Origin of the sequence: Azospirillum sp. 11R-A (genome assembly GCF_049472615.1) — a bacterium.
Classification (GTDB): Bacteria; Pseudomonadota; Alphaproteobacteria; order Azospirillales; family Azospirillaceae; genus Azospirillum; species Azospirillum palustre.
On sequence record NZ_JBCEBL010000004.1, the window covers coordinates 57,736 to 114,488 of the forward strand.

General features: G+C 67.1%; 50 protein-coding genes (2 of these 50 only partly in view). 27 read left to right on the forward strand and 23 right to left on the reverse strand.

The window, feature by feature from the left end:
* Positions 1-804: the 5' portion of an MFS transporter gene (locus VH569_RS07870; protein WP_423314837.1), read on the reverse strand. The gene continues 435 nt to the left of window position 1, outside the view; only the first 804 of its 1,239 coding nucleotides appear in the window; it begins with the start codon at positions 802-804; its stop codon lies beyond the left edge, outside the window.
* Positions 805-1,076: 272 nt separating this feature from the next.
* On the opposite strand from VH569_RS07870, the gene VH569_RS07875 reads away from it, so the two are divergent.
* The 4 genes from VH569_RS07875 to VH569_RS07890 all read left to right on the forward strand — a co-directional run bounded on the left by VH569_RS07875 (position 1,077) and on the right by VH569_RS07890 (position 5,452).
* Entirely contained in the window at positions 1,077-1,892 is an 816-nt protein-coding gene (locus VH569_RS07875) for an enoyl-CoA hydratase/isomerase family protein (protein WP_423314838.1), read from the forward strand.
* Positions 1,893-1,924: 32 nt separating this feature from the next.
* Positions 1,925-3,106, forward strand: coding sequence for an acetyl-CoA C-acyltransferase family protein (locus tag VH569_RS07880; RefSeq protein ID WP_423314839.1), 1,182 nt, complete (start codon positions 1,925-1,927; stop codon positions 3,104-3,106).
* A 245-nt stretch (positions 3,107-3,351) separates the two neighbouring features.
* On the forward strand, positions 3,352-4,533 hold the full coding sequence (locus tag VH569_RS07885) for a quaternary amine ABC transporter ATP-binding protein (RefSeq protein ID WP_423314840.1): 1,182 nt from the start codon (positions 3,352-3,354) through the stop codon (positions 4,531-4,533).
* Positions 4,526-5,452, forward strand: coding sequence for an ABC transporter permease (locus VH569_RS07890; RefSeq protein WP_423314841.1), 927 nt, complete (start codon positions 4,526-4,528; stop codon positions 5,450-5,452). The genes VH569_RS07885 and VH569_RS07890 overlap by 8 nt, the downstream gene beginning before the upstream one ends.
* Positions 5,453-5,454: 2 nt before the next feature.
* Here the strand turns inward: VH569_RS07890 and betI are convergent, their stop codons facing one another.
* Positions 5,455-6,030: a transcriptional regulator BetI gene (gene betI / locus VH569_RS07895; protein WP_098736529.1), complete on the reverse strand. Its 576-nt coding sequence runs from the start codon at positions 6,028-6,030 to the stop codon at positions 5,455-5,457.
* 190 nt (positions 6,031-6,220) lie between these two features.
* On the opposite strand from betI, the gene VH569_RS07900 reads away from it, so the two are divergent.
* The 6 genes from VH569_RS07900 to VH569_RS07925 all read left to right on the forward strand — a co-directional run bounded on the left by VH569_RS07900 (position 6,221) and on the right by VH569_RS07925 (position 15,507).
* Positions 6,221-7,195 (forward strand): choline ABC transporter substrate-binding protein, encoded by a 975-nt coding sequence (locus VH569_RS07900; RefSeq protein ID WP_423314842.1) that lies wholly within the window; start codon positions 6,221-6,223, stop codon positions 7,193-7,195.
* A 258-nt stretch (positions 7,196-7,453) separates the two neighbouring features.
* A complete protein-coding gene (locus tag VH569_RS07905) occupies positions 7,454-10,141 on the forward strand; it encodes an ATP-binding protein (RefSeq protein WP_423314843.1) in 2,688 nt (895 codons plus the stop codon).
* Between the two features lie 72 nt (positions 10,142-10,213).
* Complete coding sequence (locus VH569_RS07910) at positions 10,214-11,764, forward strand: ABC transporter substrate-binding protein (protein ID WP_423314844.1); 1,551 nt, start codon at positions 10,214-10,216, stop codon at positions 11,762-11,764.
* A 46-nt stretch (positions 11,765-11,810) separates the two neighbouring features.
* Positions 11,811-13,265 carry a diguanylate cyclase gene (locus VH569_RS07915; protein ID WP_423314845.1) on the forward strand — a complete coding sequence of 485 codons (1,455 nt, stop codon included), beginning with the start codon at positions 11,811-11,813 and terminating at the stop codon, positions 13,263-13,265.
* A 380-nt stretch (positions 13,266-13,645) separates the two neighbouring features.
* Entirely contained in the window at positions 13,646-14,620 is a 975-nt protein-coding gene (locus VH569_RS07920) for a pyridoxal-phosphate dependent enzyme (protein ID WP_423314846.1), read from the forward strand.
* A gap of 230 nt (positions 14,621-14,850) precedes the next feature.
* Positions 14,851-15,507, forward strand: coding sequence for a YitT family protein (locus VH569_RS07925; protein WP_423314848.1), 657 nt, complete (start codon positions 14,851-14,853; stop codon positions 15,505-15,507).
* A 33-nt stretch (positions 15,508-15,540) separates the two neighbouring features.
* Here VH569_RS07925 and VH569_RS07930 read toward each other — a convergent pair whose 3' ends face one another.
* The 4 genes from VH569_RS07930 to VH569_RS07945 form a co-directional block, all read right to left on the reverse strand.
* Positions 15,541-16,263: a fused DSP-PTPase phosphatase/NAD kinase-like protein gene (locus tag VH569_RS07930; RefSeq protein WP_423314849.1), complete on the reverse strand. Its 723-nt coding sequence runs from the start codon at positions 16,261-16,263 to the stop codon at positions 15,541-15,543.
* 79 nt (positions 16,264-16,342) lie between these two features.
* Complete coding sequence (locus tag VH569_RS07935; protein WP_423314850.1) at positions 16,343-17,341, reverse strand: hypothetical protein; 999 nt, start codon at positions 17,339-17,341, stop codon at positions 16,343-16,345.
* Positions 17,342-17,346: 5 nt separating this feature from the next.
* A complete protein-coding gene (locus tag VH569_RS07940; RefSeq protein WP_423314851.1) occupies positions 17,347-18,390 on the reverse strand; it encodes a hypothetical protein in 1,044 nt (347 codons plus the stop codon).
* Between the two features lie 121 nt (positions 18,391-18,511).
* Positions 18,512-20,026, reverse strand: coding sequence for a bifunctional metallophosphatase/5'-nucleotidase (locus VH569_RS07945; RefSeq protein WP_423314852.1), 1,515 nt, complete (start codon positions 20,024-20,026; stop codon positions 18,512-18,514).
* A gap of 175 nt (positions 20,027-20,201) precedes the next feature.
* Here VH569_RS07945 and VH569_RS07950 point away from each other — a divergent pair, with 175 nt between their 5' ends.
* The gene (locus tag VH569_RS07950; protein WP_423314853.1) at positions 20,202-20,900 is read left to right on the forward strand and encodes a type 1 glutamine amidotransferase; all 699 of its coding nucleotides are present in this window, start codon (positions 20,202-20,204) and stop codon (positions 20,898-20,900) included.
* Here the strand turns inward: VH569_RS07950 and VH569_RS07955 are convergent.
* The 8 genes from VH569_RS07955 to VH569_RS07990 all read right to left on the reverse strand — a co-directional run bounded on the left by VH569_RS07955 (position 20,866) and on the right by VH569_RS07990 (position 29,699).
* The gene (locus tag VH569_RS07955; RefSeq protein ID WP_423314854.1) at positions 20,866-22,524 is read right to left on the reverse strand and encodes an NTP transferase domain-containing protein; all 1,659 of its coding nucleotides are present in this window, start codon (positions 22,522-22,524) and stop codon (positions 20,866-20,868) included. The two genes, VH569_RS07950 and VH569_RS07955, sit on opposite strands and share 35 nt — an antisense overlap.
* A 126-nt stretch (positions 22,525-22,650) precedes the next feature.
* On the reverse strand, positions 22,651-23,367 hold the full coding sequence (locus VH569_RS07960; protein ID WP_109047834.1) for an XdhC family protein: 717 nt from the start codon (positions 23,365-23,367) through the stop codon (positions 22,651-22,653).
* A complete protein-coding gene (locus VH569_RS07965) occupies positions 23,364-23,693 on the reverse strand; it encodes an XdhC family protein (RefSeq protein WP_174469352.1) in 330 nt (109 codons plus the stop codon). The genes VH569_RS07960 and VH569_RS07965 overlap by 4 nt, the downstream gene beginning before the upstream one ends.
* Positions 23,690-24,907, reverse strand: coding sequence for a vWA domain-containing protein (locus VH569_RS07970; protein WP_423314856.1), 1,218 nt, complete (start codon positions 24,905-24,907; stop codon positions 23,690-23,692). The genes VH569_RS07965 and VH569_RS07970 overlap by 4 nt, the downstream gene beginning before the upstream one ends.
* Positions 24,908-24,914: 7 nt before the next feature.
* Positions 24,915-25,838: an AAA family ATPase gene (locus VH569_RS07975; protein WP_423314857.1), complete on the reverse strand. Its 924-nt coding sequence runs from the start codon at positions 25,836-25,838 to the stop codon at positions 24,915-24,917.
* A 70-nt stretch (positions 25,839-25,908) separates the two neighbouring features.
* On the reverse strand, positions 25,909-26,700 hold the full coding sequence (locus tag VH569_RS07980) for an FAD binding domain-containing protein (protein ID WP_423314858.1): 792 nt from the start codon (positions 26,698-26,700) through the stop codon (positions 25,909-25,911).
* Between the two features lie 28 nt (positions 26,701-26,728).
* Entirely contained in the window at positions 26,729-29,119 is a 2,391-nt protein-coding gene (locus tag VH569_RS07985) for a xanthine dehydrogenase family protein molybdopterin-binding subunit (protein WP_423314859.1), read from the reverse strand.
* A gap of 79 nt (positions 29,120-29,198) precedes the next feature.
* Positions 29,199-29,699 carry a (2Fe-2S)-binding protein gene (locus tag VH569_RS07990; RefSeq protein ID WP_423314860.1) on the reverse strand — a complete coding sequence of 167 codons (501 nt, stop codon included), beginning with the start codon at positions 29,697-29,699 and terminating at the stop codon, positions 29,199-29,201.
* Between the two features lie 346 nt (positions 29,700-30,045).
* Between VH569_RS07990 and VH569_RS07995 the strand changes: the two genes are divergently transcribed.
* The 5 genes from VH569_RS07995 (at position 30,046) to VH569_RS08015 (ending at position 36,552) form a co-directional block, all read left to right on the forward strand.
* On the forward strand, positions 30,046-31,020 hold the full coding sequence (locus VH569_RS07995; RefSeq protein WP_423314861.1) for a TAXI family TRAP transporter solute-binding subunit: 975 nt from the start codon (positions 30,046-30,048) through the stop codon (positions 31,018-31,020).
* A gap of 25 nt (positions 31,021-31,045) precedes the next feature.
* A complete protein-coding gene (locus VH569_RS08000) occupies positions 31,046-33,136 on the forward strand; it encodes a TRAP transporter permease (RefSeq protein WP_423314862.1) in 2,091 nt (696 codons plus the stop codon).
* A gap of 1 nt (position 33,137) precedes the next feature.
* Positions 33,138-33,515 carry a DUF1850 domain-containing protein gene (locus VH569_RS08005; RefSeq protein ID WP_423314863.1) on the forward strand — a complete coding sequence of 126 codons (378 nt, stop codon included), beginning with the start codon at positions 33,138-33,140 and terminating at the stop codon, positions 33,513-33,515.
* 114 nt (positions 33,516-33,629) lie between these two features.
* Positions 33,630-35,132 carry a sodium:proton antiporter gene (locus VH569_RS08010; protein WP_423314864.1) on the forward strand — a complete coding sequence of 501 codons (1,503 nt, stop codon included), beginning with the start codon at positions 33,630-33,632 and terminating at the stop codon, positions 35,130-35,132.
* A gap of 265 nt (positions 35,133-35,397) precedes the next feature.
* A complete protein-coding gene (locus tag VH569_RS08015; protein ID WP_423314866.1) occupies positions 35,398-36,552 on the forward strand; it encodes an acyltransferase family protein in 1,155 nt (384 codons plus the stop codon).
* 170 nt (positions 36,553-36,722) lie between these two features.
* Here VH569_RS08015 and VH569_RS08020 read toward each other — a convergent pair whose 3' ends face one another.
* Both VH569_RS08020 and VH569_RS08025 read right to left on the reverse strand, forming a co-directional pair.
* Positions 36,723-39,845, reverse strand: coding sequence for an efflux RND transporter permease subunit (locus tag VH569_RS08020; RefSeq protein ID WP_423314867.1), 3,123 nt, complete (start codon positions 39,843-39,845; stop codon positions 36,723-36,725).
* Positions 39,842-40,960, reverse strand: a complete 1,119-nt coding sequence (locus VH569_RS08025) for an efflux RND transporter periplasmic adaptor subunit (protein ID WP_423314868.1) — start codon at positions 40,958-40,960, stop codon at positions 39,842-39,844. Before VH569_RS08025 ends, VH569_RS08020 begins: the two co-directional genes overlap by 4 nt.
* Before the next feature lie 90 nt (positions 40,961-41,050).
* Here VH569_RS08025 and VH569_RS08030 point away from each other — a divergent pair, with 90 nt between their 5' ends.
* On the forward strand, positions 41,051-41,683 hold the full coding sequence (locus VH569_RS08030; protein ID WP_423314869.1) for a TetR/AcrR family transcriptional regulator: 633 nt from the start codon (positions 41,051-41,053) through the stop codon (positions 41,681-41,683).
* 6 nt (positions 41,684-41,689) lie between these two features.
* On the opposite strand, the gene VH569_RS08035 is transcribed toward VH569_RS08030, so the two are convergent.
* Positions 41,690-43,063, reverse strand: a complete 1,374-nt coding sequence (locus VH569_RS08035) for an HD-GYP domain-containing protein (RefSeq protein ID WP_423314870.1) — start codon at positions 43,061-43,063, stop codon at positions 41,690-41,692.
* Between the two features lie 281 nt (positions 43,064-43,344).
* On the opposite strand from VH569_RS08035, the gene VH569_RS08040 reads away from it, so the two are divergent.
* Positions 43,345-43,818 (forward strand): YchJ family protein, encoded by a 474-nt coding sequence (locus tag VH569_RS08040; RefSeq protein WP_423314871.1) that lies wholly within the window; start codon positions 43,345-43,347, stop codon positions 43,816-43,818.
* Positions 43,819-43,841: 23 nt separating this feature from the next.
* On the opposite strand, the gene VH569_RS08045 is transcribed toward VH569_RS08040, so the two are convergent.
* Both VH569_RS08045 and VH569_RS08050 read right to left on the reverse strand, forming a co-directional pair.
* Entirely contained in the window at positions 43,842-44,471 is a 630-nt protein-coding gene (locus VH569_RS08045; protein WP_109049024.1) for a YitT family protein, read from the reverse strand.
* A gap of 31 nt (positions 44,472-44,502) precedes the next feature.
* Positions 44,503-45,675 (reverse strand): amino acid aminotransferase, encoded by a 1,173-nt coding sequence (locus tag VH569_RS08050; protein ID WP_423314872.1) that lies wholly within the window; start codon positions 45,673-45,675, stop codon positions 44,503-44,505.
* Between the two features lie 193 nt (positions 45,676-45,868).
* Between VH569_RS08050 and kynU the strand changes: the two genes are divergently transcribed.
* The 3 genes from kynU to VH569_RS08065 are packed head-to-tail and all read left to right on the forward strand — an operon-like array spanning position 45,869 to position 48,740.
* Positions 45,869-47,062 (forward strand): kynureninase, encoded by a 1,194-nt coding sequence (gene kynU / locus VH569_RS08055; protein WP_423314873.1) that lies wholly within the window; start codon positions 45,869-45,871, stop codon positions 47,060-47,062.
* Positions 47,059-47,910, forward strand: a complete 852-nt coding sequence (gene kynA, locus VH569_RS08060; protein ID WP_423314874.1) for a tryptophan 2,3-dioxygenase — start codon at positions 47,059-47,061, stop codon at positions 47,908-47,910. The genes kynU and kynA overlap by 4 nt, the downstream gene beginning before the upstream one ends.
* Entirely contained in the window at positions 47,907-48,740 is an 834-nt protein-coding gene (locus tag VH569_RS08065; RefSeq protein WP_423314875.1) for an alpha/beta hydrolase, read from the forward strand. Before kynA ends, VH569_RS08065 begins: the two co-directional genes overlap by 4 nt.
* A 30-nt stretch (positions 48,741-48,770) precedes the next feature.
* On the opposite strand, the gene VH569_RS08070 is transcribed toward VH569_RS08065, so the two are convergent.
* The 4 genes from VH569_RS08070 to VH569_RS08085 are packed head-to-tail and all read right to left on the reverse strand — an operon-like array spanning position 48,771 to position 50,498.
* A complete protein-coding gene (locus tag VH569_RS08070; RefSeq protein WP_423314876.1) occupies positions 48,771-49,349 on the reverse strand; it encodes an AAA family ATPase in 579 nt (192 codons plus the stop codon).
* A 44-nt stretch (positions 49,350-49,393) separates the two neighbouring features.
* Positions 49,394-49,549 (reverse strand): hypothetical protein, encoded by a 156-nt coding sequence (locus tag VH569_RS08075; RefSeq protein ID WP_199235282.1) that lies wholly within the window; start codon positions 49,547-49,549, stop codon positions 49,394-49,396.
* A 20-nt stretch (positions 49,550-49,569) separates the two neighbouring features.
* Entirely contained in the window at positions 49,570-49,872 is a 303-nt protein-coding gene (locus VH569_RS08080) for a cytochrome C oxidase subunit IV family protein (RefSeq protein ID WP_244592693.1), read from the reverse strand.
* A gap of 11 nt (positions 49,873-49,883) precedes the next feature.
* Positions 49,884-50,498: a cytochrome c oxidase subunit 3 gene (locus VH569_RS08085; RefSeq protein ID WP_423314877.1), complete on the reverse strand. Its 615-nt coding sequence runs from the start codon at positions 50,496-50,498 to the stop codon at positions 49,884-49,886.
* Between the two features lie 229 nt (positions 50,499-50,727).
* Here VH569_RS08085 and VH569_RS08090 point away from each other — a divergent pair, with 229 nt between their 5' ends.
* From VH569_RS08090 to nirK, 6 genes are all read left to right on the forward strand, one after another.
* Positions 50,728-51,180 (forward strand): c-type cytochrome, encoded by a 453-nt coding sequence (locus tag VH569_RS08090; protein ID WP_377807298.1) that lies wholly within the window; start codon positions 50,728-50,730, stop codon positions 51,178-51,180.
* Between the two features lie 13 nt (positions 51,181-51,193).
* Positions 51,194-52,543: a cbb3-type cytochrome c oxidase subunit I gene (locus VH569_RS08095; RefSeq protein WP_423314878.1), complete on the forward strand. Its 1,350-nt coding sequence runs from the start codon at positions 51,194-51,196 to the stop codon at positions 52,541-52,543.
* A gap of 76 nt (positions 52,544-52,619) precedes the next feature.
* Positions 52,620-53,423, forward strand: coding sequence for an AAA family ATPase (locus tag VH569_RS08100; protein ID WP_423314879.1), 804 nt, complete (start codon positions 52,620-52,622; stop codon positions 53,421-53,423).
* 25 nt (positions 53,424-53,448) lie between these two features.
* The gene (locus VH569_RS08105) at positions 53,449-55,365 is read left to right on the forward strand and encodes a nitric oxide reductase activation protein NorD (protein ID WP_423314880.1); all 1,917 of its coding nucleotides are present in this window, start codon (positions 53,449-53,451) and stop codon (positions 55,363-55,365) included.
* A 19-nt stretch (positions 55,366-55,384) separates the two neighbouring features.
* Positions 55,385-55,933, forward strand: coding sequence for a molybdopterin adenylyltransferase (mog, locus tag VH569_RS08110; RefSeq protein ID WP_423314881.1), 549 nt, complete (start codon positions 55,385-55,387; stop codon positions 55,931-55,933).
* Positions 55,934-56,080: 147 nt separating this feature from the next.
* Positions 56,081-56,753, forward strand: the 5' portion of a protein-coding gene (nirK, locus tag VH569_RS08115; RefSeq protein WP_423314882.1) for a copper-containing nitrite reductase. The gene runs 395 nt beyond the window's last position; only the first 673 of its 1,068 coding nucleotides appear in the window; the start codon lies at positions 56,081-56,083; its stop codon lies off the right edge, out of view.

Here is a 56,753-nt window from a genome sequence, read left to right on the forward strand (position 1 = left end):
GCCGATGATGACGCTGCGCCGGTCAAAACGGTCCGACAGCCGGCCGAGCGGCCATTGCAGCGCCATGCCGCCGAGGATCAGCGCCGACATGAACAGCGCCGTGCCCGACACGCCGAAGCTGGAGGAGGCGCCGAACACCGGGGCCAGCCCATAGATCGACCCGGTGATCGCCCCGCTGATGAACACCCCGGCCACCCCCAGCGGCGAGCTTCGGTAAAGCCGCTTGATGCCGAAGGAGGAGACGTTCGGCAATTGCGGCGGCGTGGTTCGCGTCAGGGCCACCGGCACCAGCGCCAGCGTCAGCAGGATCGACACGATCATGAACAGCCGCACGCCGGTCTCGTCGTCCAGGCGCAGCAACTGCTGCCCGACGCCGGAGGCGCCATAGAGCGTCACCATGTAGGCCGACAGCAGCTGCCCGCGGCTTTCGTTGGTGGCGGTGCCGTTGAGCCAGCTTTCGATGCACATGTAGAGACCGGCCATGCAGAATCCCTGCGTCAGGCGCAGCAGGGCCCAGAGCGGCGCATCGACGAACAGCGCGTGCGACAGTGCTGCGACCGACACGACGGAGGCGAAGGCGGAGAAGGCCCGGATATGGCCGACGCGGGTGATGATCCGATGCGCATAGAGCGATCCCAGCGTCAGCCCGCCATAATAGGCCGCGGTGATCATCCCGACCGCCGTCGCACCGGACGCCGTCGCCGACAGCCTCAGCCCGATCAGGGTCGACATGGCTCCGTTCGCCAGCATCAGAAAAGCGACCCCCAGCAGAAGCGAGGCGACCGAACGCACAACCGGTGGCATGCCTTGAATCCTCCGCCGCCGTCAGTGCGTCAGGGCCGGAAAGCCGGTCGGGGGCCAATGATGCATGGCGATGCTCCGAATCTCTGTTTGCGTGCGGTGCTGCGACCTGTCGCAAGGTCCAACAGCCAAGCCATGGATTCGGTCCGTCGCCGGGGCGGGGAGCAGGGATGCGGCTCAGGGATATGAGTGACCGTTGGGTCAACCGGACCGTTGACAGGGCATACCGATCGGTAACATACCTTCCGTCAGGTAGAGATTCGGGAGACGCCAGGATGTCCGACACCGCGCCCGCCACCCCATCGCCGGTCCAGCTCGTCCGCGAGGGGGCGGTGTCCTGGATCCGGTTGAACCGTCCCGGCGTGCTGAACGCGCTGGACGAGCCGACCGCCGCCGCCTTCCTCGACGCCTGCCGCAGCGTGGCGGAGGAGGGCGGGACGGGGCCAACGCGGGTGCTGGTGATCGCCGGCAACGGCCGCGGCTTCATGGCCGGCGGCGATGTCGGCCGCTTTGCCGACGATCCCGCCACCGCCCCGGCGGTGGCCGGCGCCATCATTGCCCATCTGCACGAGGCGCTGCGCGTACTCGACCGGCTGGACGTGCCGGTCCTGGCCTCCGTCCATGGGCCGGTGGCCGGGGCGGGGATGAGCCTCGCCAGCGCCGCCGACCTCTGCATCGCCGCCGACGATGCCAAATTCACCATGGCCTATGCCCGCATCGGCGCCACCCCCGACGGGTCGGGCAGCTTTCATCTGCCGCGCCTCGTCGGTCTGCGCCACGCCATGGAGCTGGCGATGCTGTCGGAGGTGATCGACGCGGCGGAGGCATTGCGGATCGGGCTGGTCAACCGGGTGGTGCCGGCGGCATCCCTGGTGGAAGAGACGGCGAAGCTGGCCGAACGGCTCGCCGCCGGGCCGACCGTCGCCTATGCCGGCGTCCGCCATCTGATGCGCCAGTCCTTCGACCGGACGCTGGACCGGCAGTTGGATGCCGAGCGCGACCGCTTCCTCGCCACCGCCGCCACCAGCGACTTCATCGAAGGCGTCAACGCCTTCATCGCCAAGCGCAGGCCGGACTTCACCGGCCGCTGACCGTCTTTATTGTCCGAGAAGTGGACCGAACCATGCAGAACGACATCGTCATCGTCGGCGCCGCCCGCACCGCCATCGGCGGCTTCGGCGGCAGCCTCAAGGATGTGCCGCTGACCCGGCTCGCCACCGTTGCGGTCAAGGCGGCGCTGGAGCGGTCCGGCGCCGCGCCCGACGCCGTCGGCCATCTGGTGATGGGCAACGTCATCCCGACCGAGACCAACGATGCCTATCTCAGCCGCGTCGCCGCCATCGATGCCGGCATCCCCATCGGTACGCCCGCCTTCAACGTAAACCGTCTCTGCGGCTCCGGCCTTCAGGCCATCGTCTCGGCGGCGCAATCCATCGCGCTCGGCGACTGCGACGTCGCCATCGGCGCCGGTGCGGAATCGATGAGCCGCGGCCCCTATTTCGTGCCGAGCGCCCGCTGGGGCACCCGCCTGGGCGATGGGGCGCTGGTCGATTACATGAACGGCATCCTGCACGACCCCTGGCAGAAGATTCACATGGGGGTGACGGCGGAGAATGTCGCCGCCCGCTACGGCATCGACCGCGAGGCGCAGGACGCCCTGGCGCTGGAAAGCCAGCGCCGCGCCACCCATGCCATCGCCGAAGGCCGTTTCAAGGACCAGATCGTCCCGGTGGAGATCGCTTCGCGCAAGGGCACCATCGTCTTCGACACCGACGAGCATGTCCGCGGCGACGTCACCCCCGAAGGGCTGGCGAAGATGAAGCCGGTCTTCAAAAAGGACGGATCGGTCACCGCCGGCAACGCCTCCGGCCTGAATGACGGCGCCGCCGCGGTGGTGCTGGCCGATGCCCGCCGCGCCGAGGCGCTGGGGCTGAAGCCGCTGGCCCGTCTCGTCGGCTATGCCCATGCCGGCGTCGAGCCCGATTACATGGGCATCGGCCCGATCCCGGCGACCCGCAAGGTGCTGGAGCGGACCGGCCTGTCGGTCGGCGACCTCGACGTCATCGAATCCAACGAGGCTTTCGCGGCCCAGGCCTGCGCGGTGATCCGCGAGCTGGATTTCGACCCGGCCAAGGTGAACCCCAACGGCTCCGGCATCTCGCTCGGCCATCCGGTGGGGGCGACCGGCGCCATCATCACGGTGAAGGCGATCCATGAATTGCACCGCACCGGCGGCCGGTATGCCCTGGTGACCATGTGCATCGGCGGCGGCCAGGGCATCGCCGCCATCTTCGAGCGCGTCTGAGGCTCTAGGCCAGAGGATCCTGGCAGGTACGGGTGGGACCGCCCGCCCGTACTCAAAACTCGCAACCGGTTTTTCATTGAACGATCAATCAAAATAAAATCGACCTCCGCCTGCGGCCAATTGCGCAACGGCGCCATCAAAATGCAGATTTCGTGAACGCAGCTATCGACCGCGCCCCTCGTCTCGGGGCAATCTACGGCCCGATTGCTTTAACCCTGGTCTGTTGCGTTCCGGAAGCCTTGCCCATGACGACGATTCTGCCCACGCCCACCGGTTCGTCTTCGGCGACGATTGGACAGGTGCGTCTGGCGGTGCGCGGCCTGCGCAAGGTCTTTGCCGACGATCCCCGCCCGGCGCTGGAGATGCTGCGCCGCGGGGCGACCAAGGCGGAAGTCCTGCATCGGCTGAACGTCAATGTCGGCGTCGCCGAGGCCAGCTTCGACATCCGGGCGGGCGAGATCTTCGTCATCATGGGCCTATCGGGGTCGGGCAAATCGACCATCGTCCGGCTGCTGAACCGCCTGATCGAACCGTCGGAGGGGGAAATCCGGCTGGATGGCCGCGACCTGACCGCGTTGCCGTACGCCGACCTCGTCGAGGTGCTGCGGCGGGACATGAGCATGGTTTTCCAGTCCTTCGCCTTGCTGCCCAACCGCACCGCGCTGGAGAATGCCGCCTTCGGGCTGGAGGTGGCCGGAGTGAAGCGGGCCGAGCGGCGCAAGGCGGCACTGGCCGCCCTGGAACGGGTCGGTCTGGCGGACTATGCCGACCGCTATCCGGACGAGCTGTCCGGCGGCATGCAGCAGCGGGTGGGGTTGGCCCGCGCTCTGGCCAAGAACCCGACGATCATGCTGATGGACGAGGCCTTCTCGGCGCTCGACCCGCTGATCCGCACCGACATGCAGGACGAGCTTCTGCGGCTTCAGCGCGAGGATGCCCGCACCATCGTCTTCATTTCCCACGATGCCGAGGAGGCGATGCGGATCGCCGACCGCATCGCGGTGATGGAGGAGGGCCGGATCGCCCAGATCGGCACCCCGGCGGACATCCTGCGCGCGCCGGCCGACGAGTATGTCCGCGCCTTCTTCCGCGGCGTCGATGCCTCGCGCGTGTTGCGTGCCCGCGACCTCGCCCGGCCGCCCGACGATGGGACCGCGGGCGAGCCCGGACGGTTCCGTTACCGCACCGATGCGGCCGGCTGTTTCCGCGGCGTGCTGGCCGGCGATGGCACATCGGCCCTGTTCGGGCTGGAGCCGGTGGCGGCCGACACGCCGATCCATGCCCTGCTCGGCCGGGTCGCCGCAGCCCCCTGTCCGCTGCCGGTCGTGGAGCCGGACGGCCGGCTCATCGGCGTGATTTCCCGTGCGGCGCTGCTGGCGGCGCTCGATCGTGGCGAGACCGCCGGGCGCGAGGTGCGGCATGGCTGACATCGCCCTGCTGGACATCGAGTGGCTGAACGAGACCATCGGCGGCGGCATCGCCCGCGGCGCCGAATGGCTGGTGACGACGATCCTCGACCATGGTCAGCCGGTGCTGACGGTCATCGCCGCGACGGTGGACGGGTTGGGCGAGGCGTTGGACGGACTGTTGCTCGGGGTGCCGCCCTGGTGGCTGGCGCTGGTGCTGTCGGCGGTGGCGCTCTGGCGGGTCGGACGCGCCTTCGCGCTGTTCACCCTGCTGTCGCTGGGCGGGATCTTCGTGATGGGACTGTGGGAGCCGACGGTTTCCACCCTCGGGCTGGTTCTCGCCTCCACCGTGCTCAGCCTGATCGGCGGGGTGCCGCTCGGCATCTGGATGGCGCGCAGCAAGATCGCCGACGGGGTGGGCAAGACCCTGCTGGATCTGATGCAGACGATGCCGGCCTTCGTTTATCTGATCCCGGCGGTGCTGTTCTTCGGCCTGGGCCGGGTGCCCGGCATCATCGCCACCGTGGTCTTCGCCATGCCGCCGGCGGTGCGGCTGACGGCGCTCGGCATCCGGCAGGTGCCGGTGGAACTGGTCGAGGCCGGGCGCGCCTTCGGCTGCCGCGACCATCAGCTCCTGTTCAAGATTCAGCTGCCGAACGCCCTGCCGTCGATCATGGCTGGGGTGAACCAGACCATGATGATGGCGCTGTCGATGATCGTCGTCGCCTCGATGATCGGCGCCGGCGGGCTGGGCAACGTGGTGCTCCAGGGCATCCAGCGCCTGGACATTGGCCTCGGCGTGCAGAGCGGTCTGGCCGTCGTTCTATTGGCCGTCGTGCTCGACCGCATCACGCAGAGCTTTGGCCGGGTGGGCGGTCGCGGTGCCGGCCGCCGCCGGGCCGCCGCCGGGACTGCCGGACGGCGCTGGTGGCGGCGGTGAGGTCAGGCGTTCAGTTCGGAATCGAGGTAGCCCAGAGCCACCGCCCGGGCGGCGCTGCCGTCCATGGCGCCGGTCAGGGCGAAGCGCAGCCACAGCCCGTCGATCATCGCCGCCAGCCCGACGGCCACCCGCTCCGCCCGGTCCGGCGGCAGCAGAGGGCGAAGGGCATGCAGCAGGTTGGAATGCAGCCGGCGGGCATTGATCCGTTGCAGCCGGGCCAGCGCCGGGTTGTGCGGCGCCTGCGCCCAGAAGCCGAGCCACGCCGCGACCACCCGCGGCTCGAACTGGCCGGGGGCGAAGTTGCAGTCGACGATCGCCTCCAGCCGGGCGCGCGGCGAATCGGCGGTCGCCAGCCGCTGCGTCGCGTCGTCGCGCAGCTGTTGCAGCATGCTGCGCATGGTCGCGGACAGCAGCTCGTCCTTGCCGCCGAAATAATGGTGGATGATGCCCGGCGAAACGCCGGCCCCCCGGCTGATCGTCTGGACCGTGGTGTCGGCCAGACCATGCTCGCCCATCGAGGTGATGGTGGCGTCGATCAACTGGCGGCGGCGGATCGGTTCCATTCCGACTTTGGGCATGGGGCTGGCGGTCTCCTGTCCTGTTCCGCCAAGGCGGTTCCACCGCCACCTTGGCCTGTACCGCAACAAATGCGCCATTTTCGCCGGTCCGTCGATGGCGAAATCGGCAGACCCGGTAACGCAGACCGGATGGACCGGACGACAAAGCCCAGACAACAAGCCCGAACGACAAGAAAGAGGAGTTGAGGATATGAACGGATGGAACGCTCTGGCCAAGGGGATCGCGGGTGCCGGCATCGCCGCGGTCGTGACGCTGGGCGCCGGCGGGGCGCTGGCCGCCGAACCGGCCTCCTGCAAGGCGGTGCGCTTCGGCGACGTCGGCTGGACCGACATTGCGGCGACGACGGCGCTCGCCTCCGTCACGCTTGACGCGCTGGGCTACAAGCCGACCACCACCATGTCGTCGGTGCCGCTGGTCTATACGGGCATGAAGACCAAGTCGCTGGACGTCTTTCTCGGCAACTGGATGCCGACGATGGAGCCCTTCGTGAAGCCGGTTCTGGAAGACGGCTCGGTCGAGGTGACGCGCGTCAATCTGGAAGGCGCCAAATACACGCTGGCCGTGCCGAAATACGCCGCCGAGGCCGGGCTGAAGACCTTCGCCGACATCGCGAAGTTCAAGGACAAGCTGAGCGGCAAGATCTATGGCATCGAGGCCGGTAACGACGGCAACCTGATCATCGACAAGATGCTGAAGGCCGACGCCTTCGGCCTGAAGGACTTCAAGCTGGTGGAATCCAGCGAGGCCGGCATGCTGGCCGAGGTGAAGCGCGCGACGCGCAACAAGGGCTGGGTGGTCTTCCTGGGCTGGGAACCGCACCCGATGAACAAGAGCTTCGAGCTGACCTATCTGGAGGGCGGCGACGACTGGTTCGGCCCCAACCTGGGCGGCGCCACCGTCAGCACCAACGTCCGCAAGGGCTATGGCGCTGAATGCCCGAATGTCGGCAAGCTGCTGTCCAACCTGTCCTTCACGCTGGCGATGGAAAACGCCGTGATGGACGACATCATGAACGGCAACAAGAAGCCGGACGCCGCCGCCAAGGCCTGGCTGAAGAAGAACCCCGACGTTTTGAAGAGCTGGCTGTCGGGGGTCACCACCATTGATGGCAAGGACGGTCTGGCCGCGGTGCAGGCCAAGCTCGGCGTCGCAACCAAGTCGTAACGGGCCAAGTCCTAACCGGCCAAGTCGTAAACGGCATCAGATGGGGCGGGATGGAGCGGCGTTTCGCCCCATCCCGCCTATCGCTTTCTTTCCGGTGGCTTTATCCCTTTGCCACGGTCCATTGCTCTGCTAAGGCCCATTAGGTCCTGAGTGCGGAGCGTTCGTGGCGGGTCGCCATTCACCCTTTTCCGGGAGCCTGCCCCTCTCCCGGCACTCTTACCGGGCAGCCGGCGCGCGTGATTGCGCGGCGGGACGCGCATGAGGATTCGCTCGCGCATCGCGGTCGTCGGGGGCGTGCCGGTCATGGTCGCGGCGGTCATCGCGGTGGCCGGCGGGCTGCTGCTGGCCCGCAGCGAGCGGGTTTACGAATCGGCGGTGCTCGCGGGTTCGGTCTATCGCGACGTGCTGGCGGCGACCGCAGCCCGCATCGACTATCTTCAGGTTGCTCCCGCCGACCGTGCCAGCCGCGCCGACCGTTTCGAGAGCATGTCGGACTCGGCGGCGGCCGAATTGCGCCAGCTGGACAAGGCCGGATCGGCCAACACCCACCGGGCGGAGGTGGAGCGTGCGACCGCCGTGCTGGCGCGCTATGTCGACCAGATGCGCAGTTTCATCCAGGTGACCGCCGCGAACGACTCTGCGGTGGCCGACATGGGGCTTCACGCCTCCACCCTGATGGCCCTGACCGACCGCGCCCGCGAACGCCAGCATGCCGCCAACGTCGATTCCCTCGGATCCCTGACGGAGGCCGACCAGCGCCTGCGGGACAGCCGCGACGTGGTCGACAGCGCCCACGAACTGCGCGAGGCGATGCTGGATTTGCAGCGGGCGGAGGCCCAGCATGTCGCCGCCCTCGGGTTCGGGGTCGGGCTGTTCGGCAGCGGCCGTCCCTTGACCCTGGCCGATTTCCACATCGCCATCGACAGGCTGATCGGGACCGCCGACCGGTTGCAGTCGGCCTTGGATCGGACCGACCCGCTGGTCGATCGCTATCCGGCGAAGCAGTCTGCCGCCCGCTATGCCGCCACGGTGGACGGATTGCAGGCCGCCGTCACCGAACTGCGTTCGGCCCAGGCCGAACGTGACGCCGCATTGAGCCGCTTCGAAGCGGCTGTGCAGGTGGCAGCGGGGCTGGGGGGCGACGATGCCGAACGGCCGGCCATCAGCAGTCCCCTGGGCGAGCGGATGCTGGCCGAGCAGGTCATCCGCACGCTGCCGGTGGTGCGGGCGCTGGTGCTGACCGGAACGCTGAACCGCCAGCCCGACGTGACCTTCCTGTCCTCCATGCTGCCGTCCTTGCGTGCGCCGCTGGACGGGCTTTACCGGGTCCAGGCCCGTGCCGCCGCGGCCCAGCAGGCGCTCGAAGCCGCACAGCGCGCCGGGGCGGAAGCGGCATCCGCCATCGAGGCGCTGACCGCCCGCATCCTGATGGTCAAGGCCACCGGTTACACCGCGATCCAGGACGAGGTGGTGCAGCTGATCGCCTACGCCATCCAGGCCAACGACACCGAGCAGGAGACGCAGAACGTCGCCGTCGTCGCCCTGCGTCTCGGCCGGCGGGCCGCCGACGCGGTGGCGGTGCGCGATGCGGAGGAGGCCGACCGCATCGTCGCCGATGCCGGCGCCCTGCTGGAAACGGTGCGCGGCCTTCCCATGTCGCCGCTGTTGCAGGACGAGGTGCTGTCGGCCATCCGCAACTGGCGGGACAGCCTGCGCCGCACCGCCGAGGGGCTGCGCCGCCTCAACCAGCTGCTGATCACCATGGACCGCGATGCCGGCGCGCTCGTGGAAACCGCAAGGCAGCTGGACGAGACCTTCCGGGACGAAGCCGCGCGCATCGGCGAGCTGCTGACCCGTATCCTGGTGATCGGGGCGACCATCGGCCTGCTGCTGGGCGGCGGTGCGGCGGCGGTGGTGGCCCGGTCGATCAGCCGGCCGGTGCTGCGCCTGCAAAAGCAGATGACCCGGCTGGCCGAGGACCCGCTGGCCGGCCCGATCGACGGCACGCGTCGCCAGGATGAATTCGGTGCGATGGCGCGTGCCGCCGCCTTCTTCATCCGCGAGATCGGTCTGCGCGAACAGGCGGCCCGGCAGGCGAAGGACCGCGCCGACCGCGCCCTGGAAGACCTGCGCCGCACCCAGGCCGATTTGATCCAGGCGGAAAAGATGGCGTCGCTGGGTGGCCTGGTTGCCGGCGTGGCGCACGAGATCAACACGCCGCTGGGCAATGCCCTGATGGGAGCCACCCATCTGGAGGACCGGCTGGCGATCCTGGCGCGGCAGGCGAGCGGGGGCAATCTGCGCCGCAGCGACTTCGCCGAGTTCCAGGAGACGGCGGACGAGATCGCCCGGCTGCTGGTGCTGAATCTCCAGCAGGCCTGCGAGCTGGTGCAGAGCTTCAAGCAGGTTGCCGCCGACCAGACCAGCGGCGAGGAACGGCTTTTCCTGCTGAAGCCTTATCTGGAGGATCTGGCGACCAGCCTCAGCCCGTCCTGGCGGCGGGCGGGCCACAGCCTGCGGGTGGACTGTCCTGAAACCATCGAGATCGACGGTTTCCCTGGCGTTCTGGCACAGATCCTGACCAATCTCGTGATGAACTCAATCACTCACGCCTACCGCGAAGGGCAGCGGGGGCAACTGCTGATTACCGCCGCGGCGCAGGGCGCCGACATGGTGACGCTGGTCTACTCCGACGACGGCCGCGGGATTGCACCCGCCGATCTGGGGCGGGTGTTCGATCCGTTCTTCACCACCCGGCGCGGTGCGGGCAGCACCGGTCTCGGCCTGCACATTGTCTATAATCTCGTGGTCAATCGGCTGGGTGGAAAGATCGCGGTGGACAGCCTTCCCGATAGAGGCGTGCGGTTCACCATTCGCTTTCCACGACGATTTGCCACTGATAACATGACGTTGGTCGCCGCAGTGCCATCCCCGCAGGAGCAGTGAATGCCTTTGCCGCCGAAGACGTTGACGCGGACTCTTGCAAAGGGGGGGGCTGTTCTTTTCGGGCTTGCGACCATGCCCGGTGCGGCGCTGGCGGAGAAGTCTCTCGTCTACTGCACCGAAGGAAATCCGCAGAGCTTCAATGCGCAGTTCTCGACCTCCGGCACCACCGTGAATGCGGTCACACCGCTCTTCAACAATCTGGTTGAAATGGGGCCGGATGGACAAATCACGGACAGCGGTCTGGCCGAATCCTACACGATCTCGGCCGACGGTCTGATCTATGATTTCCATCTTCGCCGGAATGTGAACTTCCATTCCAACGATCTGTATAGCCCGAGCCGGCCGCTCAACGCCGACGACGTTCTGTTTACCTTCGAACGTCAATGGCATGCCGACCACCCCTACCATAACGTCGGGCCGGCAACCTATGATTACTTCAGGGATATGGGGCTGCCGACCCTGTTGAAATCGGTTGTGAAGTTGGACGACCATACCGTCCGCATCACCCTGGATCATCCGGAAGCGCCCTTCCTCGCCGATCTGGCGATGCCGTTCCTGTCGATCCAATCCGCCGAATATGCGGATTTCCTGATGAAGTCAGGCCGGCAGATGTCGTTCGACGATACGCCCATCGGAACGGGACCGTTCCGGCTGGTGTCCTACCAGAAGGACGTGGCGATCCGTTACAAGGCCTTCGACGGCTATTGGCGCGGGCGCCAGCCGCTGGACAATCTGATCTACTCGATCACGCCGAACATCGCGGTTCGCCTGAACAAGCTGCGGTCGGGTGAATGCCACGTGATGATTTTCCCCAACCCGACCGAGTTGGGGAACATCGAGAAGGATCCGAATCTGGTGCTGGAACGGCAGGATGGGCGGAATGTCGCCTATATGGCGCTCAACACCCAAAAGCCGCCGCTCGACGATGTGCGGGTGAGGCGGGCGATCACGCTGGCGATCGACAAGCGCACCCTGGTCGACGCGGTCTATCAGAATGGCGGGATGCCGGCCAAGAACCCGATTCCGCCCGGCATGTGGTCCTACAATGACAGCATCGAGGATCACCCGTTCGATCCGGTCGAGGCACGCCGTCTGCTGGTCGGGGCCGGTCATGGCGAAGGCTTCACTCTCGACCTGTGGTACACGCCGGTGACGCGCCCTTATCTGCCCAACGGCAAGCGTGCCGCCGAAATGATCCGGGAGAATCTGGAACGGGTCGGGATCAAGCTGACCCTGAAGACCGAAAGCTGGGGCAACTATCGCCGCCAGGTCACCCAGGGCGACCAGGACATGGTGCTCTATGGCTGGACCGGTGACAATGGCGATCCCGACAATTTCCTGTATTTCCTGCTGAACTGCGGTGCGGTGCGTCCCGGTGGCGCCAACATCGCGAGATGGTGCAATCCCGATTTCGAAGAGCAGATCACCAAGGCCAAGGTGACCAGCGATGTCTCCCGCCGGACTGCCCATTACCGCACAGCCCAGCAGATCTTCCATCAGGAAGTCCCGTGGTTTCCCATTGCGAACTCGATCATCGTCGTCGCCCACCGCAAGGAGGTGAAAAACTACACGAACAACATCTTCAATCAGGATTTTTCAGGTGTCGACATCGAGGCCCGGTGAGTACAGGCTTATGCAACTTTCAACTGGGCAATTCCCGGCAGGTGACATGTCGCCCGACGATCTGATGTTCGAGGATGACGAAGCCGGCACAGTGCCGGCGCGGCTGACGACGGCGGCTGTGCCATGGCCGGTGCTGGTGGTCGACGACGACGAGCAGGTGCATGCGATGACGCGTGTGCTGCTGAACGATTTCGAGTTCGAAGGCCGCCGCTTCGCCATCGTCAGCGCCTTTTCCGCAGCGGAGGCGCGGACGATCCTGGCCGAGCGGCCGGACCTGCCCGTGGTCCTTCTCGACGTCGTGATGGAAACGCAGGATGCGGGCTTGCGTCTGGTCCATCACATCCGGCGCGATCTGGGCAACCGCCACATTCGCATCATCCTGCGCACCGGCCAGCCCGGACAGGCGCCGGAACGCGACGCCATCGTCGCCTATGACATCAACGACTACAAAAGCAAGGCGGAGCTGACCGCCCAGAAGCTGTTCACCAGTCTGGTCAGCGCCGTGCGCGGGTGGCGCGATCTGGTCACCATCGAGACGCTGAACCAATCGCTGGAGCATCGCGTCGCCGAACGCACGGCACAGCTGGAACGGCAGACCGCCTTGGCCGAGGAGCAGCGCCGCTTCATCGAAAATCTGGTGGAGCTGATGCCGAGCCCGGTCTGGTACAAGGATTCGGCCGGCCGCTATGCCCTGTGCAACCGTGCCTTCCGCGAGCTGTTTCCGAACGCCGCCGACGGGGCCGAATGGTCATCCGAGGGTCAGGAACTTCCAGGCCAGGATCTGCCGGAACAGGTTTTCCCGGAACAGGCCCCGTCCGGTACGACGGCCTTTTCCTTCGAAACCAGCGTTGCCGGGCCGGACGGCGACGCACGTGAGCTGCTGGTGGTGAAGCGTCCGCTGAGCTCGCCGGATGGTGCCGCGACCGGCGTGATCGCCATCGCCACCGATATCACGGAGCGGCGGCGGATGGAACGCGAACTCCAGCGCCTCGCCACCACCGACCCGCTGAGCGGTGCCCACAACCGCCGGCATATTCTGGAGCTTCTGGAACGTCTGCTGACTGGGCTGGACGTTGTCCCGGAGGGGCGTCAGGCCGCCGGCATGGCCTGCCTGATCATGCTCGACATCGACCATTTCAAACGCATCAACGACGAGATGGGCCACGGCGCCGGCGATCTCGCGATTCGCCGGGTGGTCGAGGTGATCCGCGGCCAGATGCGCGCGACCGACCAGATCGGTCGCATCGGTGGGGAGGAATTCGCCATCCTGCTGCCGGACAGTTCGCGAGCCGACGGTGTGGCCATCGCGGAGCGGCTGCGCAGCGGCCTCGCCGCGTTGGCAATCGAGCTGTCGGATGGCCGGAACTTCCAGCTGACCGGAAGCTTCGGTCTGACCGAGGTGCAGACGCTGGGAGATACGGTGGAGAGCGTGCTGGGGCGGGCCGATCAGGCGCTCTACCGCGCCAAGGCGCTCGGGCGGAACCGGGTCGAGGTGATGTGAACGGGTGTATCGACCTGCGACAATTTGAACGATGACGGCTTGACCGCCGCTGCAACAACGGGTATCCAGATCCCATGAAGACCACCGACACCATGCGAATGCGAATTACCGGCCCGGCGCTCTGAAGCGTCGAAGAGTTGCCGTCTTCGTGTTCAATGGTCGTGTGGAGTGTGTGGCGTGTCGCTGCACCATGTGGTTCCCGGAACCCTCAATCCGGTTCATGACAGGTCCAACCCTCTGACCGCTGTTGCGGTGGCGTCTTCTTGCGTCCGTTTCGGCGAGCGAATGTGTGGCTCGGTGCGAATTATTCTCCCGGCCCGCTGAGGCGGTCCGGGGCACGCCCGACTTACCCAAAAATTCGTTCGCCGAGGATCTTCGCGATGTTCACCGCGCATGCCGATGCCGCGCGCACCCTTTCCGTCTGCGCTCCCCGCCACCGATCCCTTGAAGACCGCCTGCCGGCATGGCTGCCCTTGTCGGCGGTGACCGATGCCGCCGAGCGGCTGTCCGGCCAGATCGTCCGCACGCCGCTGCTGCATGCGCCGACGCTGGGCCGGGACCTGTGGCTGAAGGCGGAGGTGTTCCAGGCCACCGGCGCCTTCAAGGAGCGCGGCGCGCTGAACCGCCTGCTGCGGCTGACGGCACCGGAACGGGCCGGCGGTGTGGTGGCGATGTCGGCCGGCAACCATGCCCAGGGGGTGGCGCTGCATGCCGCCCGCCTTGGGGTACGGGCCACCATTGTAATGCCGGAGACGGCCCCGCGCTGTAAGGTGGAGCGCACTGCGGAACTGGGTGCCGAGGTGGTGCTGCATGGCGCCACGGTCGGCGAGGCGAAGGGCAGGGCGCTGGAACTTGCGGTGGAACGCCGGCTGACCTTCCTCCATCCCTATGACGATCCCGACGTGATCGCCGGACAGGGAACTGTCGGGCTGGAGATCCTGGCCGACCGGCCGGATGTCGACACGGTGGTGGTGCCGGTCGGCGGCGGCGGCCTGCTGGCCGGGGTGGCCGCCGCGGTGAAGGCGCGGAACCCCTGGGTGCGGGTGATCGGCGTCCGCCTGGCCCGGCGGGGCGGTCCGACACTGGCCGACGGCATCAACGTCCATGCGCTGGGCAAGCTGCCACAGGCAATCGTGAACACCCTTGTCGACCGGGTGGTCGAGGTGGAGGAGGCGGAGATCGCCGCGGCGATGAGGGCGCTTCACCGCTCCTTCGGCGTGGTGGCGGAGGGAGCCGGGGCTGCGGGGATCGCCGCGGTGCTCGGCGGCCGGCTGGGACGGACCGGACGGACGGTGGCGGTTCTGTCCGGCCGCAATGTGGACGGCGACACGCTGGCGCGGACGCTGGCGGCGTGATCCGCCGCTATTCATCAGGGTTATGTTGCTGCCCCTCCCCATTCATTGCCGTCGTCGCGGAACGCTGGAGGTGGTGGGGCGGCTGGCACCAAAGGACCGCCACCTCAGCCATCCCCTCGCAAATCGCATATCTCGTCTCTTCACCGAAGCGAAGTATGGATAGGTCAGTAGAAATGACCTATATTGGTCGTCGCGTGTAAACACACAGGCGACACCGAGGGGTAGCTGGCATGACGAACAATTCCGCCTCGACCATTTCGTCATCCCCTGCTTCGGTCACTTATGAACGCCCGAAGGCGGCGCACAGTGTCTTTGATAATTTGCAAGGACAACTGTTCGGTATTGTCATGACATCCTTCGGCATTGCCATTCTTCATGCCGCGGGTCTGGTCACCGGACAGGCGGCGGGACTCGCCTTTGTGATTTCTTACGCAACCGGCATCGATTTTGGAACTCTGTTCTTCCTGGTTAATCTGCCCTTCTATTTTCTTGCGCTGGCGCGCATCGGCGTCGGATTCACGATCAAGTCGCTGATCGCGGTGACCGGCATCGCCGTGCTGTCGGGGCTGCTGCCGACGATGATGAGCTTCAGCGCCATCAACCCCTATGTCGCGGCAGTGCTGGCCGGCTTCTGTGTCGGGATCGGCGTCATCGCCCTGTTCCGCCATGGCGCCAGCGGCGGCGGGGTCGGCATTCTCGCCTTTTACCTGCAGGAAAAGACCGGCTTCCGTGCCGGCTGGCTACAGTCGCTGTTCGATCTGGCGGTATTCTCGGCTGCGGCCTTCGTGCTCGATTGGCCGGCGCTGCTGGCGTCCATCCTGGGGGCTGCGGTGCTGAACGCTTTCGTCGCCTTCAACCACCGCGCCGACTGGTACGTCGCCCGCTGAACGGACTGGGGCCGCCCAGGGGAGGGGGCCGCTCTATTCGCGGCCCAACACCCGGTCGACCACCGCGTCGGCCCATTCCCGCGACCGGAAGCTCGCCTTGGCATCCACCGGGTCATAGACACGCTCGACCCAATCCCAGAAGGCGATGGGACGTTTCTGGTTGTAGGCGGCATACAGCTCGAAGAAGTAATCGAGAATGCCGGTCTTCGCCTGCTTGAAATGGCCGTACTTCCAGGACAGCTGCTTCATCGCCTGTTCGAGCGGCTGGCCTTCATGGGCGAACAGATACAGCGTCGACATGAAGCCGGCGCGGTCGGCGCCCGACTTGCAATGCATCAGCGCCGGATAGGTCATCGTCTTGAACAGCTCGCGCGCCTTCAGAAGGGTTTCCTTCTTCGGCATGTCGCGGGAGTTCACCGGGAAATCGACCAGTTCCAAGCCATGGGCGCGGCAGGCCTCCGCCTCCAGGATGTAGGAGGCGCAGTCGCGCGAGCCGCGCAGGTTCAGGATCGACTTCACCCCGTTGCGCGCCGCCGCCGCGATGTGCGAGGGCGAGGGCTGGCTCGCCCGGTACATGTTGGGGGAGATGCGATAGGTGTTGGAATAGATCAGCCGGAAACAGGCATGGTCGATGAACACGGCTTCCAGATGGCCGAGCGCGCGCTGCCATGGCGTTGCCATGCGGCTTCGGCTGCGCTTGATCGCATCGGCCAGCGCGGTGGTGGTGACCGCCCGCAGGGTGCTTTTCTTCGCCAACTCAAACCTTCCGACTCTGACGGAACGCCAACATAGGCATGGTCGGCGTTCCGTCAAGAACCCCATTGCGAGAAACGGGTCACGCCACCCTGTCTTGCAGCCGCACATACATGCCGTACTGGGCAGCCAGCGTCAGCACGATTTCCATGTACAGGTTGATCAGGCCGTTGGCGTAGAAGGCCGGACAGCCGGTGTAATGGCGCTCTCCCGTCATCGCGGTCGGCTCGATCAGGTCGGTGTTGAGCACGATCAGGTCTTTGTCCGGATCGTAGAGGAAGGCCGACTGGTCGGTGCGCAGCGGGTGGATGGCCTGATGGTCGTCCGCCTCGATCTTTCCCGCCGCCATGAACTGGCACAGCATGCCCAGGCTGCCCATCGCCAGCGGCAGCACCTGCTTCAGGCTGCGGCGGGCGAGGTCGTCGTAGGCCGCGGCCTCCAGCCCCGGCCGCAGCAGCGGCGCCGCTTCCACCAGATTCCAGCAGACATGGAGCGCGGTGTGGCTGCCGGTCTTGGTGATCGACAGCATGTCGTAGCCGGACGGGCCGTGCAGCACCGACTTCTGCAATTCGCGGCCCAGCACATAGCCGGCGGCGGCCATGTCGGTGATGGTTCCCTCCGTCCGGCAGCGGTCCTCCTCCACCATCACCTTGATCGCCCAATCCTTGATGATGGCGTCGAGCAGGTGGCAGACGGAGTCGCGCAGGAAGCCGACCATGCGGTCGGGATCGGCGGCGGCCATGCCGTCGGGGTCGGCGAAGTCCAGCCCGTGAGGCGACTCCGGCGGGGTGGACAGCCGCAGATGGCCGTCATCGTTCAGCGGCATGCGGGCGATGATGTGCTCCCGCAAATCGACATAGAGGAATCCCAGCAGCGCGTTGATCGCAACCTTCTCGAAATCCTCCTTGCGGGTGTCGGCATGGGCCGGGCAGTGGCCGGCCAGAGTCAGCAACTCCTCGCTGAGCAGATAGTTCGGGTCTTCGGCGATGCGGTGCAGGATGGGCGCGAGGTTGATCCGGGTCATCCCGGCTTCCTCATGCGCGCCGGCATAGGTCAGGGCGAAGTCGTTGGTGCGGGCCATCGGGCTCAGCCCTCCTGCAGGCGGTCGTAGACGGAGTAGTCGAGGGCCAGCCCGGCGACGATGTCGAGATACAGCTTGATCAGGTTGGTGGTGTAGAAGGCCGGGCAGCCGGTGTAATAGCGCTCGTTCGGCTTGGCGAAGGTGACGATGGGATCGGCGTTCAGCCGGATCAGCCCGTTGGCGTCCAGGATGAAGGCCTTCTGGTCTTTGGGCAGCCGGTGCACCGCCAGGCCGTCGGGCGGCTCGATCCCGCTTTCCTCCATGTAATGGACCAGCATTCCCAGGCTGGACATCGACAGCGGCACGATCTGCTTGAGGCTGCGGTGGACGAGGTCGTCGTAGAAGGCGGCGTCCTGTCCCGGCACCAGCAGCGGCGCGGCCTCCACCATCGCCCAGCAGATGTGGATGGCGGTGTGGCTGCCGGTCTTGGTGATCGACAGCATGTCGTAGCCGGCGCGCTGGTAGAGCGGCGAATGTTCCAGCACCGTGCGCAAGACGAAGGTCGCCGCCGCCTCCAGCGAGATCTCGCCGGAGCCCTGGGAGCGGAAATACTCCTCCTCCCGCACCAGATCGACGGCCCAGCCGGTGATCAGCCCGTCCAGCAGATGGCAGGTCGCGTCGCGCAGGACCGAGCAGAACACGTCCGGCGCCGCCGCGGCCATGGCGGCACGGTCGGCCGGGTCCAGCCCGTGCGGCGAGCGCGGCGGGATGGGGAGCATCGGCCGCCCATCCGCATCGAAGGGCAGCTTGCCGGCGATGTGGTCGCGCAGCCGGCTGAACAGCAGGGCCAGCAGGCTGTTGACCGCCACCTTGTCGGCGTCGTCCTGCGGGATCGGGGCCGCCGCTTCTGCGGCGCCGTCGGTCTTGCCGGCATGGAACGGGCATTGCCCGGCGCCCTGGCGGAACTCCTGGCTGAACAGGAAATTCGGATCGGTCTGGACGCGTTGCAGGATGTGCGCGATCGACACCCGGCCCAGCCCGGCCTCGCCATGGGCGGTGTTGAAGGTCTGGGCGAAGTCGTTGGAACGGGCGGTCAGGGTATCGGACATGCGGCGGCCTTGGGCGCTGGTCTGAGGGCGGATCCGGGGCGGACGGGCTACCCTAAAGGGAAAAGGCCGCCACACGCAACGGAGTGACGGCCCAGGGCACTATAATGTCCCGGCGCCTGCGTTATTTTGCCACGATCCTGCCGTCCACCGTCGGAGCCACCGTTTTCTTGGCCTCGACGTAGTTCATCACGATGGTCGCCAGCAACACCGCGCCCGACGCATCGACGATGACTTTGGAGCGCGGGAAGGCGGCATAGCCGTCGCCGCCCTTCAGCATGTAATCGTTGGTGGCGACGCGGTAGGTCGCCTGCGGGTCCACCGGCTTGCCGCCGACCAGGATCGAGGTCACCCGCCGCCCTGCCGGCGCCTTCGGGTCGTAGGTCATGGTCAGGCCGGAAACCTGCGGGAAGCGGCCGGCCTTCTCCTCCACCTTGCTGACGCCGTGTTCGAGGGTGGAGATCAGATCCTGCCCCGACATGTCCACCAGCACGCCGACATTGCCGAAGGGCAGTTCGGCGAAGATGTCCTTGCGGGTCAGCCTGGACCCGGCGGGATGCAGCGCGTCGGCGCGGATGCCGCCGCCGTTGGTGATGGCGACGTCGGCCTTCAGCGTGTCGCGCAGGGCGTCGGCGATCAGGTTGCCCATGCTGGCCTCGCGGCTGCGCACCACGTCCTTGCGGCTGTCAAGCTCCGTGGTCGTGGTGCCGATCACCGCCGCCAGATCGCTGTCGAGCCGCTTGGTGTAGCCCTCCACCACCGTCTCCACCTCCGGATCGGGAGCGACGCCGGCAGTGGTGACGAAGCGCCATTCGGTCGGGACGGTGGTGGTCGCCGGTCCCTTGTCGGCATCTTTCGTTTCGACCGCGAGTTTTACGACGCCGAGATACTGCGCGTCATGCCCGGCCTTCAGGATCAGGGTGGACCCTTCGTAGAAGCTGATCGGGTCATGGTCGTGGCCGCCCAGGATCAGGTCGATGCCCTTGACCTTGGACGCCAGTTCGCGGTCCTCCTCGATGGTCAGGTGGGTCAGCGCCACCACGACCGACGCCCCCTTCGCCCGCAACTCCTTCACCGTCGCCGCCGCGGTCTCCAGCACCGGCGGGAAGTCGAGGCTCGGCCCGGCGCTCGACAGGCGGGCGGTGTCGGGGGTGATCAGCCCGAGGAAGCCGACGGTGATGCCGTCGATGGTCCGGGTCCAGCTCGGCACCGTGCTGGCGAAGGCGGAGCCGTCGGCCGCCCGCACATTGGTGCCGATCCATGGAAATTTCGATTCGGCCATGCGCTGCTTCAGCAGGTCGGGACCGAAGTCGAATTCATGGTTGCCGAAGGTCACCGCATCGACGCCAATGGCATTGAACAGCGCGATCATCTGCTCGCCGCGCGTCGTGCCGGACAGCAGCGACGGGGACAGGAAATCGCCGCCGACCGTGGTGATCGCATCCGGGGCGGCGGCGCGTTCGCGCTTCAGCAGGGTCATCAGCGGCCCGAACCCGCCCTGTCCCTTCACCGGCGCTATTTCATACACGTCGTTGACGTGTAGGAAGGTCAGCGTGCCGCTTTGCGCCCAGGCGGGCAGGGCGGCGCCGAGCATGATGGCGAAGAGCGGTGCTGCGACGAGACGGGTGCGGGACAGCATGAGGAACGGACCTCCGGCAGGAAACTTCGGACACTCTAGACCAGCTTTCCGCCCCCGCGCATAGCGGCTTTGCACATCGGCGCATGCGGTCGGGTAAGGCTGTGGCTTGAACTCTGCCCGCGACGGTCTCACAACTTCATGACAGCCCTACCAACGACGCGAGCCGAGCAGACCCATGCGCATTCTGGTCGTTCAGAACAGCCGTACCGCCCCCATCGGTCTGGTGGGCGATGCGCTGACCGACAACGGCGCCACCCTCGTCACCATCGCCGCCAACGAGGGGGAGGCGATCCCCGATAAGGACGGCTACGACGGTCTGGTGGTGCTGGGCGGTCCGCAGGACGCCTGGGACGACGAGAAGGGGCCGCATTTCGGCCGGGTGATGGAGTCGATCCGCGACTTCACCGAGGCCGACCGGCCGGTGATGGGCATCTGCCTGGGCGCGCAGCTGGCGGCCCGCGCCTATGGCGCCAAGGTCTACCGCCACACCATTCCGGAACTGGGCATTCATCGCGTCAGCCTGACCGAAGGGGCGCAGGACGACCCGCTGCTTGGCGGCTTCGGTTCCGAACTGAATCTCGCCCAGTGGCATTACGACACCTTCGAGTTTCCCGAAGGCGCCGTGCCGCTGGCTTACAGCGAAGCCTGCGACCGTCAGGCCTTCCGCCTCGGCCGCGCCACCTATGCCTTCCAGTTCCACCCCGAGGCTACCGGCGACATCCTGCGCGGCTGGGCCTCGCGCATCCGGGAGGAGGCGCGGCAGAGCAATGCGGAGATGCTGCACGGGCTGGAAGACTCGATCGTTACACACCTGCCGGTGGCGGAGCAATTCACCCGCTCTATGACGCGGCGTTGGCTGGATCTGGCGCGCTGACCGGTCCACTGCCGGCCGCCTCGGTGAAGCGGGCCAGCAGGTCGGGGGTGTCGACGTCGTAGAGGATGCCGGCATCGTCGACCGGCACCTCGCACAGCCGGTCGGCATGCTGGCCGATCAGCCGCTTCGCCCCGGCATCGCCGCTCAGCGCCGCCATCTCCGTGAAGAAGGCACGGTCCCACAGCACAGGATTGCCTTGCTTGCCGTGGGTGGTTGGGATGCAGATCGCGCGGCCTTCCAGCGGGCTGTAGGCGGCGATCAGCCGGTCGATCACGGCGGACGCCACCCGCGGCATGTCGCCCAGGCAGACGACCACCGCGTCGGATTCGCTCGGCACCGCCGCCAGACCGGCGCGCAGCGAACTACTGAGCCCCTCGGCGAAGGCGGGATTGTGGACGAAGGTGACGGGGCGGTCGGCCAGCGCCCGCGCCACGCTTTCCCCCTGGTGGCCGGTGACCACGATGACGGCGGCGGCCTGCGAGGCGAGGGCCGCATCGACGGCGCGGGCGACCAGCGGCGCGCCGTTGACCTCCGCCAGCAGCTTGTTGGTCGGCCCCATGCGGCTGGAGCGGCCGGCGGCCAGCACCAGAGCCGTGACGCGCGGGGCGCGGGGCGTTTCCGGCGAAGCGCCGGCGCGGGGCAGGGGGCGCGTCGGGATCTCGGCCAGCAGCCCGCCGACGCCCATCCGCATCACCTCCGACCGGCTGGGCGGAATGCCGGCGGCGATGCGCTGCAACACCCAGTCGAAGCCGTTCAGCTTGGGCGAGCGCGCACAGCCCGGCAGCCCGAGCACCGGTTTGCCGTCGCGCCGCGCCAGCAGCAGCAGGTTGCCGGGATCGACCGGCATGCCGAAATGCTCCACCACGCCGCCGGCCCGCTCGATGGCCGCCGGCAGGACATCGCGGCGGTCGGTGATGGCGGAGGCGCCGGCGATCAGCAGCAGGTCGGCGACCGGTGCCCCTGCGATCTGCGCCGCCAGCGCCGCCTCGTCATGGGCGCAGCACGAGTCATGGATCAGCGTGCCGCCGATGGCCTCGACCCGTTCCCGGGTCACGGCGACGGTCTTGTCGAGAACGCTGTCCTTAACCCCCGGAAGCCGTGTCTGGATCAGCGCCACCGACAGCGGGCGGTAGGGCAGCACGGCCAGCGGGGGCGGTCCATCCGTGGCGATCCGCTCCGCCCGCTCCACCGCGTCGGCGGGGGCGGCGAAGGGGATGATCTTGACGGTGGCCAGCATCTGTCCGGGCTCGACCGGGGCGAAGTCGGGCAGGGTGGCGATGGTGACGCTCTCGTCGATCTCGTTGATCGCGTCGATGCGGGACGGGGCGAGGCGCAGAAGGCCGTGCGCTTCGGCGAACAGATTGACCCGGCCGGTGAAGGCGGCGGCGACCTGGACGGTGCCGCCCGCCACGGCGGCGGCGATGCGGGTGGCGGCGGCATCCTCGCCGATGTCGGTATCGGACAGCTTGGCGGCGATCACCTCGGCGATGCCGGCCTCGCCCAGGGCTTTGAGGTCATCGGCCGACAGCCGGCGGCCCTTCTTGAAGGCGATGGAGCCCAGGCGCAGCGAGTGGGCGAGGATCGCGCCCTCGGCGTCGGACAGGGGAAGCGGGCCGAAGAACATGGGGGCTCCGGATGGGCGCGGTCGGTGTTCGCCGACGGATATGGCGACCGGGCCGGAGCGGGGCAATGGGCGGAAGGTGTGGGGTGGGGGGAGACGGCTAGGCTCCCCCACCCCGGTCCTCAGATCTCAGCAGGGATGGTTCTCGCCCCGTCGCACGCAGGTGATCTGGCCCATGATCGCGATGGCGATCTCCGCCGGGGTGACGGCGCCGATCGACAGCCCGACCGGGCCGCGGATGCGCTTGACCTCGACCTCGCTCAGCCCCTCGTCGCGCAGGCGATCGAGGCGCAGGGCGTGGGTGCGCTTGCTGCCCAGCGCGCCGACATAGAAGGCGGGGGACCGCAGGGCGGCGATCAGCGCCGGGTCGTCCAGCTTCGGATCGTGCGTCAGCGTGACCACCGCGGTGCGGACGTCGGGCTTCAGCTCGGCCAGCGCCTCGTCCGGCCACAGATGGTTCAGCTTCACGCCGGGGAAGCGCGCCTCGGTCGCGAAGGCGCCGCGCGGGTCGATCACCGTCACGTCATAGCCGGTCAGCGCCGCCACCGGGGCCAGCGCCTGGGCGATGTGCACGGCGCCGACGATCAACAGCCGCATGGCCGGGTTGTGGACATGCACGAACAGCCGGAAGCCGTCCTCGTCCTGCGGATCGACCAGCATGCCGGAACGATCCTGGCGGATGCGCCGGCGCACCTCGTCCAGCAGGTCGGGTTCCAGCCCGAAGCCGCCATGCACGGTGTCTTCGAAAACAAGCGTCTGGAGGCCGCTGTTAAGATCGGTCACCAGGGCAGCCGGAATTGCGTCGGCCTTCGCCGCAAGCAGCCGGTCCAGAATTTCGCGTTTCATTCCACGGCCTCGACATAGACCTGCACCTGTCCGCCGCAGGCCAGCCCGACTTCCCAGGCCATTTCGTTGGTGATGCCGAAGGACAGCAGACGCGGTTCGCCGTCCTCCATCGTCTTGGCCGCTTCATGCGCCACGGCGCTTTCGATGCAGCCGCCGGACACGGAACCGGCCATGGAGCCGCGGTCGTCGACCGCCATCTGGCTGCCGACCGGCCGCGGCGAGGAGCCCCAGGTCGACACAACGGTCGCCAGGGCCACCCTGCGGCCGGCTGTCCGCCATGCGGCCGCCTGTTCCACGATGTTGTCCGCCATCAGGGTGTCGTTCATCCCGCCGCCTCCTTCAACCAGCGGCGCAAGCCCGGGCTACGACGCGGACCGTCGGCCGACAAGGCGCCGGCCAGATCCGCGAGGCTGTTCAGGCTGTGGGCCGCACGAAAATCGTCCACATGCGGCAGCAACGCCCGGATGCCTGAGGATTTCGGCGCAAAGCCTTCCCAGCGCAACAAAGGATTCAGCCAGACGAGCCGCCGACAGCTTTTGTGCAACCGTTCGGCCTCTGCCGCAAGCCCTTCCCCTGCATCCCTGTCCAGCCCGTCGGTAATGAGAAGTACCACCGCACCCTGGCCCAGCACCCGGCGCGCCCAGGTCCGGTTGAAGGCGTGCAGCGCGGTGCCGATCCGTGTGCCGCCCGACCAGTCGGCGACCGCCCCCGACACGGCGTCCAGCGCCACATCGACGTCCTTGTGCCGTAGGTGCCGCGTGATGTTGGTCAGCCGCGTGCCGAAGACGAAGCTGTGCACACGGTCGCGGTCGTTGGTGACCGCATGCATGAAATGCAGCAGCATCCGCGAATAGCGGGTCATCGAACCGGAGATGTCGCACAGCACCACCAGCGGCGGCGGCCGGGTGCGGCGGCGCTTGCGGGCGAGGTCCGACAGGTCGCCGCCGCTGCGCAGCATCCGCCGCAGCGTGGCGCGCGGGTCCACCCGCGGGCCCATGGGGTCGTGGCGGTGGCGCCGTGTGGTGACCTCCGCCAGCGGCAGGGAGAGACGCGTCAGCAGGCGCCTGGCCTGCGCCATCTCCTCCCCCGTCATCTTCTCGAAGTCCTTGTCCTGCAAGCGCTCGGCGGCGGAGACGGTGAAGGAGGCGTCGATCTCGATCTCCGTCTTTTCCGGCTCCCCCTGTTCGGTGGCGCTGCCGTGCAGGGCCTCGGCAAGGCGCTGCGCCATTTCCGGCTGGTCGGGCGGCGCCTCCGTCCGCACCTTCGGCAGCATCAGCGACATCATCTTCTTCAGGATGTCGGGGTTGCGCCAGAAGACGTGGAAGGCCTGGTCGAACAGCTCGCTCTGGTCGTGGCGGTTCACGAAGATGGCGTGCAGCGCCCAATAGAAGTCGGTGCGGTTCGACAGGCCGACCGCCTCGACCGCCTCCACCGCCTGCAAGACCTTGCCCGGCCCGACCGGCAGGCCGGCGGCGCGTAGCGCACGGGCGAAATGCATCAGGTTGAGGGTGAGGCGGCCGGCCGGAACGGGGTCCGTCATGACGGCCTCACCGCGCGGTGGTGGCGGCCAGCTCGGTCTTGACCTGGGTCAGGATGCGCGCCGCCTCGCTGCCCTGGATGCGGGCGATGTCGTCCTGGTATTTCAGCAGCGTGCCCAGCGTGTCGTTGATGACGGAGGGCTCAAGTTCCAGCTGGTTCAGTTCCACCAGCGCCTGCGCCCAGTCCAGCGTCTCGGCAACCCCCGGCGCCTTGTAGAGGTCCAGGCCGCGCAGGGTCTGGACGAAACCGACCACCTGGGCCGCCAGCCGGGTATCGGCCTGCGGCGCCTTGACCGACAGGATCTCCCGCTCCCGCGCGGCGCCGGGGTAATCGACCCAATGGTAGAAGCAGCGCCGTTTCAACGCGTCGTGGATCTCGCGTGTGCGGTTGGAGGTGAGGATGACGATGGGAGGCTCCGGCGCATGGACGGTGCCGAATTCCGGGATCGAGACCTGATAGTCGGAGAGGATCTCCAGCAGATAGGCCTCGAACGGTTCGTCGGTGCGGTCCAACTCGTCGATCAGCAACACCGGCGGTCCGGCAAGGTCCGGTTCCAGCGCCTGGAGCAGCGGCCGCTTGACCAGGAAGCGTTCGGAGAACAGGTCGGCGGCGAGGGATTCGCGGTCCTGTCCGCCGGACGCCTCGGCCAGCCGGATTTCCATCATCTGACGGGCATAATTCCACTCATAGACGGCCGACGAGGCGTCCAACCCCTCATAGCATTGCAGCCGCAGCAGCTTGCGGCCGAGCGTCGCCGACAGGACCTTGGCGATCTCCGTCTTGCCGACGCCGGCCTCACCCTCCAAGAACAGCGGGCGCTTGAGCTTCAGCGCCAGGAAGAGTGCCGTCGCCAGCGAGCGGTCCGCGACGTAATTGCCGCGGGTGAGAAGCGCCAGCGTGTCATCGACGGAGGCGGGGAGGGCTGCGGTCATCGAGGGCCTTGGAAATGGACAGGAAATGCCCTCTCGCTCCCCTGGGGTAGGAGAGCGAGAGGGAGCTGAATCACCCCGCCGCTTCCACCGCGCGCTTCGCCATCACGGTGACGAGGTGAGCACGGTAGTCGGCACTGGCGTGGATGTCGGCGTTCAGGCCGTCGGCGCTCACCGACAGGCCGTTCAGCGCCTCAGGCCGGAAATCGGCCGCCAGCGCCGCCTCGAACGCCTTGGCGCGGAAGACGGAGCCGGCGGCGCCGGTCACCGCCACCCGCACCTCCGCGCCGAACTTCGCGACGAAGACGCCGACGATGGCGTAGCGGCTGGCAGGGTTGCGGAACTTGGCGTAGGCCGCCTTGTCCGGCCGGGAGTAGCGGACCGACTTGAGGATCTCGCCCGGTTCCAGCGCGGTTTCGAACATGCCGGTGAAGAAATCGTCACCGGCGATGGTCCGGCGGTCGGTGGTCACCGTGGCCTTGAGTGCCACCACGGCCGACGGGTAGTCGGCCGACGGATCGGCGTTGGCGATGGAGCCGCCCATCGTGCCCATGTTGCGGACCTGCCGGTCGCCGATGCCCTCGGCGAGGCTGGCGAGCGCCGGGATCACCCGCTTGACGAGGTCGGAGTGGGCGACCTCCGCGTGGCGGGTGAAGGCGCCGATCTCCAATCCTCCATCGGCCTCACGAATGCCCTTGAGTTCCGGAATGGCGCCGAGGTCGATCAGGTCGGTCGGTCGGGCGAGGCGCTGCTTGAGCGTCGGCAGCAGGGTCTGACCGCCGCCCAGCAGCTTGGCCTCTTCCGCCTGGATGGCGGTCGCCGCGTCGGCAAGCGATGTCGGCCGTTGGTACGTGAACGCGTACATTCTCTAGCCTCCTTCTTCTTCGGCCGTCTTATTCCGCCGCCATGGCGGGGGCAGCGTCGCGGATCGTCCGCCAGACCTTCTCCGGCGTCGCCGGCATGTCCATGTGGGTGACGCCATAGTCGGACAGCGCATCCACCACCGCGTTCATCACGGCTGCGGCGGCGCCGATGGTGCCGGCCTCGCCGCAGCCCTTCACGCCCAGCGGGTTGTGGGTGCAGGGCTGGTCCTCGTGATAGCGCACGGTGAAGGATGGGACATCGTCCGCCCGCGGCATGCAATAGTCCATGTAGGAGCCGGTGACGAGCTGGCCAGACTCCTCGTCATAGACGCAGTTCTCGTACAGCGCCTGCCCGATGCCCTGGACCAGGCCGCCATGCACCTGCCCCTCGACGATCAGCGGGTTGATGACGTTGCCGAAATCGTCCACCGCGGCAAAGCTGACGATGGTGGTGACGCCGGTGTCCGGGTCGATCTCCAGCTCGCAGACATGGCAGCCGTTGGGATAGGTGAAGTTCTTCGGGTCGTAGAAGGCCTGCTCGTCCAGCCCCGGCTCCAGCTCGTCGAGCGGGAAATTGTGCGGGACGTAGGCCTGCAGGGCGATGTCGCCGATGCCCAGGCTCTTGTCGGTGCCGGCGACGGTGAAGCGGCCCTCCTTGACCTCGATGTCGGTCTCGGCTGCCTCCAGCATGTGGGCGGCGATCTTTTTCGCCTTGCGCTCCACCTTGTCCATCGCCTTCACCAGGGCCGAGCCGCCGACCGCGAGCGAACGCGAACCGTACGTGCCCATACCGAACGGGATCTTGTTGGTGTCGCCGTGGACGATCTCGACATTCTCGATCGGGATACCGAAGCGCTCCGCCACGATCTGGGCGAAGGTGGTCTCATGGCCCTGGCCGTGGCTGTGAGCGCCGGTGAAGACCGTCACCGAACCCGTTGGATGGAAACGGACTTCGGCGCATTCATAAAGTCCTGCGCGAGCACCGAGCGCACCGGCGACATTGCTGGGCGCGATGCCGCAGGCCTCGATGTAGGTCGCGAAACCGATGCCGCGCAGTTTGCCGCGCGCCTTCGATTCGGCACGACGCTGCTGGAAGCTGGGGTAATCGACCAGCGGCAGGGCGATGTCGAGATTCTTGGCGAAGTCGCCGGTGTCGTATTGCAGTGCCACCGGCGTCTGATAGGGCATCGCCTCCTTCGGCACGAAGTTGCGGCGGCGGATCTCGGTCTTGTCCATGCCCATCACGCCGGCCGCGACATCCACCAGCCGCTCGATCAGGTAGCAGGCTTCCGGCCGCCCGGCGCCGCGATAGGCATCGACCGGGGAGGTGTTGGTGAAGACCGCCTTGACCTCGGCATAGATCGCCGGGGTCTTGTACTGGCCGGCCAGCAGGGTGGCGTAGAGGTAGGTCGGGATCGACGGGGCGAAGGTCGACAGATAGGCGCCGAGATTGGCCAGCGTCGAGACGCGCAGCGCCAGGAAATTGCCGTCGGCGTCCATCGCCAGTTCGGCGTGACTGACATGGTCGCGACCATGGGCGTCGGTCAGGAAACTTTCCGAGCGGTCGGCGGTCCATTTCACCGGCCGGCCGACCTTGCGCGCCGCCCAGGTGACCACGGCCTCCTCGCCGTAATGGAAGATCTTCGATCCGAACCCGCCGCCGACGTCGGGGGCCACCACCCGCAGCTTGTGCTCCGGAATGCCCAGCACGAAGGCGCCCATCAGCAGGCGGGTGACGTGCGGGTTCTGGCTGGTGGTGGTCAGGGTGTATTCGCCGTTCGACTGGTCGTACTCGCCCATCGCCGCCCGCGGTTCCATCGCGTTCGGCACCAGACGCTGGTTGACCAGATCGATCTTCGCGACATGGGCGGCGGTGGCGAAGGCGGCGTCCACCGCCGCGTTGTCGCCGAGATGCCAGTCATAACAGACATTGTCCGGCGCATCGTCATGGACCAGCGGCGCACCGCCGGCGACCGCGCGGGTGGAGGATCCCACCGCCGGCAGTTCCTCGTAATCGACCACCACCATCTCGGCGGCGTCGCGCGCCTGCTCGCGGGTCTCGGCGATCACCACCGCCACCGCGTCGCCGACATAGCGCACGCGGTCGCGCGCCAGCGGGTAATGCGGAGGCTCTTTCATCGGCGAGCCGTCCTTGGAATGGATCTGCCAGCCGCAGGGCAGGCTGCCGACCTTGTCGGCCTCCATGTCGGCCCCGGTCAGCACGGCGACCACGCCCGGCATCGCCGCCGCGTCCGTGAAGTCGATGCCGAGGATGCGGGCATGGGCGTAGGGCGAGCGCACATGGACCGCATGGGTCATGTTCAGGCGCTTGAAATCGTCGGTGTAATTGCCGCGGCCGGTCAGAAAACGCTGGTCTTCGCGCCGACGCACCGAGGCGCCGATGCCATTGGGGTTCGCCATCTCGTGTTTCCTCCCACAGGAACGCTGAAGATGCGGAAATGCCTGATCTGCAATCTTTTCTGTTCTGGGCGTTTCGCCCTTATTCGGCCGCCACCGGCGTTGCCCGTGCTCCAGCCATCGCTTCGGCACCCGCTTTCACCGCCTTGACGATGTTGTGGTAGCCGGTGCAGCGGCAGATGTTGCCCTCCAGCCCTTCGCGGATGTCGGCTTCGGTCGGGCTAGGGTTCTCGCGGACCAGATCGACCGCGCTCATCACCATGCCCGGCGTGCAGAAGCCGCATTGCAGGCCGTGATGTTCGCGGAAGGCGGCCTGCATCGGGTGCAGCGTGCCGTCGGCCGCCGCCAGACCTTCGATGGTCATGACGTCCGCCCCGTTGGCCTGGACGGCCAGCGTGGTGCAGGATTTGACCGACCGGCCGTCGACATGGACGACGCAGGCGCCGCACTGGCTGGTGTCGCAGCCGACATGGGTGCCCGTCAGGCCAAGATGCTCGCGCAGGAAGGCGACGAGCAGTGTGCGCTCCTCCACCTCGCGCGAGACCGTCTTGCCATTGACGGTCATCGAAACGGTACAGGACATCGGTTTTCCTCCCGCTGGCTGAAGTCTGGCTTGCAGTCGTATGGCGTGCAGTTGGGACTTATCGCTGTCGATTGACGCGCCGTCGGCCGAAGCCGTGGTGGTGTCCGCTTCGGTCGGCGGTCTTGTGCCACAAGGATAGGGGGTGTCTGCCCTTCGAGGTCAAGGAGCCTGTGCATGGCTTGGCCGAAAGAATGGCATTGCAACCATCGTTATGTCGGATTGTACGTACTGGCGCGCAATTTTGTGGCGCGTTACAGTGGGTTGGGGCTGCCCACGCTCTGTGGGCCTACGAATAAATCCGCCCGGCAACGATTCGGGCACGGCAATGATGACGGGGAGAGCCACCATGAATCGCCCATCTGTGAAGCGTCGCGTCCTGGCCCTGTGCACGGCCGCGGGCTTCGGCATCGGTCTTGGCTTCGCCGCACTTCCGGCGCAGGCGGAGGCCTTCATCACCGTTCTGACCGGCGGCACCAGCGGCGTCTATTACCCGCTGGGCGTGGCGCTTTCCAACGTGTACGGCAAGGCGCTGCCGGGGGCGAAGGTGACGGCGCAGGCGACCAAGGCGTCTGTCGAGAACCTGAACCTGCTCCAGGCCGGCCGCGGCGAGATCGGCTTCACGCTGGGCGATTCGCTGAGCGATGCCTGGAAGGGCAACGAGGAGGTCGGCTTCAAGCAGAAGCTGGACAAGCTGCGCACCATCGCCGCCATCTATCCCAACTACATCCAGGTCGTCGCCGCCAAGGAATCGGGAATCAAGACGCTGGCCGACCTGAAGGGCAAGCGGGTGTCGGTCGGCGCGCCGAAATCGGGGACGGAGTTGAACGCGCGGGCCATCTTCGGCGCTGCCGGACTTGCCTACAAGGATTTCGCCAAGACCGAGTATCTGCCCTTCGGCGAGTCGGTCGATCTGATCAAGAACCGGCAGCTCGACGCGACGCTGATTTCCGCCGGCCTCGGCGTGGCGGCGATCAAGGATCTGTCCTCGTCCCAGGAGATCACCGTCGTCAGTATTCCGGCCGAGCTGGTGCAGAAGGTCGGCGATGCCGCCTACATCACCGAAACGATCCCGGCCGGCACCTATCCGGGCCAGACGGAGGCCGTGCCGACCGCCGCCGTGCGCAACCTGCTGGTCAGCCACTCCGGCGTGTCCGACGATGCGGCTTATGCGATGACGAAGACGCTGTTCGAGAATCTCGACGCGCTGGCCGCCGCCCATGTCGCCGCCAAGCAGATCAAGCTCGACCAGACCGCCACCCAGTCGCCGGTGCCGCTGCATCCGGGCGCCATCAAGTACTTCAAGGAAAAGGGCTTGATGTAAAAAACCGATGGGCGGAGAAGCCGTGGTGAGCGCAAACAAGAATCAGGCGGACTCCGAGATCCGCCAGGCCATCGACCGGGAAAATCCGGCGACGGTGGCCGCATTCGAAGGGTTCGACGGGCGGGCGGTCTTCGTCATCGCCGTCGCCTTCTCCGCCTTCCAGATCTGGACCGCCGCCTTCAACCCGGTGTCCACCATGGTGGTGCGGGCGGTCCATGTCGGTTTCCTTCTGCTGATGACCTTCACCCTGTTCGGCTTCCGCCAGACGGCGGAGCGCAGGCGGGTTCCCTGGTACGACTGGCTGCTGGGCCTGACCGCCTTCGGCGTCGGCCTTTACCATTATGTGTTCGAGGTCGACCTGATCCAGCGGGCGGGCGATCCCAACACCACCGACCTGATCGTCGGCACCATCGCGGTGGCGCTGGTTTTCGAGGCGGCCCGGCGCATTATGGGGCTGGCGCTGCCGATCATGTGCGGTGTCTTCATCCCCTATGCCCTGTTCGGCCGCCACCTGCCCTTCGGGCTCGCGCACCGCGGCTACGACCTCGATCAGGTGATCGACAATCTGTACCTGTCGACGGAGGGGCTTTACGGCACGCCGACTTTCGTGTCGGCCAGCTACATCTTCCTGTTCATCCTGTTCGGCGCCTTCCTTGAGCGCGCCGGCATGATCAAGCTGTTCAACGATGTGTCGCTCGGCCTCGTCGGCCATGCCAAGGGCGGACCGGCGAAGGTGGCGGTGATCTCGTCCGGCCTGATGGGCACCATCAACGGCTCGGGCGTCGCCAACGTGCTGACCACCGGGCAGTTCACCATCCCGCTGATGATGCGATTCGGCTACCGCCCGGCCTTTGCCGGTGCGGTGGAGGCGACGGCCAGCATGGGCGGGCAGCTGATGCCGCCGGTGATGGGGGCGGCCGCCTTCATCATGGCGGAGACCATCGGCGTGCCCTACAGCGAGGTCGCCATCGCCGCGGCAATTCCCGCCATCCTCTATTTCGGCAGCGCCTTCTGGATGGTCCATCTGGAGGCGGGGATGCGCAATCTCGTCGGGCTGCCCAAGGACCAGTGCCCCAGCGCGCTCCGCGCCGTGATTGAGGGCTGGTACCTCATCCTGCCGCTGGCGGCGCTGATCTATCTGCTGTTCTCCGGCTTCACGCCGCTGTTCGCGGGCGTCATCGGCATCGCGGCGACCGCTGCGCTGATCCTCGGCACCACCATCGTCGGCACCATCGGGCCGATGGCGTTGCGCGTCGCCTTCTGGGTCGCGGTCGGGATGGTCGCCGCCGGCCTGTGGAAGCTGGGGTTCCGGACGGAGCATCTGGCCTTCACCATGGTCGTGCTGCTGATCGTCCCATGCCTGCTGTTCAAGGGCGGCCGGCAGACGCTGGTGCTGGTGGTCAACAGCATCGCCGACGGCGCCAAGAACGCGGTCGGCGTCGGCGTCGCCTGTGCGCTGGTCGGCGTGCTGATCGGCATGATGACGCTGACGGGGCTCGCCTCCAGCTTTGCCTCGACCATCGTCGACTGGTCGGGCGGCAATCTGCTGGCGGCGCTGGTGCTGACGATGATTGCCTGCATCGTGCTGGGCACCGGCCTGCCGACGACAGCCAACTACATCATCACAGCGTCCATCGCGGCGCCTGCCCTGCTGACCATGGGCGTGCCGCTGATGGTCAGCCACATGTTCGTCTTCTATTTCGGCATCATGGCCGACCTGACCCCGCCGGTCGCCCTGGCGGCGCTGGCGGCCTCGTCGATCTGCAAGGCCGACCATATGGAGATCGGCTGGATCGCGACGCGGGTGGCCATGGCGGGCTATGTCGTGCCCTTCATGGCCGTCTACGATCCGGCCCTGGTGCTGCAAGGCGGGAGCTGGCTGGCGGTGGCCTATGTGTTCGTCAAGGCCTGCGTCGCCATCGCCCTGTGGGGGGCCGCCACCATCGGCTTCTTCTGGACGCCGCTGTCGCTGGTCGCCCGCCTCTATGCCGCGGCGGCCTCCTTCCTGTTCATCGTGGCTCTGCCGCTGACGGACGAGGCCGCCTTCGTCATGACCGTCCTGTTCCTGCTGTGGCAGCACCGGCGCCGGAGCGTGCCGACCGCCGCCGCGGCCTGAGGTGGGCGGTCTCTGCCTGTTCGCCCTCAGCGGCGCGCTGCTGGCGTCGCTGCCGGGGGCGGCCTTCACCCTGTCCTGGACCCACTCCATCGAAAAGACGGAGTGGCGGGAGCAGTGGACCGTCGAAGCCGGACGCTTGCGCTTGGTCGAGGCCCGCATCCGTGGCACCGGTGCGGGGATGGAGCCCGGCCCGGATGCCCGGATGACCGCGGATGGCTGGATGGCCTGGAGGCCGGACCTGCCGCCGCAGGACAGCGTCACCCTGGCGGCATCCGGGTTCACCGCAGAGCATCGGCTTTGTGTGGGCGGTGACTGTCGGCGGCTCTCCGGCTGGACGGGGATCGCGGATCGGGCAATCACCCTGCGGGCCTGCCCATAGGGCCGGCGCATACCCGCATACGAAAGTTTGTGTCGCCGCTGCCCCTTCCGGCTTGGCTTACGCTGCGTCAGTCCGCATACTCCCGTTCCTTTCGCCAGCCTATTTTCCGGACCGATGACCAATTCTCCAACGCACCAACGCCGCCCATCCATCTTCCCCACCGTTCTCCCAGCCTTTCTCTGGGGGGCACTCGCCGTCGGCGGCGTGCTGCTGGGCACGCATGGGGTGCAAGCCGCGGAGGTGGCGGCGGAGGTCGCCCATGCCGGCGTGCCGCATCTGGACGGGCGGTTGATGAGTGCGGCGTGGGTGGTGCCCTTCGCGGGGATCCTGCTGTCGATCGCGCTGTTCCCGCTGCTGGCGCCGATGGTCTGGCACCATCATTTCGGCAAGATTTCGGCGGCCTGGGCCCTGGCCTTCCTGGTTCCCTTCGCCGCGACCTTCGGGGTCGAGCTTGCCACTTACGAGCTGCTGCACACGGTCCTGCTGGAATACATCCCCTTCATCGTTCTGCTGACCGCGCTGTTCACGGTGGCGGGCGGCGTGCGGCTGGCAGGGTCGCTGGTGGGGACGCCGATGGCCAACACGGTCGGGCTGGCGCTGGGCACCGTGCTTGCCAGCCTGATGGGGACCACCGGCGCCTCGATGCTGCTGATCCGCCCGCTGCTGCGCGCGAACGAACATCGGCGCCACAAGGTCCACACGGTGGTCTTCTTCATCTTCCTGGTGTCGAATGTCGGCGGGTCTCTGACCCCGCTGGGCGACCCGCCGCTGTTCCTTGGCTTCCTGAAGGGCGTCGATTTCTTCTGGCCGACGGTGCATCTGCTGGCGCCGATGGGCTTCCTGGCCGCGCTGCTGCTGGTCATCTACTTCGTCCTCGACCTCTTCCTGCACACCCGCGATCCCGGCAAGCACCCGCTGATCGAGGGCGTGCACGAGCGCGAACCGATCCGCATCGAGGGCAGCGTCAACCTGCTGCTGCTGGTCGCCATCGTCGGCGCGGTGCTGCTCAGCGGCATCTGGCATCCGGGAGTGGGCGTCACGCTGTATCATGTGCCGGTGCCGCTGGAGACCATCGTGTCGAATCTGCTGCTGCTGGGCATCACCGGCCTGTCGCTGGCTCTCACCAGCAAGCAGAGCCGCCGCCTGAACGGTTTCAGCTGGGGTCCGATCCTGGAGGTGGCGAAGCTGTTCGCCGCCATCTTCCTGACCATCATTCCGGCCATCGCCATCCTGCGGGCCGGCACCGACGGTGCGCTGGGCGCCATCATCTCCGCGGTGAACGAGGGCGGCAAGCCGAACCCCGCCGCCTATTTCTGGGCGGCCGGCATCCTGTCCAGCTTCCTCGACAACGCGCCGACCTACCTGATCTTCTTCAACACCGCCGGCGGCGACGCGAAGGTGCTGATGACGGATCTGTCACTGACGCTGACCGCGATCTCGGCCGGTGCGGTGTTCATGGGTGCCAACAGCTATATCGGCAATGCTCCCAACTTCATGGTCAAGGCGATTGCCGAGGAGCGCGGCGTCGCCATGCCCAGTTTCTTTGGCTATATGGCGTGGTCCTTCGGCATCCTGGTGCCGCTGCTGGGGCTGACCACATTGGTCTTCTTCCTGTAACGGTCCTCAATCTGTAACAGCCTGCAACGAAACCAATCGTCACCTCCGCCGTTAACCCGCACTGGGGCCGCCTTTCCGTCCGACATCGGACGGGTCTCGCGCGGCGTAATGGCTGGAGGGTGACGTGGTTTCGATGGGTCTCGGCTGGAACATGGGTGCGGGCTTCAAGACGGGACGGCCGATGACCGCGCCCAGGCAATCTTGCTCGGACCAAGTCCCATCGGCGGGGCAGGGTCCATCGGTCTGAGCGGCCGGAGCCTGCGCCATGAGCACGCAGACCAACCCCGGCCACCTCCACTCCCTGACCCCGTTGCGCGGCATCGCGGCCTTGTGGGTGGTGCTGTACCACTACAGCTTCCAGTATTTCCCCAACCTGCACCCGGACAGCTACACGCATCTGGTGCAGAAGGGCTATCTGGCCGTCGACCTGTTCTTCATGCTCAGCGGCTTCGTGCTGACGCATGTCTATCACGGCACCTTCACGGACTCGGTCGGCGACAAATATTGGAGCTTCCTGCGGGCGCGCATCGCCCGGCTCTATCCGCTGCATCTGGCGGTCCTGCTGCTGTTCGTGGCGACGGCGCTGGCCGTCCGCGCGGTGGAGTACGCCGCCACCGGCAGCTTCCCGGCAATCCCGCTGAAAGGGGCTGAATCGGTCTGGGCGCTGGTCGCCAACCTGTTCATGCTCCAGGGCCTCTATGCCAGCATGCTGAGCTGGAATTACCCGGCCTGGTCGATCAGCCTGGAGTTCATGGCCTATCTGGTCTTCCCCTTCGCGCTGCCCTGGGTCTGGCGGTCGAGCGGCCGGACGCAGGCCCTGCTGGCGGTCGGTGCGCTGGCGACGCTCTTCGCGCTGGCCTGGACGACGCAGGACAATCTGAACCAGTGGGACGGGCCGCAGACCCTGCTGCGCTGCCTGCCGGAATTCCTGCTGGGCACCCTGCTGTACAGCGCCTTCCGCAGCGGGCTCGCCGCGTCGGTGCTGTCGAGCGACCTGACGATGGCCGGGGTGGTGGTGGCGATCCTGCTGCTTCTGCACACCGGCGGGCCGGACCTGCTGGCCGTGCCCCTGTTCGCCCTGCTGATCCTGGCGGCCGTCGCCAACCACGGCCGTGCCGCGGGCATGCTGAATGTCCGGCCGCTGGTCTGGCTGGGCGACGTGTCCTATTCGCTCTACCTGATCCACGGCTTCGTCGAATATGCGACCACGCGGCTGTTGGGACTGGGGCTCGGCATCCATGACCGCAAGGCGTTGCCGGGCAGCTGGTCGATGGCGCTCATGCTGGCGATGGTCACGGCTTGCCTGTTGATGGCCGGCCCGGCCTATCGCCGGATCGAGGTTGGCGGGCGCCGCCTGCTGCGGGAGGGCCCGAGCTTCGGCCGGCTGACGCTGGCGACGGCGGGCAGGCGGGTAGACTGAGGCCAAAAAAAATGCGCCCGGGGGCTGAGGCCGCCGGGCGCAAAGGCACAGTACGAAAGAGGATCATCAGCAGTGATGATGCAATCGGGAGATCGATTGTGGCGCCACCCTGTCATGGACGACACGTGCGCCCCTTGACCGCGGTCAAGCTTGAGCAAAAGAGTAGGGCATCAATCTCCCAACGCCGGCTTCGGCAGCGCGCCGCTCAAGCCGTTGTCCTCCACCTCCTCCCTTTCCGGCCGGGGCACGCGGAACCATGCCGCGTAGAGCGCCGGCAGGAAGAAGATCGTCAGCACGGTGGCACCGGCCAGACCGCCCATGATGGCGACGGCCATCGGCCCCCAGAAGACGCTCTGCGTCAGCGGGATCATGGCGAGGATCGCCGCCGCTGCCGTCAGGGCGATGGGGCGGGCACGGCGCACCGTCGCCTCGACGATGCTCTCCCAGCGGGACCGGCCGCTGCGGATGTCCTGCTCGATCTGGTCGACCAGGATGACCGAGTTGCGCATGATGATGCCGGCCAGCGCGATCACGCCCAGCATGGCGACGAAACCGAAGGGCAGGTTGAACAGCAGAAGCGAGGCGGTGACGCCGATCAGCCCCAGCGGAGCGGTCAGCAGGACCATGAACACGCGCGAGAAGCTCTGCAATTGCAGCATCAGCGTGGTGACCATGATCAGCAGCATCACCGGCATCATGGCGTTGATCGAGTCCTGGCCCTTGGCGCTCTCCTCGATGGCGCCGCCCATGGTGATGGCGTAGCCGTCGGGCAGGGTGGCGCGCAAGGCGTCGAACTGCCCGTTCAGCTGGGTGCTGACCACCGGGGCCTGCAAGCCGCCGGTCACGTCGCCCTTGACCGTCATCGTCGTCTCGCGCGCCCGGCGCCACAGCACCGGCTCCTCCAGCTCGTAGCGCACGGTGGCGACCTGGCTCAGCGGCACGGTGGTGCCGCGGCTGGTGCGGATGTTCAACTCGCCCAAGCGGGAGAGGTCCATCCGCTCCTCCGGCGTGGTGCGCAGCAGGACGCCGATCAATTCGGTGCCCTCACGGTACTGGGTGACGGACATGCCGTTCAGCAGCAGTTGCAGGGCGTTGGACAGATCCTGCTTCGACACGCCCAGCGCGCGGGCCTTGGCGGTGTCAACCTCCAGCCGGATGCGCTTGGACAGCTCGTCCCAGTCCAGATGGACGTTGGCGGTGTTGGGGTGGGCGCGCATGGTGTCGCGCACCTGATAGGCAATCTTGCGGATGGTCGCCGGGTCCTCGCCGGTGACGCGGAACTGCACGGGGTAGCCGACCGGCGGGCCGTTCTCCAGGCGGCCGATGCGGACGCGGGCGGCCGGGAAGTCGGAGTCCAGCGTCGGCTCCAGCCGCTGCATGAAGTGCTCGCGCTCCTCCAGCCCCTTGGTCATCACCATGAACTGGGCGAAGTTGGCCGACTCCAGCTGCTGGTCGAGCGGCAGGTAGAAGCGCGGCGACCCACCGCCGGTGTAGGCGACCCAGTAATCGACGTCCGGGTCCTTGGCCAGCACCGCCTCCATCCGCTTGACCTCGGCCGCCGTCGCCTCGAAGGAGGAGCCTTCGGCAAGCCGGACGTCGATCAGCAGTTCCGGCCGGCTGGCCGACGGGAAGAACTGCTGCTGGACATGGCCGAAGCCGACGAGCGAGGTGACGAAGGCCGCCACCGTCACGCCGATGGTGACCCAGCGCGCCCGCACGCAGGCCTCGATCATGCCGCGCAGGATGCGGTAGGCGCGGGTGTCGTAGATGTCCAGCTCGTGCCCGTCCGGCACCACATGCTTGGGCTTGGGCAGCAGCAGCCAGCCGAGATAGGGGGTGAAGATCACCGCCACCACCCAGGACAGCAGCAGCGACAGCGCCACCACCCAGAAGATCGAATTGGTGTATTCGCCGGCGGCCGAGGCTGCGAAGCCGACCGGCACGAAGCCGGCGGCGGTGACGATGGTGCCGCTCAGCATCGGGAAGGCGGTGGAGGTGTAGGCGAAGGCGCCAGCCTTCAGCCGGTCCCACCCCTGTTCCATCTTCACCACCATCATCTCGACCGCGATGATGGCGTCGTCCACCAGCAGGCCGAGCGCGATGATGAGGGCGCCCAGCGAGATGCGCTGCAGGTCGATGTGCAGGATTTGCATCGCCACCAGCGTCATCGCCAGCACCAGCGGCACCGCCAGCGCCACGACGATGCCGGTCCGCCAGCCCAGGCTGACGAGGCTGACCAGGATGACGATGCCCAGCGCCTCGGCCAGCGATTCCGTGAATTCGCCGACGGAATGTTCGACCACCTTCGGCTGGTCGGCGATCTGCACCGCCTCCAGCCCGACCGGCAGTTCGGCGCGGACCTTCTCCATCGCGACGTCGAGCTGTTCGCCAAGCTTCAGCACGTTGCCGCCCTTCGCCATGACCACACCCAGACCGATGGCGTCGCGACCGTTGTAGCGCAGGGTGTAGCGCCGCGGTTCGACATAGCCGCGCTTGACCTCCGCCACGTCGCCGATGGTCAGCAGCCGGCCGCCGCTCTCCACCGGGATCGCGCGCACCGCCGCCGCGGTGTCGAGGCCGAGGTCGAGGCGGACATAGACGCGCTGAGATTGGGTATCGACGTCACCCGACGCGGCAATGGCGTTCTCGCGCTGGAGCGCCTGGATCACCGAATCGACCGGCAGACCGAAGCTGGCGAGCCGCTGGCTGGAGATCTCGACATAGACGCGCTCCTCCTGCGGGGCGATCAGGTCGATCTTCTCGACACCCGGCAGTTTCAGCAGGCGGGCGCGGGCCTGTTCGGCCACCTTCTTCAGTTGGGCGGGAGTGAAATCCTCGCCCATGAAGGCGTAGATACCGGAATAGACGTCGCCGAATTCGTCATTGAAGAAGGGACCGACCACGCCGTCGGGCAGGGTGTAGCGGATGTCGCCGATCTTCTTGCGCACCTGATACCACAGGTCCGCCACCAGCTTCGGCGGGGTGGAATCCTTCAGCTGGACGAAGATCACCGACTCGCCGGGCTTGGAATAGCTGCGGGCGACATCGTAGTAGGGCACCTCCTCCAGCTTCTTTTCGATGCGGTCGGTGACGAACTGCTCGACCTCGCGCGCGGTGGCACCCGGCCATTGCGTGCGCACCACCATCACCTTGAAGGTGAAGGACGGATCCTCCGCCCGGCCCAGGGTCTTGTAGGCCAGCGCCCCGGCCAGCACGCTGGCGAGCATCATGAACAGCACCAGTGTGCGGTGGGCCAGCGCCCAAGCCGACAGGTTCATGCGGGAGTGGTTCATCGTGCCGGCTCCGTCCAGACGCGGACCTTCTGGCCGGCGTCGAGCTTGTGCACGCCGGCGGTGACGACGCGCTCACCGTCCTTCAGCCCGCCGCCGATCAGCGCGAGGTCGCCGGCATAGGCGGCGACGGTGACGGGGCGCAGCTCCAGCCGGTCATCCGGCGCGGACAACACCCACACCGCCGGCTTCTGCTCCCGCTGGGCCAAGGCGCTCAACGGCAGGCGGGCGATGGGAGCGCCATGGTCGGCGGCGGCGATGACGGTCGCGGTCATGCCGAGCTGGACCGTGGGCGGCGGATCGGTCAGCGTGATCTTCGCCTGGAAGGTCCGGGTGTTGGCGTCGGCGCTGGGCGAGACCTCGCGCAGGCTGCCGGCGATGCTCCGGCCCGGATGCGACCACAGCTCCACTGCCAGCGTCTGGCGGGGCAGGGCGGCGACGCTCTGCTCGGGGATGTTCACCACGGCCTCCAGGCTGCCCAGCCGGGCGACGCGCAGGGCGGTCTGGCCGGATGCGACGACCTGTCCCGGCTCGATCAGCGTCGCGGTGACGATGCCGGCCTCGTCCGCCACCAGCGTGGCATATTGGGCGGAGTTGTCGAGGACGCGCAGCTGCGCCTCGACCTCGCGCACCTTGGACTCCGCCTTGTCCAGCGTGGTCTTGCGGCGGTCGTATTCCTGGCGCGTGGTCCACTCGCCCTGGCGCAGGGTGGCGTAGCGCTGGAAATCGCTGCGGGCGTTGGCGGCGTCGGCCTGGGCGGAAGCGAGCTGCGCCTGCGATGCGCGGATCTGCAATTGAAGATCGGTGGGGTCGAGGCGGGCCAGCGGCATGCCGGGTTCGACGCGGGTGCCGACCTCCACCAGCCGGGCGGTCACCTTGCCGCCGACGCGAAAGCCGACATCGGCCTCCACCCGCGGGCGGATCACCGCCGCGTAGCGCACGCTGTCGACCAGCGGTTCCAGCGTGACGGTGGCGACGCGGACCGGACGCACCTCTGCTTCCGCCGGGGTGGAGGCGGACTGCGTTTCGTTGCAGCCGGCAAGCAGGCCCGCCACCGTCAGAAGCGCCGTTGTCGCCATGACGGCGGACGCGAGCCGCCTTTCGCGGAACAGGGCCATACCACGTCTCCCCACTGGACTGGACTGTATCGTACTGTTACCGTCCTACTCCGGCCCCCAGCCAACGTCAAGAGTGAACGGTACAGTTCAGTGCAGTCATCGGAGCAGAAAGCGTCCCACCCCGCACCGTCGCTCGACGCGAAGGCGGAACAGATCGTCGCCGCCGCGCGGGAGGTGTTCCTGGAACTCGGCTATGCCGCCGCGTCGATGGATCAGGTCGCGCAGCAGGCTCGGGTGTCCAAGACGACGCTTTACACCCGCTTCCCATCGAAGGAAGAGCTTTACACCGCGGTGATCTCCGCCGAGTGCGAGCGGCGCGGCCTGCGCTTTGCGCCGGACATGTTCGACGGGATGCCGTTGCGCGATGTCCTGGTCCAGGTCGGCCGCCGCTTCACCGACCTGCTGTGGTCGGATGCGGCGATCCGTGTCCATCAGGCGGTGGTGGGAGAGGCGACGCGGATGCCGCTCGCCGCCCAGCTCTATTTCCAGGCGGGGCCTGAGCAGGGGATCGCCAATTTCGTCGCCCTTTTCACCCGGCTGAACGACCGCGGTGCGATCGCCACCGACGATCCGGCCTTCGTCGCCCGGCAATTCCTGTCCGCCATGCAGGGCGGTGCTTATTGCCAGCTGGTACTCGGCCTTTGTCCGGTACCGACGGAGGAGGAACGCCATGCCTTCGTCGACAAGGCGGTTGACCTGTTCCTGCGCGGACTCGCCGCGTGACTCTGGTTACGCCAGCTTGAAATAGCGCGTCACCAGTTCGCGCAGCTCCTCCCGTACCCCATCGTCGCCAAGGGCGGTCAGCCGCTCGTGCAGGCCGGCGGCGATGGCGGTGAAGCGGGCGAGCACCGCCGGGTCGAAATGCCGGCCGGCGCCCTCGGCCAGAATGTCCATGGTCGCGGCGTAGGACATCGGCTCCTTGTAGGGGCGGCGCGAGGTCAGCGCGTCGAACACGTCGGCGACGGCGAAGATGCGGGCGGCAATCGGGATCGCCTCTCCCGCCCGGCCGTTGGGATAGCCCGACCCGTCGAATTTCTCGTGATGGCCGCCGACCACATCGGCCGCGTCAGCCAGCCAGTCGGACGAGCCGACGATGTCCAGCCCATGGACGACATGGGTCTTCATCACCGCGAACTCCTCGGCGTCCAGCTTGCCGGGCTTCAGCAGGATGCTGTCGGGAATGGCGATCTTGCCGACATCGTGCAGGAAGGCGCCCTTCACCAGCTTGCGGATCGCCGCGTCCTCCACCCCCAGCGCCTCGGCCAGACGGATGGCGAGGACCGTCACCCGGTAATTGTGGGCGTTGGTGTCGCTGTCGCGCTTGGCGATGGCGCTGCCCAGTGCGCTCAGCATGCCGATGTTGGCGTCGAGCAGGCCGCGCGACAGCCGCAGGATGCCCCGGTTGTAGGAGCCGAAGATCGGCAGGAGGACGAGCGCGGTCACAAGAACCGACAGCGAGGAAACGGCGACGATGGTGGCGGTGTCGCGCAGGATCTCATGGGACCGGCGGGATGAAAGCTGGAAAACGCTTTCGAAATAACCGAGCAGCCGACCGTCGGAATCGAGCAGTGGCTCCATCGTCTGGATGAAGATCTGTCCGTCCATCGTGAAGCGGTCGTAAATGGAATCCCCGTCGGTGGGGAAGCCATGCCGGGTGGCGGACATCCGCTGTTCCGCCCATTCCGCCCCGGACGCGATGTATTCGGCCGTCTTCCGCTGTTCCGGGGTGTAAAGCTCCGCGACGATGAAGCGGCCGTCACCATGGTTCAGGCGCAGTCCGTTGCGGCTGGCCATGAAATGTTGCAGCGATGCCTCCAGATCGGAATCGGCTGCACCGGCGGCCAGCGACGTGCGGGTTTCGGTGAGAAAAGCCGCCGATTCTTCCCGCGCCAGTTCGACCACCCGGTTATCGGCAATCTCGACTTCGACCAGAAAGGCGACACCGCCGACTGCGAGCGCCAGGAACAGGGCGATGCCGGCCAGACGCAGCAGAACCGTGCCGGGGGTGGGCAGGCGCATCGCCGCCACGTCGGAATGGCGGTCGGGCACTGTTCTGAAAAGCAGGCTGAGACGCCGCCGCTCGCCCTTTGCCGTCATCGTCATGCCCGTCCGCAACTTTCCTGTCAGCAACGTCTCTGTCTGCGCGCTCATCGCCATAATCCGTTTGCAGCATATCCAGGGCGCAGGGCAGGCCGATCTGGACGATGCCGATACCAGGCGTCACTATTGCCGGCCGCGCCGCGCACGGATCGAGACCTGGTTCCCCCTGCGGGAATCCAGCCTCCGCCCCAGAATCCGGCGGGAAATGTTGAGACGGCGTTAAGTTTTGCCGGGCACTGTGCCGCAGGCCGTTTCTCGATGCTCATGGAAGGAGCCGTTTCGTGATGTCCGTCTGCCCCTGCGGTTCCGGTCTGGCCTTCGACCGCTGCTGTGGCCCCATCCTGGCGGGGGACCCCGCCCCCAGCGCGGAAGCGCTGATGCGGTCGCGCTACACCGCCTTCGTTCGCCGCGACATCGACCATATCGAGCGGAGCTGCGTGCCGGAAACCCGCGCCACCTTCAGCCGTGCCGATGTGGAGCGGGTGGCGGACGAATGCGACTGGGGTCCGCTGACCGTCATGAAGGCGGAGGAGACCGGCGATGATGGGACGGTCGAGTTCTTCCTGACCTTCCACCGCGATGGCGAGGAGTGGCCTTTGCATGAGCGGTCACGCTTCCGCCGCGTCGACGGCCGCTGGTTCTATGTCGACAGCGTCCTGAACCCGAAGGATCAGCCGCGCCGCGTGGTGAAGGTCGGCCGCAACGATCCCTGCCCCTGCGGCTCGGGGAAAAAGCACAAGGCCTGCTGCGGGCGCTGACCGGCGCCCGCAGCGGTCGCCCCTCAGCTGATGCCGAGATAGCGCCCCGGCTTGTGGTTGATCGCCAGCGTGACGTTGACGATGGTCGCCCCCAGCACCGACAGCAGAAGCCGGTCCGGCGCCAGGACGAAGAAGGCGCCGGCCAGGATCGCGAAATCGACGCCCAGCTGGAAATAGCCGGCGCGGATGCCGTAGGTCTCCTGCAGATAGATCGCCAGGATGTTGACGCCGCCCAGACCGGTGCGGTGGCGGAACAGCATCAAGAGGCCGGTGCCGCACAGGCCGCTGCCCACCACGGTGGCATAGACCGGGTCCAGATGGGTGAAGCCCACCCACTGATCTGTCAGGCGTGAGAACAGCGTCACCAGCGCCACGGCGATGAAGGTGCGGGCGGTGAATTTCCAGCCCAGCCGCTTCCAGGCCAGCCAGTAGAAGGGCAGGTTGATCGCGAAGAAAAGGATGCCGAACTGGACCTTGGTGACATAGCTCAGCAGCAGCGCCAGCCCGGCGGTGCTGCCGGTCAGCAGCATCGTCTTGGAATAGATCAGCATGCCCAGCGCGATGAACAGCGTGCCCATCAGCATGGCGAGCGCGTCTTCATAGAGCTGGTGACGCTCCGCCGCAGCGGGCGGAGCCTGGAGGGTCGCGGCCATCGTCGTCTGTCCCCGGATCAAACCACAGGGCTCAGCGGAGAGCGGCGAACTTCGCCACCACATCGTCCACCTCGGCCGTCTTCAGGCCGGCGATGTTGATGCGGCCGGAGGTCGGCATGTAGATGGCATGGTCGGCGCGCAGGCGCAGCACCTCCGCCTCGGTCAGCGGCAGCAGCGAGAACATGCCCTCCTGCTCCGCCACCGCGGCCAGGGCGGGGAAGGCGCCGGCCAGACCGGCGGCCAGCTTGCGGCGGATGCCGGCGATGCGGGCGCGCATGACGTCCAGTTCCGCAATCCAGTCGGCGGTCAGGGCGGCGTCGCTGAGGATGGTGCGGACGACGGCGGCGCCATGGTCGGGCGGCATCGAATAGCTGGTGCGGGCCAGCGCCATCAGGTTGGACTTGGCGAGATCGGCGGCGGCCGGTGCCGCAGCGACGGCGAAGATGGCGCCGGTGCGCTCGCGGTAGAGGCCGAAGGACTTGGACGAGGACACGGCGACCAGCGTTTCCGGCACGACGCCGATCAGGTGGCGCAGCCCCTCGGCATCCTCGTCCAGACCGCGGCCGAAACCCTGGTAGGCAAGGTCGACCAGAGGCAGGACGCCGCGCGCCTCCAGCACCGTCGCCAGTTCCTTCCACTGGTCGAGCGACAGCAGAGCGCCGGTCGGGTTGTGGCAGCTGCCGTGCAGCAGGGCGACGTCGCCGGGCTGCGCCGCCTCGAACGCCGCGATCATGCGGTCGAACAGCACGGTCTGGCCGGCGGTGTCGAAGAAGGGATGGCTGACGACCTCGAGGCCGGCGGCGGCGAAGATGCCGACATGGTTGGGCCAGGTCGGCTGGCCGACCAGCACCCGCTTCGACCCGCCGCGCAGGACGAGGTCGGCCGCCAGCCGCAGCGCGCCCGACCCGCCGGGGGTCTGCACGCCGGCCGTGGCGACCTTGGTTCCGGCGGCCCCGCCGACCAGCGACCACAGCCGCTCCAGATAGCCGGCGTCACCTTCCAGCCCCAGATAGGCCTTGCTGTCCTGCCCGTCGAGCAGCAGCCGTTCAGCCGCTTTCACCGCGCGGAAGACCGGGGTGCGCCCTTCCTCGTCCCGGTAGACCCCGACGCCGAGATCGACCTTGCCCGGCCGCGGATCCTGCTTGTACAGCCCGATCAGGGCGAGCAGGGCATCGTCGGGCTGGCGGGAAAGCGCGTTGAACATGGCGGTTCGTCCGGTCCTTGGTGATGGGGAAGGCAGGGGTGACAGCCGGCTGGTCCGGCCGGTGCGATCCTCCACTTTCGCGGCCTCCGGGACAATGATGAATTCATATCGTCTGATACGCTTAAACATCGCAACAATTTGCAATGGCAGCGATTGCCGGGCATCCTTTGCCGGGGAAGGAGCAGGCAGATCGATGACCGATTTTCAGAAGACCCGTGCCCGTTTCCGCATTCCCGACGGCGTGATCTATCTCGACGGCAACTCGCTGGGACCGCTGCCCATCGGGGTGGAGGAGCGGGTGGCCCGCACCCTTGCCCAGGAATGGGGCGGCCAGCTGATCCGCGGCTGGAACAGCGCCGGCTGGATGGTGCAGCCCGGCAAGGTCGGTGACCGCATCGCCCGGCTGATCGGCGCGCCGTCCGGCAGCGTGGTGGTTGGCGATACCCTGTCGATCAAGGTCTATCAGGCGCTGGCCGCGGCACTGGCGATGCGGCCCGACCGCCGGGTGATCCTGTCCGACAGCGGCAACTTCCCCACCGACCTCTACATGGCGGAAGGGCTGATCGAGACGCTGGGCCGCGGCCATGTCCTGAGGGTGGTGGCGCCGGACGAGGTGGAGGCGGCAATCGGCGAGGATGTCGCCGCGTTGATGCTGACCCAGGTCGATTACCGGACCGGCCGGTTGCACGACATGGCGGCGCTGACCGCCAAGGCCCATGCGGTGGGGGTGGTGACGGTGTGGGACCTTGCCCATTCCGCCGGTGCACTGCCGGTCGATCTGGCCGGTGCCGGGGCCGACTTCGCGGTCGGCTGCACCTACAAATACCTGAATGGCGGACCGGGGGCCCCGGCCTTCATCTATGTCGCGCCGCAGCATACGGCGACGGCGCGGCCGGCCCTGTCCGGCTGGATGGGTCATGAGGCGCCCTTCGCCTTCGATCCCTCCTACCGTCCCGGTGCGGGGGTGGAGCGCATGCGCGTCGGCACACCGCCGGTGATCGCGCTGGCGGCCCTCGACGCAGCGCTGGATGTGTGGGACGAGGTCGAGATGACCGACATCCGCCGCACCTCCATCGCGCTGTGCGACCTGTTCATCGAACTGGTCGAGGCGCAGTGCCCGATGCTGGAGCTTGTCTCCCCGCGCGATGGTAACCGGCGCGGCAGCCAGGTGTCGTTCCGCCATAGCCAGGGCTACGCCATCATGCAGGCGCTGATCGACCGCGGCGTGATCGGCGACTTCCGGGCGCCGGATGTGCTGCGCTTCGGCTTCACGCCGCTCTATATCGGCGAGGCCGAGGTGCGCGGCGCCGTCGATGTGCTCAAACAGGTGATGGATGGCGGGCTTTGGGACCGGCCAGACTACCACAGGAAGGCGATGGTGACATGAGCGGGCAGGATACGAAGAAGCCCTACGATCCGGCGGCGGAGGGTGCCGAGATGGCTTTCGACGGGCGGATGTCCTATGGCGATTATCTACAGCTGGACCGCATCCTCGGTGCGCAGACTCCACGCTCTACGGCCCATGACGAGATGCTGTTCATCGTCCAGCACCAGACGTCGGAGCTGTGGATGCGGCTGGCCATCTATGAAATCCGCGCCGCCCGCGAGGCGATCCGCGAGGACCGGCTGTCGCCCGCCTTCAAGATGCTGACCCGCGTCGCCCGCATCTTCGAGCAGCTGAACTCGGCCTGGGACGTGCTGCGGACGATGACGCCCAGCGAATACACCCGGTTCCGCGACGATCTCGGCCAGTCCTCCGGCTTCCAGTCCTACCAGTACCGGGAGATCGAGTTCCTGCTGGGCAACCGCAATCCGGCGATGCTGCGCCCCCATGCCCACCGGCCGGACATCCATGCCCTGCTGGAACAGGAGCTGTCGCGACCCAGCCTGTATGACGAGGCGCTGCGCCTGCTCGCCCGCAACGGCATTCCGGTTCCGGCCGACGTGCTGGAACGCGACGTGTCGCAGACCCACCAGCCCCATGACGGCGTGACCGAGGCATGGCGGATCGTCTATCAATCGCCCGAAGCCCATTGGCCGCTCTACGAGCTTGCCGAGAAGCTGGTCGATTTCGAGGATTACTTCCGGCGCTGGCGCTTCAACCATGTCACGACGGTGGAACGGGTGATCGGCTTCAAGCGCGGCACCGGCGGGACCGGTGGCGTGTCCTACCTGCGCAACATGCTGGCGGTGGAGCTTTTCCCGGAACTCTGGCGGGTGAGGACGGTGCTGTGACGGAACTGCGCAGGATCGCGGATTGGGACGACGCCTACAGCAACGGCGCCCACATCCCCGGCGGCGACGCCTACCCCGCACGCTGGGCGGAGCGGGCCGCGGCCTTCCGGACCGAACTCGGGGTTGCCGGACGGGCGGAGCTTGACCTGCCCTATGGCGAGGGGGAGCGGGAACGCTACGACCTGTTCCGGCCGGAGGGGACCGCCAAGGGCACCTTGGTCTTCGTCCATGGCGGCTATTGGATGGCCTTCGACAAGGCGCGCTGGTCGCATCTGGCTGCCGGGCCCCTCGCCCAAGGGTGGGCGGTCGCCATGCCCAGCTACACGCTGTGTCCCGAGACACGGATCGCCGGCATCACCCGGCAGATGGCGCGGGCGGTGGAGGTCATCGCGGGGGCGGAGGCCGGGCCGCTGCGCCTGACCGGCCATTCCGCCGGCGGCCATCTGGTCAGCCGCCTCGTCTGCGCGGACGCCCCGCTGTCGGACGATGTCCGGGCGCGGGTGGAGAATGTCGTCTCCATCAGCGGGCTGCACGACCTGCGCCCGCTGCTGAACACCCGCATGAACGCCACGCTGCGCCTGGACGAGGCGGAGGCCGTGGCGGAAAGCCCGGCGCTGCTGCGCCCGCAGCCCGGTATCGGCATCACCTGCTGGGTCGGGGCGGCCGAGCGGCCGGAGTTCGTCCGCCAGACGGAGTTGCTTGCCAACATCTGGCTTGGGCTGGGAGCGGCGACCGGGTTGCGGCTGGCCGCGGGGCGGCATCACTTTGACGTCATCGACGATCTGGCCGATCCGGAGTCCGATCTGGTCGCGGCGTTGCTTGACTTTTAGCGCATTCCGCCGGGGCGGAGAGAAGCCGGGCTATCTCTCCAGACCCCATAGCCGGTAGCAGTCCTTGATCGCGCGGATGGAGGGCAGGCGAATTTTCGGCAGGTCGGCCTGATCGAACCGGGCGGCATTGCGGCTTCGGTTCCGCGGAGTGACGACGGCGATGTGATGGATCATGTCCCATTTGACGCTGTCGCGCCCGCCATCCAGCGCGCCAAGCCGTTCCCGTTCGAACCAGGTTCGGCGGAAATACCGCAGCAGGCTGGCCGGCATGGCGATGTCCAGCATGATCAATCCGGTCGCTCGCGCGAAACGCTGCTGCATACAGACGGAGTAGTTTCCATCCATCACCCACCGGTCGCCGCCGATGGCGTCATCGTGCAGGAGGACGAACTCTTCCCTGGGGCGGGGTTCCCAATCGGTGCCGGGCCGATGGTAAAGCTGGTCGAGGTGAATGACCGTCAGGCCGCACTTGCGTCCGATGGCCGATGCAAGGGTGGATTTGCCGCTGTTGGACGGTCCCAGGATGCAGATGCGCTGTCCCAAATCCTCAAGCCGCATGGTTTCCGCCGCGTTCGCCCGATGTTGATCCGAACCGGCGATCTTACGCATACGGATCGTCTGGTCCAGCGCGGCCGATGGCGGGCGGGTTCCGATTATTGGGTAAAGAACATCGCGGCGAACACGGCGGCGGTGGCGGCGATCACCGTCACCAGTCCATTGCGTCCCAACGCGCGCTGGCGGTAGAGCGCCACCGCCATGGTGATGACGGCGATGCTGGTCAGGATCAGGCCGAGCTTAGCTTCGGTCATGGCGGCTTCCTCCGGTCTTTTCAGTGCGGGCCGACCCAGCCCAGGGCGCCGGCGGCGGTGATCAGCAGGATGGCTCCGCACAGCAGGACCAGCCATCCTGTCATCAGAAACCGCCAGCCCGGACCGGCATGGTCCAACTCCAGATAATGCAGCAGGATTTCCCGACCCTTCGTCACCGCCAGCGCCAGCAGCAGCGCCGCCCCGGCGATGCCGACGCTGCCGCCCGCATCGCCATGGCGCGCGAACAGCAGGGTGACGGCGGTCAGCCCCATCAGGATCAGCCAGGACAGCGTCAGCCGGTCGATCTTCTTGAGAAATGTCATGGCCTGTCCTCTCAGCGGATCAGATAGACGAGCGGATAGAGGATCACCCAGACCAGATCGACCATGTGCCAGAAGGCCGCTCCCGTCTCCAGATTCTCTACCAGCGTGTCGGGGCCGGAGCGGCCGACCAGCAGCAGGATGACGATCCCCAGCACCACATGCAGGGCGTGGAATCCGGTCAGCAGGAAATAGAGGGTGAAGAAGCTGTCGGTGTCGATGGTCAGCCCGGCGCCCAGCGTCGCCGAATACTCCACCGCCTTCACCGCCAGGAACACCGACCCGACGGCCGCCGCCAGCAGCATCGCCCGGCGGGCCTGCGGCACGGCACCGCGCCGCCCGGCGGCAACCCCCTTGGCGGCCAGATAGCCGCTGGTCACCAGAACCATGGTGTTCAGCGCGCCGGCGGTTCCGTTCAAATGGGCCTGACCGGCGGCAAAAATCGCCGGATCCAGCACGCGGGCGACGGCGAAGCCCAGGAAGGCGACGCCGAACACAGCCAGTTCGCTGAAGATCAGGATCCACATCATCAGGTTGCCGGGCAGGGCGGCAAGGCCGCTTCCCCGCTCCATCGGATCCGCGGTTTCCGCACCGCCGATCTCCAGACCCGTCATCTCAACGTCGGCCATTTCCACTATCCAAAGCTTGTCATCATGTACGCGAATGATAAGGCGGCGATCCGCGGACCGGCTTGACCGCGGTCAAGGAATGCCCTTCCGCCACGGTCAATTATTCGCCCGACCCGTGGCGGTAGGATGCTGCGACGCCCGGCATCCCGCCCCGGCTTCGCACACCCAACGCCCTTCCGAACCGACCCCCTCTCGACCGACAGATCGAGATTTCCAGGGATCCCGAGCGATGACCGAACGCTTCACCAAGGCGGCCGCGCGAAACATCTTCTATGGCGGATCGCTGTTCTTCTTCGCGACCTTCGTCGCGTTGACCGCGCTCAGCCACAACTACATCGTCAATACCAGCACCGATAAGAAGACGCTGTCCGAAGCGGTCGTGCGCGGCAAGCATGTGTGGGAGAAGAACGCCTGCATCAACTGCCACACGCTGCTGGGCGAGGGCGCCTACTTCGCCCCCGAGCTGGGCAATGTCTGGCTGCGCTACGGCGGCGACAAGGACCCCGAGGGCGCCGTGATGGCGCTGAAGGGCTGGATGGCGGCACAGCCGTCCGGAATCGAAGGCCGGCGCCAGATGCCGCAGTTCCACCTGACCGAGAGCGAGGTCGAGGACCTTGCCGCGTTCCTGGAATGGACCAGCCGGATCAACACCCAGAACTGGCCGCCCAAGCTGTCGGGCTGAGGAGATTTCCGTCATGAAGTACGAATCGCAAAAAGTCGCCCTCTATTACTTCGCGGCCGCCATGGGGCTGTTCGGTGTGCAGATCCTGGTGGGTCTCCTGGCCGGTACCGTCTATGTCCTGCCCAACACGTTGTCGGAGCTTCTGCCCTTCAACATCATCCGGATGATCCACACCAACTCGCTGATCGTCTGGCTGCTGATCGGCTTCTTCGGCGCCGCCTACTATCTCGTGCCCGAGGAGGCGGAGACCGAGCTGTACAGTCCGAAGCTGGCGCTGATCCAGCTCGGCCTGTTCGTCTTCGGCGCGCTGGCGGCGGTCGTCGGCTATGTCTTCCGCATCCATGAAGGGCGGGAGTTCCTAGAACAACCGCTGTGGATCAAGGCCGCCATCGTCGTCGTCGCGCTGATGTTCCTCTACAACATCACGATGACGGTGATGAAGGGCCGCCGCACGGTCATCACCAACATCCTGCTGGTGGGCATGTGGGGCATCGCGGTCTTCTTCCTGTTCTCCTTCTACAACCCGGCGAACCTGTCGCTGGACAAGATGTACTGGTGGTACGTCGTCCATCTGTGGGTCGAGGGCGTGTGGGAACTGGTCCTGGCCTCCATCCTCGCCTTCCTGATGATCAAGATGACCGGCGTCGACCGTGAGGTCGTCGAGAAGTGGCTTTACGCCATGGTCGGTCTCGCCCTGTTCAGCGGCATCCTCGGCACCGGCCACCATTATTACTGGATCGGCACGCCCGGCTACTGGCAGTGGATCGGCTCGCTGTTCTCCACGCTGGAAGTCGCTCCATTCTTCACCATGGTCGTCTTCGCCTTCATGATGGTGTGGAAGAGCGGCCGCCGTCACCCGAACAAGGCGGCGATGCTGTGGTCGCTGGGCTGCGCGGTCTTCGCCTTCTTCGGCGCCGGGCTGTGGGGCTTCCTGCACACGCTGGCCCCGATCAACTACTACACCCACGGCACCCAGGTCACCGCGGCGCACGGGCACCTCGCCTTCTACGGCGCCTATGCGATGATCAACCTCGCCATCATCACCTACGCCATGCCCTACCTGCGCGGCAAGCAGCCCTACAACCAGATCCTCAACATGTGGAGCTTCTGGCTGATGAGCGGCGGCATGGCCTTCATGACCTTTGCCCTGACCGTGGCCGGCGTCGTGCAGACCCATCTGCAGCGGGTCCTGGGCATGAGCTACATGGAAGTCCAGGAGCAGATCGCGCTGTTCTACTGGATGCGGCTGGGTGCCGGTTTCGCCGTGGCGGTGGGCGTCGCGCTCTACCTCTACGCCGTCTTCGGCCCGGCCCGCGAGGAGCGGCCCGCCTCGATCCCGTCCAGCTACCAGCCGGCCGAGTGACGTTCCCTCCGGCCCCTGCGACCCACCGGATGTCCGGTCGGCGCAGGGGCCGTCTCTTTTACGGAGTTTCCTCGCGATGCCCGACAGCGCCGTCCCCATCCTGCCGTCCCTGCCGTTCTATCAGCCGACCGCCGACGAGTGCACGCTGTTCGAGCATGCCTACACTCACCGCCTGCCGCTTCTGCTGAAGGGGCCGACCGGCTGCGGCAAGACCCGCTTCGTCGCCCACATGGCAGCAAAGCTCGGCAGGCCGCTCTACACCGTGTCCTGCCATGACGATTTGACCGCCGCCGACCTGACCGGCCGCTATCTGCTGAAGGGCGGGGACACCGTCTGGGCGGACGGGCCGCTGACCCGTGCCGTGCGCGAGGGCGCCATCTGCTATCTCGACGAGGTGGTGGAGGCACGCAAGGACGTCACCGTCGTGCTGCACCCGCTGACCGACGACCGCCGCATCCTGCCGCTGGACCGCACCGGCGAAACGCTGGAAGCGCCGCCGGGCTTCATGCTGGTGGTGTCCTACAACCCCGGCTACCAGAATGTGCTGAAGGCGCTGAAGCCCAGCACCCGCCAGCGCTTCCTGGCCGTCGAGTTCGATTTCCCGCCGCCGGAGCGCGAGATTCCCATCGTTGCGACCGAAAGCGGCCTGCCCGAAAACCGCGTCGCTCCGCTGGTCCGCCTCGCCAACGCCCTGCGTACCCTGAAGGGCCAGGATTTGGAGGAGGGCGTTTCGACCCGCCTGCTGATCTACTGCGCCACGCTGATCCGCTCCGGCATGAAGCCCGAGCGCGCCATCCGTGCCGCCCTGATCGAGCCGCTGACCGACGACCCGGACATCCGCGCCGCCCTGCTGCGCGTCGCCGAGGTCACGCTGGGCTGATCGGAAAGGGCGGAGGGCAATCGCCATGCTGGAGTTCTTCGAACCGGAAGAGACCGTCGGCCGTCTGTGGCACCGCCTGATCGGCGGGCGGTCGAGCTATCCGCACCATCCCGACGCAGCCGTCACGCTGGAGACGATGCGTCCACGGCTGGCGGTGTTTTTCCGGGCGCTGGGCGGCGACCGTGGCGTGCGGCTTGCCGCCGGAAGCGCTTCGGTGTCGGGGCACCGGCTGTCGCTGCTCGGCCGCATCGGGCTGGGGGAAGAGCGGGTGGAGCGGGCGGCACTGGACGGCAATGTGCTCCAGTTGCCCACCGCCATCGACCTGTTCCCCGACCCCGCCCTGAACGAGCGGCTGTATGAATGGCTGGCAGCCTTCTTCGCCCATGCCGAGGGCGAGCCGGCCCCCGCCGACCCGTTGCAGGCCGATGTGCAGGCGCTCCGCAGCGCCGCCGCCACCACAGCGCGGGTTCTGACGCGCTGGCCCGGCCTGTCCCGCATGCATGCGGAACTGGCCCGCGCCGTCGCCGCCATCCGCCCCGCCCGCCGCCCGCCGCCGGTCGAGGCCGATGTCGAGCGCGCCGTCCTGGCGCTGCTCGGCGCCGGTGCCGTCACCAGCGACGGCGCACGCATGCTGGCGCCCGGCGTTCCGCTGTCGGATTTCACCGCCCCTTACGGTTATGCCCGCATGCTGCCGGTACCGCTGTGGGGGCTGGTGTCGCCAAGCATCGGCCGTGTCGCTTCCGCCGCCGTCGAAAGCCCCGGCGAAGGCGGACAGGCGGCCGAGGGCGACCAGCGCCGCCGGACCGCGACCCGCCGGCAAACCGACCAGATCCAGCGCAACGACCCGCTGATCCTCAACCGCTTCGAAAAGATGCTGAGCCTTGCCGAGGCGCTGAACATCCCGCGTGCGGTCGATGACGACGATGCGGAGAATGCCCGCAAGGCCGCCGACGATCTGGACGAGATCGCCGTCGGCGCCCACCAGCGCAAGGCATCGACCACGCTGAAGCTCGACCTCGACCTTGGAGCGCCGGTGGTCGACGACACGCCGCTGGCGGCGACCCTGACCTATCCGGAATGGGATCATGGCCGGCAGGCCCATCTGCCCAACCACTGCCGGGTGATCGCCGAAACCGCACCGGCCGACGGCGAGTCCTGGCAGCCCGATGCCGCCGCCCTGCGCCGCATCCGTCAGGTGCGCCGCCAGTTCGAGGCGCTGCGCCCGCGCCGCATGCTGTTCACCGGCCAAGCCGATGGCGACGAGCTGGATCTGGCCGCCCTGGTGCGCAGCCGGGCCGATCTCCAGGCCGGCGGTTGCGGCAGCGACCGCGTGCACCAGCGGGTGCGCAGCGCCGCCCGCGATCTCGCGGTGGCGGTGCTGGTCGACGGCTCGCTGTCCACCGACGGCTGGATCGAGGGGCGGCGGGTCCTGGATGTCGAGAAGGAGGCGCTGCTGGCGCTGAGCCATGGGTTGACCGCCTGTGGCGACGACCACGCGCTCTATTCCTTTACATCGCGGCGGCGCAACTGGGTGCGGGTCCAGACGCTGAAAGGCTTCGAGGAACCGCTGGGCCCCACCGTCACCCGCCGGATCGGTGCGCTGAAGCCCGGCTATTACACCCGCATGGGGGCGGCGATCCGTCACGTGACCTCCCAGCTTGCCGACCGGCCGAACCGGCACCGGCTGCTGGTTCTGCTGACCGACGGCAAGCCGAACGACGTCGATCATTACGAGGGCCGTTACGGCATCGAGGACACGCGGCAGGCGATCCGCGAGGCACGGCGCGACGGGCTGGCGGTTTTCGCCATCACCGTCGATGCGCAGGCCCGCGACTATATCCCGTATCTGTTCGGACGCGGCGCCTATGCCATATTCCCGCAGGTTTCCCACCTGACCAAGGCATTGCCGGCGCTCTACCGACAGGTCGCCTGCGCCGCCTGACCGAAAAGGACCTTCAGACATGACCGCACCGGTGAAGATCGGCCCCGTGAAGATCGGTATCGTCACCATCTCCGACCGCGCCAGCCGCGGCATCTATGAGGACAAGGGCGGCCCGGCGATCAATGAGGAGCTGTCGCGCATCATCTCCTCTTCCTGGGTGGCGGAGGCGCGAGTGATCCCGGACGAGTTGGACCTGATCGCCTCCACCCTGGTCGAGCTGTGCGACGTCGCCGGCTGCGGTCTGGTGGTGACCACCGGCGGCACCGGCCCGGCGCCGCGCGACGTGACGCCGGAAGCGACGGAGCGTGTCTGCGACAAGATGATGCCGGGCTTCGGCGAACTGATGCGGTCGGTCAGCCTCCGTGTGGTGCCCACCGCGATTCTGTCGCGCCAGACCGCCGGTATTCGCGGGAGCAGCCTGATCGTCAATCTGCCGGGCAAGCCGTCAGCCATCCATGATTGCCTGGACGCGGTGTTTCCCGCGATCCCCTATTGCCTGGATTTGATTGGTGCCGGCCGGATCGAGACCGATCCCGAGATCTGCGTTTCCTTCCGTCCTAAATCGTGACACCAAAAGTCATTATACTTAGTGTGGAAATAAAAAGGAGCATGCGACAAAATAGCGTTTAGAAGTTCCACTTGACGGCGGTCAAGCATCGGTCTTGGAGGCAGGGGGAATATTCCCTCACAAGAAACATTCAACCGAGATGACGCCATGAAGACCAAGCTCTCTCTCGTCACCGTCAGCGCCGCCGCCCTGATGATCCTGTCCGGTATCGGCGCCGCCTCGGCCGCCGACACGCTCTATGCCGACCCGAAGGTCAAGCAGCCGACGGTCAGCGTCGTCCAGGACCCCGCTTCCGTGCCGGCTCCGGAAAAGGCCGGCAAGCGGGCGCCGAAGACCCACAAGGTCTCTCTGATGACGACCGAGGTCGAATCCAAGCTGGACGATGGCACCACCTACACCTACTGGACCTTCAACAACACGGTGCCGGGTCCGATGGTGCGGGTGCGGGTCGGCGATACGGTGGATGTTTCGATCTCCAACGCGCCGGAATCGACGATGAACCATTCCGTCGACTTCCATGCCGCGACCGGCTTCCTCGGCGGCGGCCAGATTACCCAGGTGGAGCCCGGCCAGACCAAGGCCTTCAGCTTCAAGGCCCTGACCCCCGGCGTCTATGTCTATCACTGCGCCACGCCGATGGTCGCCCACCACATCTCCAAGGGCATGTACGGCCTGATCGTGGTGGAACCGGAAGCCGGCTTGGCCCCGGTCGATCACGAATTCTACGTGATGCAGCAGGAAATCTACGCCACCAAGGCCAAGAACCTGGCGAATGCCGAGGACGACTATGACGGTCTCGTCAACGAGCGTCCGAGCTATC

Excerpts from the sequence above, each read along its gene's own strand:
- VH569_RS07875 (WP_423314838.1), top strand. The coding sequence starts at position 1,077 with ATGTCCGACACCGCGCCCGCCACCCCATCGCCGGTCCAGCTCGTCCGC.
- VH569_RS07880 (WP_423314839.1), top strand. The coding sequence starts at position 1,925 with ATGCAGAACGACATCGTCATCGTCGGCGCCGCCCGCACCGCCATCGGC.
- VH569_RS07885 (WP_423314840.1), top strand. The coding sequence starts at position 3,352 with ATGACGACGATTCTGCCCACGCCCACCGGTTCGTCTTCGGCGACGATT.
- VH569_RS07890 (WP_423314841.1), top strand. The coding sequence starts at position 4,526 with ATGGCTGACATCGCCCTGCTGGACATCGAGTGGCTGAACGAGACCATC.
- betI (WP_098736529.1), bottom strand. The coding sequence starts at position 6,030 with ATGCCCAAAGTCGGAATGGAACCGATCCGCCGCCGCCAGTTGATCGAC.
- VH569_RS07900 (WP_423314842.1), top strand. The coding sequence starts at position 6,221 with ATGAACGGATGGAACGCTCTGGCCAAGGGGATCGCGGGTGCCGGCATC.
- VH569_RS07905 (WP_423314843.1), top strand. The coding sequence starts at position 7,454 with ATGAGGATTCGCTCGCGCATCGCGGTCGTCGGGGGCGTGCCGGTCATG.
- VH569_RS07910 (WP_423314844.1), top strand. The coding sequence starts at position 10,214 with ATGCCCGGTGCGGCGCTGGCGGAGAAGTCTCTCGTCTACTGCACCGAA.
- VH569_RS07915 (WP_423314845.1), top strand. The coding sequence starts at position 11,811 with ATGTCGCCCGACGATCTGATGTTCGAGGATGACGAAGCCGGCACAGTG.
- VH569_RS07920 (WP_423314846.1), top strand. The coding sequence starts at position 13,646 with ATGTTCACCGCGCATGCCGATGCCGCGCGCACCCTTTCCGTCTGCGCT.
- VH569_RS07925 (WP_423314848.1), top strand. The coding sequence starts at position 14,851 with ATGACGAACAATTCCGCCTCGACCATTTCGTCATCCCCTGCTTCGGTC.
- VH569_RS07935 (WP_423314850.1), bottom strand. The coding sequence starts at position 17,341 with ATGGCCCGCACCAACGACTTCGCCCTGACCTATGCCGGCGCGCATGAG.
- VH569_RS07940 (WP_423314851.1), bottom strand. The coding sequence starts at position 18,390 with ATGTCCGATACCCTGACCGCCCGTTCCAACGACTTCGCCCAGACCTTC.
- VH569_RS07945 (WP_423314852.1), bottom strand. The coding sequence starts at position 20,026 with ATGCTGTCCCGCACCCGTCTCGTCGCAGCACCGCTCTTCGCCATCATG.
- VH569_RS07950 (WP_423314853.1), top strand. The coding sequence starts at position 20,202 with ATGCGCATTCTGGTCGTTCAGAACAGCCGTACCGCCCCCATCGGTCTG.
- VH569_RS07955 (WP_423314854.1), bottom strand. The coding sequence starts at position 22,524 with ATGTTCTTCGGCCCGCTTCCCCTGTCCGACGCCGAGGGCGCGATCCTC.
- VH569_RS07960 (WP_109047834.1), bottom strand. The coding sequence starts at position 23,367 with ATGAAACGCGAAATTCTGGACCGGCTGCTTGCGGCGAAGGCCGACGCA.
- VH569_RS07965 (WP_174469352.1), bottom strand. The coding sequence starts at position 23,693 with ATGAACGACACCCTGATGGCGGACAACATCGTGGAACAGGCGGCCGCA.
- VH569_RS07970 (WP_423314856.1), bottom strand. The coding sequence starts at position 24,907 with ATGACGGACCCCGTTCCGGCCGGCCGCCTCACCCTCAACCTGATGCAT.
- VH569_RS07975 (WP_423314857.1), bottom strand. The coding sequence starts at position 25,838 with ATGACCGCAGCCCTCCCCGCCTCCGTCGATGACACGCTGGCGCTTCTC.
- VH569_RS07980 (WP_423314858.1), bottom strand. The coding sequence starts at position 26,700 with ATGTACGCGTTCACGTACCAACGGCCGACATCGCTTGCCGACGCGGCG.
- VH569_RS07985 (WP_423314859.1), bottom strand. The coding sequence starts at position 29,119 with ATGGCGAACCCCAATGGCATCGGCGCCTCGGTGCGTCGGCGCGAAGAC.
- VH569_RS07990 (WP_423314860.1), bottom strand. The coding sequence starts at position 29,699 with ATGTCCTGTACCGTTTCGATGACCGTCAATGGCAAGACGGTCTCGCGC.
- VH569_RS07995 (WP_423314861.1), top strand. The coding sequence starts at position 30,046 with ATGAATCGCCCATCTGTGAAGCGTCGCGTCCTGGCCCTGTGCACGGCC.
- VH569_RS08010 (WP_423314864.1), top strand. The coding sequence starts at position 33,630 with ATGACCAATTCTCCAACGCACCAACGCCGCCCATCCATCTTCCCCACC.
- VH569_RS08015 (WP_423314866.1), top strand. The coding sequence starts at position 35,398 with ATGAGCACGCAGACCAACCCCGGCCACCTCCACTCCCTGACCCCGTTG.
- VH569_RS08020 (WP_423314867.1), bottom strand. The coding sequence starts at position 39,845 with ATGAACCACTCCCGCATGAACCTGTCGGCTTGGGCGCTGGCCCACCGC.
- VH569_RS08025 (WP_423314868.1), bottom strand. The coding sequence starts at position 40,960 with ATGGCCCTGTTCCGCGAAAGGCGGCTCGCGTCCGCCGTCATGGCGACA.
- VH569_RS08035 (WP_423314870.1), bottom strand. The coding sequence starts at position 43,063 with ATGACGATGACGGCAAAGGGCGAGCGGCGGCGTCTCAGCCTGCTTTTC.
- VH569_RS08040 (WP_423314871.1), top strand. The coding sequence starts at position 43,345 with ATGTCCGTCTGCCCCTGCGGTTCCGGTCTGGCCTTCGACCGCTGCTGT.
- VH569_RS08045 (WP_109049024.1), bottom strand. The coding sequence starts at position 44,471 with ATGGCCGCGACCCTCCAGGCTCCGCCCGCTGCGGCGGAGCGTCACCAG.
- VH569_RS08050 (WP_423314872.1), bottom strand. The coding sequence starts at position 45,675 with ATGTTCAACGCGCTTTCCCGCCAGCCCGACGATGCCCTGCTCGCCCTG.
- kynU (WP_423314873.1), top strand. The coding sequence starts at position 45,869 with ATGACCGATTTTCAGAAGACCCGTGCCCGTTTCCGCATTCCCGACGGC.
- kynA (WP_423314874.1), top strand. The coding sequence starts at position 47,059 with ATGAGCGGGCAGGATACGAAGAAGCCCTACGATCCGGCGGCGGAGGGT.
- VH569_RS08070 (WP_423314876.1), bottom strand. The coding sequence starts at position 49,349 with ATGCGTAAGATCGCCGGTTCGGATCAACATCGGGCGAACGCGGCGGAA.
- VH569_RS08075 (WP_199235282.1), bottom strand. The coding sequence starts at position 49,549 with ATGACCGAAGCTAAGCTCGGCCTGATCCTGACCAGCATCGCCGTCATC.
- VH569_RS08080 (WP_244592693.1), bottom strand. The coding sequence starts at position 49,872 with ATGACATTTCTCAAGAAGATCGACCGGCTGACGCTGTCCTGGCTGATC.
- VH569_RS08085 (WP_423314877.1), bottom strand. The coding sequence starts at position 50,498 with ATGGCCGACGTTGAGATGACGGGTCTGGAGATCGGCGGTGCGGAAACC.
- VH569_RS08090 (WP_377807298.1), top strand. The coding sequence starts at position 50,728 with ATGACCGAACGCTTCACCAAGGCGGCCGCGCGAAACATCTTCTATGGC.
- VH569_RS08095 (WP_423314878.1), top strand. The coding sequence starts at position 51,194 with ATGAAGTACGAATCGCAAAAAGTCGCCCTCTATTACTTCGCGGCCGCC.
- VH569_RS08100 (WP_423314879.1), top strand. The coding sequence starts at position 52,620 with ATGCCCGACAGCGCCGTCCCCATCCTGCCGTCCCTGCCGTTCTATCAG.
- VH569_RS08105 (WP_423314880.1), top strand. The coding sequence starts at position 53,449 with ATGCTGGAGTTCTTCGAACCGGAAGAGACCGTCGGCCGTCTGTGGCAC.
- mog (WP_423314881.1), top strand. The coding sequence starts at position 55,385 with ATGACCGCACCGGTGAAGATCGGCCCCGTGAAGATCGGTATCGTCACC.